This is a genomic window from Pseudoxanthomonas sp. CCNWLY206-1 (assembly GCF_039710385.1).
GTDB lineage: Bacteria > Pseudomonadota > Gammaproteobacteria > Xanthomonadales > Xanthomonadaceae > Pseudoxanthomonas_A.
The window spans coordinates 685,349-742,360 of the sequence record NZ_JBDKXI010000001.1 but is presented as its reverse complement, the minus strand read 5'-3'; the positions used below and the strand labels follow the sequence as shown (position 1 = coordinate 742,360).

Below are 57,012 nucleotides of genomic sequence, written 5' to 3'. Positions count from 1 at the left end.
AAATTCACAGAGTTCGTCTTCTGGACCAGGCGCTGGCTTTACGCGCTGGTCGTCTTCAACGTCGTTCTCGTGACGCTCTATCAGGTGGTTGGTTTCAGATGGCTGATCATCCCTTGGGGTGTGACTTTCATGTTGGGCACCACGGTCGCCCTCATGGCGGGCTTCAAGAGCACGCAGACCTATAACCGGACATGGGAAGCACAGCAGATATGGGCCTCCATTGCCGGTACGAGCCGACTTTGGGGCATGGTCAGCAGGGATTTTCTGACGGACGAAAAGGACTCCAGGCGCCTGGTCTACCGCCATCTGGCGTGGTTGGCGGCATTGCGCTACCAGATGCGGGAAAGCAAGGCTTGGGAGACGGTCAAGAGCGCATCCAACGCGGAGTACTTGAAGCCTTACGGCGTTCCTGAAAAAGAGAGCGCCTTGGAAGCGGAGATCGCGAAGTACGTTTCGCCGGGAGAGAAGAGCAGGATCCTCATCGCTACCAGCAAAGCGACGCAGGTCATCGGCCTGCAAAGCGAAGCGCTCCGATCGATGTTCAGTTCGGGCGCGATCCCGGCCAACGTATTTTTCGAGCTGCAGAAGGTGCTCAAGGAGTTCCAGGACCTGCAGGCAAAGAGCGAACGAATCAAGAATTACCCGTATCCGAGGCAGTACGCGATCATCAACGCGATATTCGTCAGGATCCTTTGCATTCTCCTGCCGCTGGGAATAATCGGTGAGCTTGAGCGGCTGAACCAGGCGGTCATCGGCGTGATGGCAGGCCAGATGGTCTGGTTGGCGATCCCCTTGAGCGTGCTGATCTCATGGATGTACGCCGCACTGGACCAGGTGGGGGAGAGTAGTGCCAATCCATTCGAGGGTGGGGCGAACGATGTTCCCATCTCGCAGATATGTACATCCATTGAAGTAGACCTGAGACAGTTGCTGGGTGAAAGCGATGTGCCAATCAGGTCCCAGCCGACCAGTCCTGTCGTGATGTGACGACGGTCAGGAGCCAGACAATGAAGATCGCGGTAGTCGGCGGAAATGGCCTCATCGGTACCAAGCTTGTAGCCAGGCTGAGGTCACACGGGCATGAGGTCAATGCCGCTTCGCGAAGATCCGGCGTGAATGCCATTACGGGCATTGGATTGGACGAGGCGTTAAGTGGGGCGCATACGGTGATCGACGTAACGAATTCGCCATCGTTCGACGAACCTGAAGTTACCGAGTTCTTCAAGAAATCGACCGAACAGTTGCTCGCGGCCAGCGAACGCGCAGGCGTCTCCCACTATTTGGCGCTGTCGGTGGTTGGCACGCAACGGCTGCAAACCAGCGGATATTTCCGGGCGAAGGAGGTGCAGGAAGACCTAGTGAAACGTTCGAGCCTCTCGCACACGCTGGTGCAATCGACGCAGTTCTTCGAGTTCATGGCCAACATCATCCCACCCGGCGTTGTCATGGAAAACGTCCATCTGTCGCCCGCCTTGGTGCAGCCCGTGGCAGCGGACGACGTGGCCGCTCTGTTGGCCAATGTTGCGACGGCATCGCCATCGCGCGGGGTCGTCGAGATTGCCGGCCCGGAATCCTACCGGCTGTGCGATCTCGTTCAATGGGTCATGTACAGCTACCAGGACGACAGGCCTGTAATGGCGGACCCCGGCGCCAGCTACTACGGTGCGATCCTGGATGACCATACGCTCACTCCAGGACCCCGCGCGTTGATTGCAAGCACCTATTTCAGGGATTGGCTCAATGAATATCTCTCCGGGCCACGGCAGATGCCGCATGTCCACCATCCGAATCCAATGGCACGCACCTCTTAAGCCGGACGAGTACCCCGGCGCCACCCGTGAACGACGTCAATCCAAAGAAGGAATATCGAAATGAATAAACTCATCGCATCTATTTTCTTGATTGCGGCGACGTTGGTCTGCCCGGCTGCCACGGCGCAGACGGACAAGCCCACGATCGTTCTGGTTCACGGTGCTTTCGCCGACGCCTCATCGTGGAACAGAGTGGCTTCGATTCTGCAGGAGCAGGGCTACCCTGTGGTTGCTGTCGCCAATCCGCTGCGAGGCGTCAAGAGCGATGCCGAGTACGTCGGCGATATCGTTGACTCGATCAAGACCCCCGTCGTACTGGTGGGGCATTCTTATGGCGGCTTGGTGATAGGCGAGGTTGCCGGCCCAAGCCGAAAGGTCAAGGCACTGGTATTCGTTGCCGCATTCGCGGCGGAAGCCGGGGAAACCGCGGCAGGGCTTTCGGGAAAATTTCCCGGCAGCACTCTTGGAGGGACCTTGGCGGCCCCCGTCACGCTGACTACGGGCGGGAAGGATCTTTATATCCGCCAGGATAAGTTTCACGATCAGTTCGCCGCGGACGTGAGCGAAGCCGAAGCCGCGCTGATGGCGATATCGCAACGCCCGGTGACCGAAGCGGCACTCAACGAGCCGGCTGGCGCATCAGGCTGGAAGCAAACTCCTTCGTGGTTTGTCTATGGCGACAAGGACAAGAATATTCCTGCGGCTGCCTTGGCATTCATGGCTGATCGAGCGAAATCACGGAAGACCGTGGTTGTGTCCGGCGCTTCGCATGTAGTGATGGTGTCCCATCCCGGTGCCATCGCGGCGCTGGTGCTGGCGGCGGCGCGGTCCGACTAGTCTCTCCGCAACCTCGGCTGGAACTGGCGCATGGCAGGCATGGGAAAAGGCCGGATGGAAGGGTTCAGTGATGGGGTGATGGCGATCATCATCACCATCATGGTCCTGGAGCTGAGGGTTCCACACGGATCCGATCTTGGCGCGCTGCGGCCGCTGATTCCCGCCTTTCTGAGCTATGTCCTGAGCTTCGTCTACATCGGCATCTATTGGAACAACCATCATCACTTGATGCATGCGGCAAAAAAAGTATCCGGCGGGATGCTATGGGCCAATCTGAACTTCCTCTTCTGGCTATCGCTGTTTCCATTCGCGACAGCGTGGATGGGGGAAAATCATTTCGAAACGATGCCATCGGCGGTATATGGGTTCGTTCTTCTCATGACGGCCATTGCTTACTACCTGCTGCAAAGAAGCATTATCTTCGCGAATGAGCCAGAGTCCGCGCTGAAGCACGCCATCGGAAAGGATTGGAAAGGAAAGCTACCGCCATTGCTCTACGTTATAGCTATCATCCTGTCTTTCCGGGTGAACTGGATCGCTCAGGTGCTTTATGTTTCGGTTGCCCTCATATGGCTGGTGCCGGATCGGAGAATCGAGCGGGCTATTGGCGTCGCCGGGTCCTGATCGTACGGAAGTCCCTCATGCCGTGAACAGGGCGTTTTGCCAACCATGGCGGCCTGCTCGACCTCCGTGATGCGACTTGGCAAGGGCGTTCATACCTGCACTAACGCCAAGTGTTAAGGTTGCGCGATGTGGGCTTTCTGGCCTCACGGAATTTAGATGACATCGCTTTGGCGTGTGGTACGTGGCTGGTTGCGTCCTTTTCGACGCAGCCTGGTCGCGGTACGTTCGGCGCTGCGCCGCTCAAGGCGACAGCGTCCGCACACGGAAGAGCCGTTGCGCGCGCAGCTTTTCAGCGCCGAGCAAATGGCATTGCATGGCGCAGCGCTGGCGCGCTCCCATCGAGTACGCAGCGGGCGCAGTCCCGAAGCGCTGCTCGCACGCCTCAAACAGAATGAAGAAGTATTGCGCGATGCTAGAGCGATGCTGGTCGCCATGCTGCGCGACGATGTGAGGATCACGCCGGCCGGCGAATGGTTGCTCGACAACTTCCATCTGGTCGAAGACCAGATACTCACCGCCAGGCGCCATCTACCGACGGGATATAGCCGGCAGCTGCCGGCATTGTCGGACGGTCCATCGGTCGGCCTCCCGCGCGTCTACGCCCTATCGATGGATGCCATCGCACATGGTGACGGCCGCATCGATGCCGATGCCATGGGCCGGTTCGTGGCTGCCTACCAGAGGGTGACCCCGTTGAAGCTCGGGGAGCTATGGGCGATCCCGATCATGCTGCGCCTGGGCCTGCTGGAAAACCTCCGGCGGGTAGCGGCACGGGTGGTACGCGACGGCATCGACCATCGCTTGGCCACCGATTGGGCCGATCGGCTCAACACGACCGCCGCCGAGGATCCCAAGAGCGTGGTACTTATCGTGGCGGACATGGCGCGCTCACAGCCGCCGTTGTCAGGCGCCTTCGTCGCGGAACTGGTGCGGGGGCTGCACGGTCGTGGTGGCGTACTGGCGATGCCGGTCACCTGGGTCGAGCAATGGCTGGCCGATGGCGGCCAGCGCGTCGAGGAGCTCGTGCATCTTGAAAGCCAGCAACAGGCGGCTGACCAGGTGTCGATCAGCAACAGCATCGCCAGCCTGCGCTTCTTGTCCACAATGGACTGGCGCGATTTCGTCGAAGATTTGAGCATCGTCGACAGCCACCTGCGTCAGGATCCCGATAGAACCTACGCCCAGATGGATTTCCACACGCGTGACAGCTACCGGCACAGCGTGGAGATGCTGGCGCGACGGAGCGGCGCCAGCGAAGGCGACGTGGCCGAATGCGTTGTGCGGCTGGCGATGGCTGGCGCAGGCGACGATCGTCGCCATGTCGGCTACTACTTGGTAGACGATGGCCTGCGCGAGATGGCGAATGAGGTCGGCGGCCTACCGAACGCAAACCGCGTGCCGTGGGTTCCTCCACGTACGCGGTCGCTTGTTACCTATATGACGCCGATCGCTGCCGTCGCATTGATCGGCGCCTGGGCTCTGATGCGGCAGCTGGAAATACAGCAGGCCAATACGCCGCCTTGGCTTTTGGCTGTCGTCGCGTTGGCGGGACTGGTGGTCTTCAGCGAATTGGGTATCGCGCTGGTCAACTGGATAGCAACGTTGTTGGTTCCGCCACGCACGTTGCCGCGGATGGATTTTTCCAAAGGCGTGCCGCCCGACTCGCGCACGCTGGTCGCGGTGCCGAGCATGCTCAGCAATGTGGCTACGGTGGACGAACTGGTCGAAGGCCTGGAGGTTCGATTCCTTGCCAATCGCGACGCGAACATGCACTTCGCATTGCTGACGGATTTTCTGGATGCCGACCAAGTCACTCTGCCCGCCGATGCCGCTCTGCTGGATCATGCGGCGGCGCAAATCGCGTCCTTGAATAATCGGTATGCGCCGGAAAACGGCGACCGTTTCTTTCTGTTCCACCGCCCGCGCATATGGAACGCTGGCGAACGTACCTGGATGGGGCACGAGCGTAAACGAGGCAAATTGGCGGCATTGAATCGGGTCCTGCGCGGCGGCGCGCCGTCCGCCGACTTCAGTCGGGTAATCGGTGCGGTCGCAGTGCTGAAGCAAGTGCGTTACGTGATCACTCTGGATACGGATACGCGGCTGCCGCGCGATGCCGCGCGCGAATTCGTCGCCACGCTGGCGCATCCGCTGAACCGGGCACGCATCGATCCCGCGAAAGGCCGCGTCACCCGTGGCTACGGAATCCTGCAACCCAGCGTGGGTAGCATGAGCGCGCATCGCATCAGCCGCTATGCGCGGCTGTTTGGGAGCGAACCGGGTATCGATCCCTACACGCGAACGGTGTCGGACGTGTACCAGGATTTGTTCGGGGAAGGCTCGTTCGTCGGCAAGGGCATCTACGAGGTAGATGCGTTCGAACAGGTGCTGGCGGGCAGGCTGCCGGACAACCGCATCCTCAGTCACGACTTGCTGGAAGGCTGCTATGCGCGGGCAGGTCTGGTCAGCGACGTGCGCCTGTTCGAGGATTATCCATCGCGCTACGCGGCTGACGTGAAGCGCCGCGGCCGCTGGATCCGTGGTGACTGGCAACTGCTGCCCTGGTTACTGCCTTGGGTGCCGCGTGCCCATCGCGGTTACCAGTCCAATCCCTTGTCGACGCTGTCGCGCGCCAAACTGCTGGACAATCTCCGCCGCAGTCTGGTGCCGCTTGCCACCACCACGCTGCTGTTGCTGGGCTGGTGGTCGCTACCGTCCGCGCTGGTGTGGACTTCATGCTTGCTCAGTCTGTTTTTCCTGCCGGCGCTGGCATCGGCGCTGCACAACGCGGTGAGCAAGCCCCCGGACCTAGCCTGGAGTACCCATCTCGGCTTGGCCGGCGAGGCGCTATCGTCGCAGTTGCTGCGCGCGTTGGTGACGCTGGCCTGTCTGCCTTACGAAGCGGGCTACAGCACAGTGGCAATCCTGCGAACGTTGTGGCGCATGGCGCTGAGCCGTCGCCGCTTGCTGCAGTGGGATGCGTCGAGCGAAGTCGAGCGCTCGCTTGCTCGCAACGGCGCGGTAGAACTGCGCAGCATGGCGCCGGCTTCGTTGTTCGCGGTCGCAGTGGCGATCGGGCTGGCATGGCGGCATCCGCATGCATTGTGGATCGCCGGTCCGCTGCTGGCGTTATGGTCGCTGTCGCCGTTGCTGATGACATGGATGAGCCGTGCGGGAACGCCGCAGCATTCGCAGCTGTCGGCACCGCAGCGGGCGTTTCTCGGCCGCCTGGCTCGACGCACCTGGGCATTCTTCGAAGTGCACATGCGGACCGAAGATCATTGGCTGCCGCCGGACAACGTGCAGGAGCATCCGCAACTGGTGGTCGCACGCCGCACTTCACCCACCAACATCGGGCTGGCGTTGTTGGGCAATCTGGCGGCTTACGACCTTGGCTACTTGCAAGCCGGCGGGGTGATCGAGCGCACACGGCTCACGCTCGCGGCCATGGAGACGCTGCCGCGCCATCGCGGTCATTTCTATAACTGGTACGACACGGCGACCTTGCAACCACTGCCGCCGAAGTATCTGTCCACCGTGGATAGCGGCAATCTCGCGGGACATCTGCTTACTCTGCGTCAGGGATTGCTGGCGTTGTGCGACGGACCCGTGCTGGCGACGGCGACCTACGATGGCTTGGCCGATACGCTTGGCGTGTTACGCCAGGAGCGGCTCCGCGCGACGGGTCTGACTGCACCGCTTGATGACGCAATGGATGCGTTCGCCCTGGTGATAGAGGCACTGCGCGAGCGGCCGCCGTCGAATCCGTCGGAGGCGTGGCGCGAGCTGAGCGAATTGGCGGTACAGGCGGCGGCAATCGCCTCGCTATGGCCACCACAGGAGCCAGCGACGCCCGAGCAACCGGCCGATATCCTATTGCCGCACTGGCCGCAGTCGTTGCTGCAGGCTTGCCAATCCGCGTTGGACGAGATGCGTGGCCTGGCGCCCTGGTTGATTGCCGAAGACCCGGCGGCGCACAGGGAAGACGACCCTGTGCCGCCGCCGACGTTGCGGGAGCTGGCCGCGCTTGTTGCGCAGCCCGAAGTAGCCGCGCGAGCACGCGCACGCATTCATGAGCTCGAGCACCTGGCGCATACCGCCGGACAGCTTTCGCTGATGGAATACGGCTTCCTGTACGACCCGGCGCGGCGCCTGCTCGCTATCGGCTACAACGTCGACGAACGGCGTCTTGATCAGGGCTACTACGATCTTCTGGCGTCCGAGGCGCGCCTTTGCAGCTTTGTGGCCATCGCGCAGGGACAATTGCCGCAGGAAAGTTGGTTCGCCTTGGGGCGCCTGCTCACCGAAGTCGATGGCCAATCCACGCTATTGTCGTGGAGCGGTTCGATGTTCGAGTACCTGATGCCGCAGTTGGTAATGCCCAGCTATGCCGATACGCTGCTCGAGCAGACGTCGCAACACGCCGTCAAAGCGCAGATTGCGCACGGCGCGCGGCACGGGGTGCCGTGGGGTGTCTCCGAATCCGGCTACAACGCCGTCGATGCACGGATGAACTATCAATATCGCGCCTTCGGCGTACCCGGCCTGGGACTCAAGCGCGGTCTCGATCAGGACCTGGTGATCGCGCCTTACGCGAGCATGATGGCGCTGATGGTCGCCCCGGAAGCCGCCTGCCAAAACCTCCAGCGGTTGACAGAGGAAGGCTTCGGCGGCCGCTTCGGGCTGCATGAGGCGATCGATTACACGGCGGGCAGGGTGCCGCCGGGGCAGGTATCCGCGGTGATTCGTTCCTTCATGGCCCACCACCAAGGCATGGGTCTGCTTGCTCTGGACCACTTGCTGCGCGAGCAGCCAATGCAAAAGCGCTTCGCTGCCGATGCCGAGTTTCAGGCGACGCTGCTATTACTGCAGGAACGCATCCCACGCGCTGGTATCTTCCATCCACACGAAGCCGGTGATGCCGGTGGGCGCCGCACCCATGCCGAGCGCGAAGGTGAAGCGCCACTTCGCCTGTTGCGGGATCCCGGTGTGTCGCGGGCGGCGGTACAGCTGTTGTCGAACGGACGCTACCACGGTCTGCTGAGCAGTGCGGGAGGCGGCTACAGTCGCTTGGGCGACATGTCGATCACACGCTGGCGCGAAGACGCGACGCGGGACCACTGGGGCAGCTTCTGCTATCTGCGCGATGTGAGCAGTGGTGAGTATTGGTCGGCCGCCTATCAGCCTACCGCGGTGGCGGTGGACAACTATGAGGTGATCTTCTCGGATGCCAAGGCCGAATTCCGGGGAAGCAAGCGCGGATACGAGACTCATCTGGAAGTAGCGATCTCCGCCGAGGACGATATCGAGTTACGGCGATTGCGTATTAGCAATCGGTCGCGGTACGCGCGAGTCATCGAGATCACCACCTATGCCGAAGTGGTGCTGGCGCCCGCCATCGCGGACGAGCTGCACCCGGCCTTCAGCAATCTGTTCGTACAGACCGAGATCGTGCGCGACAAGCAGGCACTGTTGTGCACACGCAGGCCGCGTGCGCACGACGAGGCCACGCCGTGGATGTTCCACCTGGTGGCGGTACATGACGCGGATATAAGCGCGATTTCCTATGAAACCGACCGCGCTCGCTTCATCGGCCGGTGCAACACCACGCGCTCGCCCCGCGCACTGACCGACGATGACGTGCTCTCCGATTCCGCCGGTTCGGTGCTGGACCCGGTGGTGGCGATCCGCACCCGCATCGTCCTGGCGCCGGAACAGACCGCAATGATCGACATGGTCTATGGCGTCGGTGGCGATAGGGCGACGTGCGCCGCATTGGTCGACAAGTATCGTGACAGGCACTTGGCCGACCGCGTGTTCGACCTGGCATGGACCCACAGTCAGGTGGTCCGTCGGCAGATCAACGCTTCCCAAAGCGACGCGCAGCTGTATGAGCGACTGGCCGGACTGATGGTGTATTCGCACCCCACGCTTCGCGCGGACAACGAGCTACTGATGCAGAACCGGCGCGGGCAGTCGGGTCTGTGGGGCCACGCCATCTCCGGCGACCTGCCGATCGCGCTGCTGCAGATCGGCGACGCCGACAATATCGAGCTGGTTCGACAGATGGTGCAGGCACATGCGTATTGGCGACTAAAAGGGTTGCATGCCGATCTGGTGATCTGGAACGAGAGCCAGAGTGGCTACCGGCAGCAATTGCAGGAGCAGATACTCGGCATGATTTCTGCCGATGCCGAGGCGAACTTACTGGAGCGGCCCGGCGGCATCTTCGTGCGTCCGGTGCAGAACATTTCGCAGGAGGATCGCATCTTGTTGCAAGCGGTGGCGCGCGTGATCGTCAGCGACCAGCGCGGAGCGTTGGCCGCGCAGGTCGGACGCCATCTGCCGGTGCCTCGCGGCATTCCTGAGCTGGTGCCACTGCCGGGACCCGATGTGGACGATCAAGATCGGCCCGCACATGCTGCCAACGAGGAGGAAATTGTGGTGTCGGACGAGGCCAGATGGCCGTTCGAGACTGTCGATAGCGCAGAACTCTTCGACAACGGTACCGGCGCTTTCGCTGCCGATGGCCGCGAGTACGTGATCACGATGCGCGAGGGAGCGCCGACGCCGGCGCCTTGGGCCAACGTCATGTCCAATGCCCAGCTTGGCACGGTGGTGAGCGAAAGCGCTGCCGGCTATACCTGGTTCGAGAACGCGCATGAGTTCCGTCTGTCGCCCTGGCACAACGATCCGGTCGCCGATGCGTGCGGCGAGGCGTTCTACCTGCGCGACGAAGACAGCGGCCGGGTATGGTCGCCACAACCATTGCCTTGCCGTGGAGAAGGGAGTTATCGCACCCGCCATGGCTTCGGCTACAGCGTCTACGAACATGAGCAGGACGGTATAGCCAGCGAACTCTGGGTCTATGTTGCCTTGCAGGACCCGGTGAAGTTTTCCGTCTTGAAGCTGCGTAATCTCTCCGGACGCAGTCGCCGGATTTCAGCGACTGGCTACGTCGAATGGATACTGGGTGACTTGCGCGCCAAGTCGCAGATGCACATCGTCAGCGAGCAGGATGGCCCAGGCGGCGCGCTGCTGGCACGTAATCCCTACAGTGCCGAATTTTCCGGATGCACCGCTTTCTTCGACGTGGACGCCTGCATTCCTGCTGACGGCGCCCGCAGCTGCACCGGCGATCGGGCGGAGTTCCTGGGCCGCAACGGCGACCTCACTACGCCCGACGCATTGCGTCGCGAGCGACTGTCCGGACGCCTGGGTGCAGGTCTCGATCCCTGCGCTGCAATCCAGGTTTCAATGGCGCTGCCTGCTGGCGCCAGCAGTCAAACCGTGTTTCGCCTCGGCGCCGGGAAGGACCGTGACGACGCGATGCAACTGGCACGCCGCCTGCGCGGCGGCGATGTCGCTCGCGACGCGTTGGCGCAAGTGCGTGATCATTGGCGACAGCTGCTCGACGGACTTCAGGTCACGACGCCTGATCCCGCCGTGGATCTGCTGGTCAATGGTTGGCTGCCTTACCAGACATTGGCGTGCCGCTACTTGGCGCGCAGCGGCTACTACCAGTCCGGCGGCGCTTTCGGCTTCCGCGATCAACTGCAGGACATGATGGCGTTGGTGCACGCGACGCCGGCTTTGACCCGCGAGCACCTGTTGCGCAGCGCTGCGCACCAGTTTCCGCAAGGTGACGTGTTGCACTGGTGGCATCCACCGCAGGACCATGGCGTGCGCACGCGCTGCTCCGACGATTACCTGTGGCTGCCGTTAGCCGCGTGCCGCTACCTCCAGGTCACCGGTGACCGCAGTCTGTTGGACGAGGACGTACGCTATATCGATGGCCGCAGCGTCAGCGCCGAGGAAGAGTCCTATTACGATGTGCCTGTCGCTTCGCACCTGCACGCGCCGTTCTACGACCACTGCGTGCGAGCGTTGCGCCGTGGCTTGACGCTGCTCGGAAAGCGAGGACTGCCATTGATCGGCACCGGCGACTGGAACGACGGCATGAATCGGGTGGGTGAGGGCGGCGAGGGCGAAAGCGTATGGCTGGGCTTCTTTCTGTTCCACGTACTGGCGCAGTTCGCACCTGTGGCGCGCGAGCGGGGCGACACTCTGTTCGCTGACGAATGCGATGCAGCGGCGGAGACCTTGCGCGGCAACCTCGATGCGCATGCCTGGGATGGTGATTGGTACAAGCGCGCCTGGTTCGACGACGGCACCGCGCTGGGCTCGGCGCAAAGCGACGAATGCCGGATCGATTCGATATCGCAAAGCTGGTCCGTGCTTTCCGGCGCTGGCGAGCCGTCGCGCGCGCAACAGGCCATGGCGTCGCTCGATCGCCATCTGGTCAAGCGGGATGCCGGGCTGATCCAACTGTTGGACCCGCCATTCGACCGCATCTCCAAGGACCCCGGCTACATTCGCGGCTACGTCCCCGGCGTGCGGGAAAACGGCGGGCAGTACACGCATGCAGCGATATGGGCGGCGATGGCCTTCGCCAAGCTCGGCGATGGCGAACGGGCCTGGGAACTGGCCCGCATGATCAATCCAATCCAGCACAGCCTGGATGCGCAAGCGATGGGTCGCTACAAAGTGGAGCCTTATGTCCTGGCGGCCGATGTCTACGCGGTAGCACCGCATACAGGCCGCGGGGGCTGGACCTGGTACACCGGATCAGCGGGCTGGATGTACCGGCTACTGGTCGAATCGCTACTGGGCTTGCGCCGGGAAGGCGATATCTTGCACCTGAAACCGTGCTTGCCGGCCGAATGGGGTACCTATCGGATCCGCTATCGTCATCATGAAAGCGTCTATCAGATCGAAGTGACGCAGGTGGATGCTCTGGAAGATGTCGTCGGCATGCCGTTGCCCGAACTTACCGTCGATGGACACAGACAGGAAAGCGCCCACTTCGCATTGATCAACGACGGGGGCACGCATCATGTGCACTTGCGTCAGTTGCGGCGACGCGATGCGCCGAGCTACTCGCAGCTTTGATAGTGGGAAAAGCATGCTGACGGTTCGCATGCTGCAACACGACGACATGATGGACGCCTAGTCGCATCGGATAGCGCGATCCGCACGGGGATACTAGAGCGACTGCATCTCTCGGTTGCCATCGTCCCGCTTATCCTCCGGCACGACTTCCGGCTGCGATTGCACTTTCGGTTCTGCAGCGGGGCCCGGCTGCAAGCCGGCGCCCGGTTGCTCAGGCACTTCGATGTACGGCAGCTGCAACGCCTGGCTTGTCGTCCGACGAATGCGGTTGGTCAGTGCCGCGCTTTTGTTGAGTTCCTGCCCGTAGCTGGGAACGATTGTGGTGATGCGCGCCCGCCAAGCCCCGGCCATTTGCGCGGGAAAGGCTTGCGCCAGTAATTTCAACATGATCGGCGGCGAGGTGGATGCGCCGGGGGAAGCACCCAGCAAGGCAGAGATCGTGTGGTCCTTGTCGGTCACGATTTCCGTGCCGAACTCCAGCGAGGCCTTGCCTGTCTCTGGGTTGCGCTTGATGATCTGGACGCGCTGGCCCGCGGTGATCAACTGCCAGTCCGCACGCTTGGCCTTGGGGAAATACTTGACCAGTTCGGCCTGGCGGTCATCGTCGTTCAACTCGGCCTGTTGCATCAGGTATTTGACCAGGTCCAGATTCTCCTCACCGACCCGCAGCATGCCGCCGACATTATTGTGATTGACCGAGGAGTACATATCGAACCAGGAACCCTCCTTCAGGAACTTGGTGCTGTACAGCGCGAACGGGCCGAACAGCACCACCGGCTTGCCGTCGAGCTTGCGCGCGTCGATATGCGGCACGGACATCGGCGGCGATCCGGTGTCGGCCATGCCGTATACCTTCACCTTGTGGCGGCTTGCGATGGCAGGATCGCGAAATGCGAGGAACTGCCCGCCTACGGGAAAACCAGCGTAGTTCTTCGATTCCGGAATGCCTGACATCTGCAGCAGCTTCAGCGCCGCGCCGCCAGCTCCGATGAACACGTAACGAGATTTGATCGTCTGCTCACGGTCGCCTTGCAGGTCATTGACGGTCACGTTCCATGTCTTGTCGCCGTTCTGGCTTAGACCGCGCACCTCGTGCCGCAGATGCAGCTGGAAATTGGGATTCCTGCGCAGAGCGTCCGTCAGCTGACGCGTGATCACGCCGAAGTTCACATCCGTGCCGAGCGGCATGTAGGTTGCCGCGACCGTTTGTTTGGAATCGCGGCCTTCCATCACCAGCGGAGCCCATTGCTGGATCTGCGCCGGGTCGGTGGAGAATTGCATGCCGTAGAACAGCGGGTTCTTGACCAGCGCCGCGTGGCGCTTGCGCAGATATTCGATGCGGTCCTGGCCCCACACAAAGCTCATATGCGGGGTAGGGTTGACGAAGTCCGTCGGCGTGCCCAGGCGCCCGTTGCGGACTTGGTGCGACCAGAACTGCCGCGAGACTTCAAACTGCTCGGCGATGCCCACCGCGCGTTTGGTCTCGATGGAACCATCCGGCAGCTCGGGCGTGTAGTTGAGCTCGGCAAACGCCGAATGGCCCGTGCCCGCGTTGTTCCAGCCGTTGGAGCTCTCCAGCGCCACGTCGTCGAGCCGCTCGTACAGATGGACTTTCCAGCCTGGCTCAAGTTCTTGCAGGAACGTCGCCAGCGTGACGCTCATGATGCCGCCGCCTACCAGCACCACATCCACCGGGCGGTCGTTCTCCGCCTTGGGCGGCGCAGGCGTGTAAAGCGGCCAGTAGAGGAACAGCACCGCAACCAGGACCAGCACGACCACGATGCTGGCAAGCCATTTGAGAAACCGTTTCACGATGCGTGTACTCCTCTATCGGCCAGGTTTGGGCTGCATCGACCGGCTGATGCGACACATGATCACGCCATGCCTCACAAACAGATTCGGCGATGCTGAACGTCCTGATGTATCGCGAGAGTGAACACCGTGGGCAACACGTTCCGTCCGCCGATTGGCATGGCCACAGGTGCCATGCAGGCGTTAGGGCAGGTTACTCGTGGCCTAGTGCATGGCGAATCGCTTGTTCCACCGGCGAATAGTTCTTGTCGGCCCTGGCAAGGCTTGGTGGTTCCCGGGGTAGCAACGGCGGCTGTGCCATGAAGCGGGGTTGGGAGCCGTGGTGTGCTTGCGCCGCGTGGACGATGAATGGATGGCAGAGATAGACCGTTCCGGCCTCACCAACGGCAAGCGCTTCCGGACATTCGCTGGTTTCTTCCAGGCGATCAATGAGTTCGCGTGCGGTCAGGCCGCTTTCGCCACCAGGTTCGAGTATCCGTGCAACGCGTAGGTGCGAGCCGATCCGAAGACGCGTGGGTGCATCCTGCTCCCCCACGTCGGAGAACAGAAACAGCATGAGCAGGGCTCGGTCGCGCGAACGCACGTTCGCCCGCCAATCCATGAAATCCGGCTTCTCCCAGTCGAAACTCATGTCGATATGCCAACCCGTATCCGCCGGTTCATGCGGAGAAGGAAAGCGCACCGGGAAGGTGCCCATCGCCATGCAGGGGAGCCATCTTTCCGGGCCGACCAGTTGATCGAAGGCCGCGTGGAGCACTGCCGTGTTCGCGGCATCGACGAATGGCTTCTGCGCATACATGCCCAGGCGAACAACCGGCTCGGCCCAGGTCGCCGGATCGTCCGCGTCGTATCCCGTATCGCGCCACAGCAGCCGCCGAGTTTCGTCCGCAATCGGCTTGGGAAATGCATGATCGATGCGAACAAAGCCGTCTTCGACAAACCGCCGGATTTGCTCATCGGTCAGTGGGTTGATCTTGTGTGTGTCGGCCATGTTGGGTTGGTAGCTCCGAGCGAGATTATCCTGGGCAAGCGAGATCCGTGAGGTCTCGCGATTGCAGATTCTCCCGCTTCCAGAATGGCCAGATCATCTTGCGGTCCAATTGCTTTGACCCCGTCGTGATCCTTCCGACTTCGAGGCATTCCTGTTCCAGCGGGTTGTCCATCCTGACCTGCTGACTTTGATCACAGGTTGGTTTAGTGTTCGGTCCCACGTTTCCTGTGACGCCAATGGAAGGGCGCGCCGACTTGATCGCTACACCGGCAGAACGTGCGATCCGCCTTCAGCCAAGCACGATGTCGAATCCAGGGGCAGTGAATCGTCGTCCCACTACACCCGGCGCGATTCCGCGCCCTTACACGCCTCTCGGAGCCTTGCCATGACAGTCCCAGCGAAGATCATCCCTTGCCTCTGGTTCAATTTCAACGCCGAGGAGGCGGTGGATCATTACCTCTCGATCTTCAAGGACGGCCGAATCCTCGAGGTCTCGCACTACGGAGATGCCGTACCCGCGCACAAGGGCAAGGTCATGACGATACGCTTCGAGATCGAGGGACAGTCCTTGCTGGGACTCAATGCCGGGCCCAACTTTCCGTTTACCGAGGCGATTTCGCTGATGGTGGGTTGCGATGACCAGGCGGAAATCGATGAGCTTTGGTCCAAGCTCAGCGCGGGCGGCAGCGAAGGGCCCTGCGGTTGGCTAAAGGACAAGTTCGGCCTGTCATGGCAGATCTACCCGCGGCAGATCATCGAGATGTACAACAGCCCCGACCGGGACGCGGCCGCGCGGACGATGCAGGCGATGATGCAGATGAAGAGGCTCGACATCGCCGCCCTTCGCGCCGCGTACGAAGGCAAATGACGTCGGAGAAGATCAAGAATCATGGCTGCGGAGTTCTACATAAGGTTCATGGATTCGTCTTGGATGGCGGAGCGGAAACAAGATTTGATAGGGAAAGTCGAAGTTCTCCCCACCTATGTGCGGAATGAAGGGAACGAGTATTGGCTGCTGGGATTGGAAGACCGGGATTCGGAAGGCCGTTGGAAGTTCGATGTGCGCATATCCATGGAAGAAGAATCACAGGCGCTGCTTGAAATTTCGGCGCATCCCCCCAGCATCGAACACGATCTGAAGCGCCTGTTTTCCTGGCTCAGGAGCAGAACCACGCTGACGATCGTTGATGAAGATGGGCAGCCGTCAGGCTGGTAGGTCAGCAAAGTGCCTCCGGTGCCACGGCTAGGCGCCGGAGGCGCCATCCATGCGGCAAACATTGCGTCCAAGAGATCGAGAGCGCTTCGCTGGCAGACCGGCCAAGCATTTCGCACGGTTGTCCCAGGTGATGCCGCGTTCAGGTGTCTTGCAGGCGCTGTGGCTAAACTCGGCGGATTCCGAAAAGTCACATATTTCCCATGTCGTCCGCCAATCCGTTCTGCCGACCCATCACGTTCGCTTTCGTCCTGGCGATATCGCTGGCCGCTTGCGGTTCGAACCGGAGCAAGGATCCGCCGCCGCCGCTGGGTGAGACCTTCGGTGCCGAGGACACGTATTCGCGCAGCTATGCGGTGCCACCGGCCACTGCCTGCGAAGCCACGCGGCGGGCGCTGCTGGGGCAGGGCTATGTGATCAGCAGGATGGCGGTCGAAACGCTGGAGGCGACCAAGAGCTTCCAGCCCGAATCCGAGGTGCATACGCAGCTCAAGGTACTCGCGACCTGCGTGCCGCGGTCCGACGGTGGTTCGATCGTCTTCATCAATGCGGTGCAGGACCGTTACGCGCTCACGTCTCAATCCAATTCGGCCAGCGTTGGCGTGAGCATGATCGGCTCGTTGTCGTTGCCGGTCCCTGGCGGCAGCAACGCCAACCTTGTGCGAGTGGGTAGCAACACTGTGCAGAACCAGGACTTCTACCGTCGCCTGTTCGACCGTGTGACGTTCTACCTGCCGGGTACCCCGGCCGATGCACCGCCCCCGCCAGAGCCGGCGGGTCCGCCCGATCCGGTCACGCCGAAACAGTAAGAAGATGAAGTTCCACATCTGAATTACAAATCGACTTCATCGGCGTAAACCAGTCTGCGTTCCCACTTCGGGATTTCGATGTCGATCAAGCCGATGTCGACGTGGACAGGATCGCTGTCGAGTACTTCCCATTCCTCCCCGCGACACGCCAATCGCTCGGGCCTTGGCCGGGGCGAGCCAACGGTATCGTCTCGCCGGCATCCAGTTCGGCAACCCAGGCCGCTTCATGGCCGTTGGCACCGCGGCCACGCAGCTGGCGATCATCATTTTCTTTGTTGAAGGCGAGTAGGCTCGGCGTCCAGGACCCAAGAGCGCGCAGCCCCATGCGCGGTCATCAAGTGGGAAGGCTGCGGCATCCCAGCATCGCGAGAACGCCGTGCAATGCCGGCACTTGCATCAATACAGGCGCCGCGACCGTGATTACACCGGCCATCATCACGCAAAGGCCCATTGCCGTGCGCCAGCCGCCGCGTTGCAGACGCTGCCCGACGCGAGCGCCTGCCCACGTCAGCGGCAGCATCACCGGCAATGTGCCGATACCGAAAGCCGCCATGGTCAATCCGCCGTGCAACGCGCTTGCCTGCAGCCAGGCGGCGGCTAGCAATGTCGTGCTCAACCCGCATGGCATCCATCCCCAAAGCATGCCGAGCATCATCCGTTTGCCTGTGCTGTTCGCCGGCAGCAGACGGCGTTGCAGCGGACGCAACCATTGCCACACTCGACCACTAGTTCCATGCAGGAATGACAGTCGTCCCTGCTTATCCAGCAATCGCAGCGCCGCGACGATCAGCACGAAGCCGACGGTAGCGCGCAACGCCAGCGTGAGTCCGGGCATGCGCGCGGCGTCCAGCAGACCGTGGCCGATGCCACCGACGATCACACCGGAAAGCGTGTAGCCGGCGATACGGCCGAGGTTCGGCTGCAGCGCTACCCACCAACCCCCTCGCTGCTGCACGGACAGGCTCGTTGCGATGCCGCCGCACATTGCCGCGCAATGCGCGCCACCCAACAGGCCACTCAACAGCGCACCGGCGACGACCAGCCAATCGATCGGAATCATTCCGCTCCGTCCCTGCGAAGTGCATCCGCGTCAGCATCATCCGCGAGGATGTCGATAGCAGGCGTGTCGAGGTCATCGAACTGCCCGCGCTTCACTGCCCACACGAAAGCACCGACAGCCAGCACCAGCAGCATCAGGCTCAAAGGAATAAGCAGCAGCAGGATGTTCATGCGCGAACCTCGTGTCGGCTGTGCGCCGAATCGCCGGCACCTACGGTGGGCGCACGGGCGAGCCGCAACGCGTTGAGCGTGACCACCAAGGAAGACAACGTCATGCCCAATGCCGCGAGCCACGGCGTCACCAGGCCGGCCGCGGCCAGTGGCAGGGCCACCAGGTTGTAGCCGATAGCCCAGGCGAAATTCTGGCGGATGATGGCGCGCGTTCGCCGGGCCAGCGCCATCGCGGCGGGGATTCTCGCGAGGGATGGCGAGGTGAGTACGAGATCGGCTGCGCGCTGCGCCAGTGCGGCACCTTCGCCGATGGCGATCGATACGTCCGCGCCGGCGAGTACGGGGGCGTCGTTGAGGCCGTCTCCGATCATCGCCACCGTGCGACCTTGCTGTTGCAACCTGCGCACGAGAGCCAGCTTGTCCTCGGGGGTTTGCCGCGCATGCACGTCGTCGATGCCGAGCCGCACCGCAAACCGGCCGACGGACTCGGCCGCATCACCGCTGGACAGGTGCAACGCGATGTCCTGGGCGCGAAGCAGATCGAGTGCCTCGCGAGCGTCATGGCGCTCGTGTTCGCCCACATCGAAGCGTGCGGCAGCGCGCCGGCCATCACCGAGCCATAGGGCGCCGTCGTCTTCACCACCGAAGGCGAACGCGGCATGGCCCAGTCGCCACCGCTTACCCGCGACATCGCCTTCGATGCCTTGTCCGGTGTGCGCCACGACGTCGGTCGCATCGCCATGCGGTTGCAGCGCACGTGAAGCATCCACGAACGCGCGTGCCAATGGATGGGTGCTGTCGCGCTCCAGCGCGGCCGCTATGCTGAGCGCCTGCTCGCGTTGCAACTCGTCGAAACCCTCGATACCGCGCAACCAGGGCGCGCCATCGCTCAGTGTGCCGGTCTTGTCGAAAACTACATCGCTCACACGTGCAAGCCGGTCGAGCGCGTCCGCACGCACTGGCAATACCCCCAGTCTTGCCAGAGTCCCATTGGCGGCGGCGAGTGCGGCCGGTACCGAAAGCGACAGCGCGCATGGACAGCTGATTACCAATAGCGCCAATGCAACCTCGAATGCGCGCGACGGCTCAAACACGCGCCATGCGACCCAGGTGATGGCGGCGCAGGCCAGCAGCGCGAATACGAACCACGCGGCAATCCGGTCCGCCGCTACGGCCAACGGCGGACGATGCGCCTGAGCCTGTTCGACCAGGCGCGCCAGTTGCGAAAGGCGGGTGGTGTCGCCGGTGGCGGTCACGCGAACACGTGCGGGCCGATCGCGGCAAATGGTCCCCGCAAACACCGGCATGCCCGCGTGCTTGCGCACGGCGTGCGCTTCGCCAGTGAGCAGGGCCTCCTCGAAGCTGGCTTCAGCATCCAGCAGTACGCCATCCGCCGGCACGGACTCGCCGGCGGCGATCCGTACGGTATCGCCGGAGGCGAGCAGCGCGAGGGGAACGAGCTCACGCGAGCCGTCTGCGCATTCGCGTGTGGCGAACGCAGGCCTGGCCCTTGCCAGCGCATCCACTTGTGCGCTCGCCACGCTGCGTACCCGTTGCTCGAGCATGCGCGCGGCCAACAGCAGGAACACGAACATCACGGCAGCGTCGTACCAGACCTGGGGTCCCCCGCGAACGGTCTCCGCCACGCTGGCGAAGTAGGCCAGCAGCATCGAAGTCGCGATCAGCGTATCCATGCCCAACCGGCGGTGGCGTAGCTCACGCGCGCAGCCGGCGAGAAAGGGCCATCCCGCGTAGAAGGCCACCGGCGTGGAAACAAGGAAGGTCACCCAGCGCAGGAAGTCGCGCATGGAGGTCGACATCGCGCCCGCCGTGTCGAGATACAACGCTTCGGCGACCATCATTGCCTGCATCGCGCCCAGCCCCGCCACGCCCAGTCGCAACAACCAGCGGTTGCGTTCGTTCCGGCGTGCTCGCTCGCTTGCTTCGCCGGTGGCCAAGTATGGCCGATAACCCAACGCAACCAGACGGCGCAGCGGGAGGGACAACGGAGTGAGCGCGGGGTCCCAGACGATCCGGATGCGGCCGGTCACCGCGTTGGCGCTGACCTCGAGGACGCCAGGCTCCCTGGCGAGTGCGCGATCGATCAGCCATGCACAGGCTGCACAGCGCATCCCGTCGGTGAGCAGGGTGAGTTCGCGGCCGCCCGCGACGGTACGCGCATGCTCCGCGATGACTTCATCGCGGTCCCAAAGCGCGAGGTCTGCGTCATCGGCCACCACGCGCGTGGCCGGTTCGCTGCGCAGCCGATAGTAATCGTCGAGGCGGGCGTCGCGAATCCACTGCATGGCGGCCGCACAGCCATCGCAACAGAACGCACGGTCGACGCCGTCAACCAGTGACAGTGCCGGCGAAAGCGGCAATGCTTCGCCGCAGTGGAAGCAGGTCGCCACCGCATGGCCCGTACCTTGGGTCGGGGATGCCGCAAGCGGGGCAGGTATCGCGGTCATCGCTCTAGTCGCCCGCGACGGCCGGGCGCAGGTAGGTCGCTTGCCGGGTGGCGTCCCAGCGTCCCAGCAGGCGCCATGTGCCGTCGGGCGCGCCCAGTTGGACGTTCCAGTCGTGCGATAGGTCGATTGCTTCATCCGCACGCCAGCCGGTGCTGGCAGGGAGGAGCTCGAGCGTGCGATCAAGGGCGGCGCGGCTCGGATGATGCAGCGCCAAGGTCAGCGGCATGTCGCGGTCGAACGCGCCGTCCACGGGCAGCACTTCGACCATGGTCTTGTCGGCACGGACGATCGCACTCAGGCGCAGCTGCTTTGCCTTCGCGTCCGGCCCGAGATCGCTTACCTGGATCTGCGCGGTGCGCCGTACCTGGTCGGGCACCGCATCGTTGTTGCCGGAGTAACGCGACGCGGTTAGCAAAAGCAGCGTCGTGGCAATTACCGCGGACGCTGGTATGACCGCGATTACCCACACCATCGGTTCGCGCCAGGCACTACGCTTTTCGGTCGCTCGCGCGTGGTTATCGGGGGTCGTCATGGTGTTGGTCCGAAGAAGCTGCTTTCCACTGTGGTGTCGACGCTGCCGTCGACGGAACGCACGTCAAAATGCACGGTCTTGCGGCCGTGAGTGCCCGTGGGCGCCTCCACGATGATCGGCACCGAAGCGACCTCGCTGGCAGCCACCCCGATCACCGAGGTGGAGCGCAGTTCAAGGCCGGAATCGCCACGTAGAGCGATGATGTAGCGCTGCGGATGATCCGTCTTGTTGACGAGCTTCAGCATGTAGCTGTTCTCGATACCGTCCTTGGTTTCCCGGTACAAGGCATTGCGATCGCGCAGCACTTCGGCGATCAGCGGAGAACGGGTGCTCACGCCGTAGGCGAACGCAGCCAGCAGGACGAGGAGCAGGGTGCCATAGACTAAGATGCGTGGCCGCAGTACCCGCGTGCGCTGGCCATCCAGCGCGTTCTGCGTGGTGTAGCGGATCAGGCCCTTCGGGTAGCCGATCTTGGTCATCACTTCGTCGCACGCATCGACGCAGGCACCGCAGGCGATGCATTCGTACTGCAATCCGTTGCGGATATCGATGCCTACCGGACAGACCTGCACGCATATCGTGCAATCGATGCAGTCGCCCAGCTCTTCGGGAACGAACTTCGGCAGCGGCTCGGCGACATCGCGATCAAAGGTGATCGTGCCCTTGGCCTGCACCCGATTGTCGGCGGCGGATGGATGCCGGCTGGCGCGGAAGACGTAGTCGTAGGCGACGAACAACGCGAGCAAGCCGCGACTGCGCTCCATCACGCTGCCCAGGCCGCGCTTGCGCGGGCCACGCGGTTCGCCGCGCATGGGGTCGTAGGCGATCAACAGCGTATTGCGGTCGAACATCGCGCTCTGGAAGCGCGCGTAAGGGCACATGTACTTGCAGACCTGCTCGCGCAGAAAACCGGCGTTGCCCCAGGTAGCGAACGAATAGAACAGGATCCAGAAGGTTTCCCAGCCGCCCAGCGCCAGCGGCAGTCGCGCGCCCAAGCTGATGATGGGCGTAAAGAATCCCACGAAGGTGAAGCCGGTCCACAGTGCGAACACCGCCCACAGCGCGTGCTTGGCGCTCTTGCGCGCGAACTTCTTGGCGGTCCAAGGCGCACCGTCCAGTTTGATGCGTGCGTTGCGGTCGCCTTCGGTCCAGCGCTCCATCCACAGGAACACTTCCGTCCATACCGTCTGCGGGCAGGCGTATCCGCACCATAGGCGTCCGGCTAAAGCGGTGAAGAAGAACAGTGCGACGCCCGCGATGATCAGCAATAGCGCCAGCAGCGGGAAATCCTGTGGCCAGAACGTCAGGCCGAAGACATGGAACTTGCGCGCCGGCAGGTCGAACAGCACCGCTTGCCGTCCATCCCAGCGCAACCAGGGAAACACGTAGAACATGCCCAGCAGCCAGGCCACTGCCAGCTTGCGCAGATGGTCGTAGCGGCCGCTCACATCGCGCGGATAGACCTTGCGTTCACTGATATAGAACGAGTCTTCCCCGGCTAGCGCGATGTCGATCGACTTATTCAACTGAATCGGCCTGGCACTGCGTTTTCAGCGCAGCGCACGGTTGAAGCGGCTGGCAGGACGCAGCAGCCACCAGGTGAAGAGGCTGGAGGACGCGGTCGCCAGCCAGAACATGAAGAAGCCGACGGTGTAGCCGAGTTCGCGCGACAGCGGCAGCGACGGGAAGGTGATGTCCCGCAGCGCAAGCGGATCGATGAAAGCGAAGAACACCATGGTGGCCACGCCGGCAGCGAAGAAGCTCGGCCAAGCGATCGCCCCGACGCGTTGAGCGAGCGGGCGGGGCGGGTGGTCGAAGCCGGGCGTGGATGCGCTCACGCCGCTGCCTACTTGGCGGCCTTGCCGACATCGGCATCGGCGTTGGCGGCACTGCGCGACTCGTTCGACAGCGACCAGACGTACGCAGCGACCAAGCGAGCGCGCGTATCGCCAAGCAGCTCGCCGTGCGCCGGCATGCTGCCGTGGCGGCCCTTGGCGATGGTCTGGCGCAGCGATTCCTTGTTGCTTCCGTACATCCAATATTCGTCGGTGAGGTCCGGTGCGCCCATCGCCTGATTGCCTTTGCCGTCGATGCCATGGCAGGCCACGCATACACCGTCATAGAGCTTCTTGCCCTGTGCGGCCATGTAGTCGTTGTGGAGCGACCTGTCGGCTTGAGACATCGTGCGCACGTACGCGATCACCTGGTCGACCGCATTGTCGCCACCCATGCCATTCAGCACCGTGCCCCACTCGGGCATCACACCTTCGCGGCCCTGGATCACTGTTTCCAGCACGCGGTCGGGCTCGCCGCCCCAATGCCAGATGTCGTCGGCCAGGTTCGGATAACCGACCGCGCCTTGCGCGGACGAGCCGTGGCAGGTGGCGCAGGTGTTGTTGAAGATCGAACGTCCCAGTTGGCGCGCGGCCGGATCCATAGCCAATGTATCGATCGGCTGGCCCTTGTAGCGCGCGAAAGTGGCTTCCAGCTTGGCGTCGTCGGTTGCCTTGTCCCGCGCATGCTCATTCTGCGAACTCCAGTTCGCGTAGCCGGTGAAATTGCCAAAACCCGGATACCAGATGAGATAACCGATGCCGAAGACGATGGTCAGCCAGAACAGGTTGATCCACCACTTCGGCAACGGCTTGTTGTACTCGGTGATATCGCCGTCCCAGACGTGGCTGGTGTCTTCCGGCTTCGGATCGCCCGGCCGGCGCTTGGCTGTCCACCACAGCAGCCAAGCGCAGCCGGCGATGTTCAGCACGATCAGCGCAATCACATACCACGACCAACCGCCACTCATCGTTCATCCTCCCCGTTGCCATCATCCAGCGGCAGGCGCGCCGCTTCTTCGAACTCGCCACGGCGACGCGGACTCCACGCCCACAGCCAGCCGCCGACAAACACCGCGAGCAACGTTGCGGTCACGATTCCAGAAACCATGGTTCAGCCTCCCCGCGGTGCATGTTTGCCGAGCGCCTGCAGATAGGCGACCACGGCGTCGAGTTCGGTTTTGCCGGAGACATCCTCCGGCGCTTGTTCGATCTGCGCGTCCGAATAGGGATCGCCCAGTCGTTGCAGTGCGCGCATGCGGTCCGTCACCTGTTGGCCATCGACTTGGTTTTCCGCCAGCCAGGAGAAGCTCGGCATATTGGATTCGGGCACTACGTCGCGCGGGTTGATGAGGTGAACGCGATGCCAGTCGTCGGAATAACGGCCACCGACGCGCGCCAGGTCCGGCCCGGTGCGCTTGGAGCCCCACTGGAACGGGCGGTCGTACACCGATTCGCCCGCTAGCGAGTAGTGGCCGTAGCGCTCGGTCTCGAAGCGCAGCGTGCGCACCATCTGCGAGTGGCAGTTGTAGCAACCTTCGCGCACGTAGACGTCGCGGCCGGCGAGTTCGAGCGCGGGGTAGGGCTTCACACCGGGCAGCGGCTCAATCGCCTCGGCCTGGTACATCAGCGGCACGATTTCCGCCAGGCCGCCGAAGGACACCGCCACTGCGATCAGCACCGCCATCAGGCCGACGTTGCGTTCGACTTTCTGGTGTGCGTTGCCTTTATGTTCTTTGTTTTCGGTCATGTCGGATCCTCAGGCGCGCGCGTCGTTCAAGTCGGGTGCCAGCACCGGATTCGGCGCACGGCCACGCGCCATGGCGAAGGTCTTCCAGGTGTTCCAGGCCATCAGGCCCATGCCGGCCAGCACCAGCAGGCCGCCGCCCAGGCGCACGAGGTAGTAGGGATAGGTGGCACTAAGCGACTCGACGAAGCTATAGGTCAGCGTTCCATCGGCGTTGGTCGCGCGCCACATCAGGCCCTGCATGACGCCGGCGATCCACATCGAGGCGATGTAGAGCAGCACGCCCAGGGTGTGCATCCAGAAGTGCGTGTCGATCCACTTGGTCGAGTACATCTGCGCCTGGCCCAGCAATCGCGGCAGCAACGCGTAGATCGAGCCCACCGAGATCATCGCCACCCAGCCCAGCGCGCCGGCGTGCACGTGGCCCACGGTCCAGTCGGTGTAGTGCGACAACGAGTTGACCGTCTTGATCGACATCATCGGCCCCTCGAAGGTAGCAATCATGTAGAACGAGATGGCGACGATCAGGAACTTCAGGATCGGGTCGGTACGCAGCTTGTGCCACACGCCCGAGAGCGTCAGCACGCCATTCATCGCGCCACCCCATGAAGGTGCGAGCAAGATCAGCGAGAACACCATGCCCACCGACTGCGCCCAGTCTGGCAACGCCGTGTATTGCAGATGGTGCGGGCCGGCCCACATGTACACCGCGATCAGCGCCCAGAAGTGCACTATCGACAGACGGTACGAATAGACCGGGCGTCCGGCCTGCTTCGGCACGAAGTAGTACATCATTCCCAGGAAGCCAGCGGTCAGCAGGAAACCCACCGCGTTGTGGCCGTACCACCATTGCACCATCGCATCGACCGCGCCGCTGTAGACCGGATACGACTTGCCCCAGCCCGCGGGAATCGCGATGTTGTTGACGATGTGCAGCAGTGCGATAGCGATGATGTAGGCGCCGTAGAACCAGTTGGCGACATAGATGTGCTTGACCCGGCGCTTGGCGATGGTGCCGAAGAACAGGACGGCGTACGCCACCCACACGACCGTGATCAGTATGTCGATCGGCCATTCGAGCTCGGCATACTCCTTGCCCTGCGTCAGCCCCAACGGGAGCGTGATGGCGGCGGCCACGATCACCGCCTGCCAGCCCCAGAACACGAACGCCGCCAGCCGGTCGGAAAGCAACCGCACATGGCAGGTGCGCTGCACCACGTGCAACGAGGTGGCGAACAGCGCGCTGCCGCCGAACGCGAAAATCACCGCGTTGGTATGCAGTGGGCGCAAGCGGCCGTAGCTGAGCCACGGAATGCCTTCGAACAACGTCGGCCAGTACAGCTGCGCCGCGATCAGCGCACCCACGGCCATGCCGACGATGCCCCAGACCACCGTGGCGATGGAGAACTGGAGCACCACCTTGTCGTTATAGAAGCCGTAGCGAGCCACCCCGGTGGGATCCGGCGCGGGGTCTGGACGCGTGGCCGGGCGTTCAGCAGGAGCGATCAGGTCGTAGTTCATGGGAAGAGGGCTGGAAGGAGTGGGGATATTCTTCCGCTCCATGCCGGGTGCCCTGTTGATCCAGATCAACTACTCCCGCGTGAGTGCGATACGGCGGTTCCTGGCCCACCCAGGGCCGCGCCCACAGCCGGTCTTCCCCGTGCGCTTTGCGCTTCGCGCGGCGGCGGGGAAGAGGCGGAGGACGGGTTTGCTACCGGATTGCGCTACTTCGTCACCACCAGCTTGCCCTTCATCAAGCCCGCGTGGCCCGGGAACGAGCAGAAGAAGGTGTAGTCGCCACCCGCCTTGAGCTTGCTGCCCGCGAATGTCGTGCTGGTGCTGGCGCCGCCACCGATCACCGGCGTGGCCGCGATCACCTTCGCGTCGCCCTTGGCCACGTAGCCGGCGGCAAGCCCAGCCTTCATGCCCGCGGTGTTGATCGCGTTCATATCCGCTGTCTGGCTGACGACGACGTTGTGACCCATCACCTGTGCGGCCAGTTTGCCGGTGTGGGCCAGCTCGATAGTGATCTTGGGGCAGGATGCGGACACCGTTGCGGTCTTCAGGTCGAACTGCATCGCATCGTTGCCCTTCAGCTTGACCACGCAATTGGGTGCGGCCTGGGCGGCGAACGCAGATCCGAAAAGAGCGAGGGCAAGCGCGATGTTGGAAGTGGATTTCATGGTGTTTCTCTCTGTGTGGGTAGAACGGAAACTCAGGGACCCAGAGCGGCACGCACAGCGGCCAGGAACTCTGGATCCGGACGGCTGCCGACCTGCTCGGTGCGGGCGAGGATCCGGCCATCGCGATCGAGCAGCACCAGCGCGCTGGTGTGGTTGAACTCACCATCGGCCAGCAACCGGTAGCGTATACCGAGTACGCCGGCCACCTTGCGGACGTCGTCGGCAGGTGGCGAAGCGAGTGTCCAACGGGCGGTGTCGAGGCGGCGTTGGCCGGCGATCTTCTGCAATGCAGCAGGCGTGTCGTGTGCCGGATCCATGCTGATGAGCAGAATGCCCAGCCGCTGTTGCTGAGCCGGCGTGAGGTTCTTCTCCACCGCCTTGCCCGAGTCGATGATCAGCGGGCAGATGTACTGGCAGGAGGTGTAGAACATCGACACCAACTGCGGCTTGCCGCGGCGCGTTTGCCAATCGCTCGTGCGGCCGGACTGGTCGGTGAGCTTCAACGGTAGCTGATAGACCGAATCACCGGGCAGCGAGGGGGCGGCCTTGGGTGCCGCGGAAACCGACGACGTGCAGAAGACGAAGGCGATGCCGGCAAGGATCGTAAAAAGAAAAGGGGGAAGCCGTTTCATTCAGCGCTCCTGGCGCAGCGAAAGCCGAGGTTGGCGGTGGCATTGCTGCCTTCCAGCGAGGACAGCATCGCCACGCGCATCAGCACGGCGTAGTTCTCGCGGTCGTTCATCGACAGCGCGCCGGCGCCGCAGAATTTCTTGTTATCGGGATCGCCCTGGTCGCGGTTGTCGCCCGACACAAGCAGCGACGAATAGTCGTCGGTCCACTCCCACACCAGCCCATGCAGGTCGTGCACGCCGTAGGCGTTCGCGGCTTGCAGCCCTGCGCGGGGCAGGCTCTGGTTGGACGGGCGCGAGTACCAGGACAGAATGCGTTCGCGCCAGGCTGGATCCTTGCGCGCATCCCTGCGGGTTTCGTCGGCGGCAGCGGCGTATTCCCACTCCGACCAGGTAGGCAGCCGTGCATTGATCGATTCGCAATAGGCGCTGGCGGCGAACCAGCTCACCCAGACCACCGGTTGTTGCGGCAATGCTTGCGTGCCGAGTTCGGTGGCCGATTTCCAATGCGACAGGTAGCGGATTTCGGCCAGTACGGGTGGAACGCGGTCGCGCCGCCATTGTGGATGCTGCTGCACGAAGGCGAGAAATTCCGCGTTCGTCACTGGTTTGCGCCGCAGCGCGAACGGCGCGATACGCACGCCGTTCTTCGCGTCCTCGTACTGCAGCGCCGATGTGAAAATACCGCCCGGCAGACCCACGTAACGCGACGATCCCGCATCGCCGGCAAGGCCGGCGAGCGGGAGCGCGAGCGCGAGCAGCAGGGCGGCAAAAGCGTTGCGCATGACTCAGTGGCCACCCGACGCGTTGTCAGGTTTCTGTTGGCGGATCGCCGCGGCTTCTTCCTTGGTCACGCGGCCGCCTGGATTGCCCCAACTGTTGAGCACGTAGGTGGATATGTTGGCCACTTCGTCGTCGGTCAGCTGGTTCATCGGCGGCATGTTGGAGTCGTAGTCCTTGCCGTTGACCTTCACCGGACCGACCAGGCCGTGCAGGATCGCGGCAGGCACACGCTTGGCGTCGCCGGCGATGTAGTCGGACTTCGCCAGCGGCGGGAACACGCCTTCCATGCCCTCGCCGTTGGCTTGGTGACAAGTGGAGCAGGTGCCCACGAACAGCGCCTTGCCTGCTTCGACCTGCTCGGCTTGCGTCAGCTCGCCGGCCTTGGCCGAAGCCGCGGCGGTCGCGACGGCCTGCAGGTTGGCGCCGGCACGGTCGCCCAGGTAGACCTCATCGACTTCCTTGCCGGAGTAAATCGCCTTGTTCTCCGGGCCATCGGCCTTGAGGATGCCCAGTGCACCCTTGTTGAAGGCGCGGAACAGGCTGTGGTCGACCAGCACATAGCTGCCCGGCACTTCCATGTGGAAGTCCATGATCGCGGCGCCGCCGGCGGGGATGAGCGTGGTTTGCACGTTTTCCTGGAAGCGCGTGCCGCCTTCGAACCAGACTTTGTCGAAGATCTCGCCGATGACGTGGAAGCTGGACACCAGGTTGGGGCCACCGTTGCCGACATACAGGCGCACGGATTCGCCGACCTTGGCGGTGAGCGCCTTGTCGCCGGTCAGGGCGCCTTCGCTGCCGTTGAACAGCACATAGGTCGGGTTTTCGTCGATCGCCTTCTGCATGTCGAACGGCGCGTGGCCTTTCTCGCGGTACTTGGTGGCCGTGTAGAAATCGCCCTGCATCACGTAGTACTCCTTGTCGACCTTGGGCATGCCTTCCGGCGGCTCCACCAGGATCAAGCCGTACATGCCGTTGGCCACGTGCATGCCGACAGGCGCGGTGGCGCAGTGATAGACGTAGAGACCGGCATTGAGCGCCTTGAAGGTGAAGCGCGACTTGTGGCCGGGGGCGGTGAAGCTGGACGCCGCGCCGCCACCCGGGCCGGTGACGCCGTGCAGATCGATGTTGTGCGGCATCTTGCTGTCCGGCATGTTGCGCAGGTGGAATTCCACCGTGTCGCCCTGGCGCACCCGGATGAAACTGCCGGGCACCGTGCCGCCGAAGGTCCAGAAGGTGTAGGTGACGCCTTCGGAAATCGGCAGGTCTTTTTCAACGACGTCGAGTTCGACGATCACCTTGGCTGGCGCGGTGCGGCCGGTTGCGGGCGGCACCAGCGGCGGCGCAGTGAGCACCGCCTTGATCGGTTCGCCCTGCGGCGGGCCGAAGTCGCCGTTGCGGGATCCGCCGCTGTCGGCGGCCGCGGTTTCTTTCGTCTCCTGCTTGGCGTCGCCGCCGGGCGATTGGCCGCAACCGGCGAGCACAATCGCCGACAAGGCGACCGCGAGGATCATGGCAGAGGTCCGTGTCTTCATGTTCTGGCTCCTGTCGGTCAGAACGGCATGTTCATGGTGGCCGCGGCCTGCGTGGCTTCCGCCTGCGCAACCACGGATGGCGGATCGGAAGCGTCGGCCGATGCCGGACCGGCGGTGCTGGCAAGCAGGCCCATGACGGCGATCGCTGCGATCAGGACCGCGGCATAGCCGAGGGCGTATGTGGTCAGGTCTTTCACTGTCTTGCTCCTGGTTCTGGAGGCGGGAGGGCATTGAGTTCGTTGATGGCGGCAGTCTGTGCCGCTGTTTCTTCCATGCCTCTGATCTGGATCAACTGACGGTGCTACGCGGGTATGCCCGCATGATTCGCTTGATCTGGGTCAAGACCGCCCGGGGCGGCGGGCTCCGCCCGCATCGGCTTGACCTGGGTCAGTGCGCATGACCGTCACGGCCGTTGCAATGTCCGCGAGCAACACGGAGCAGAGCGATGCGCGAGAGTTTTTCCGAATGGGAATGCACACCCGGCAGTGCGCCGGGCCTGATCGAATCGATGGACGCGGCGGGATTCACGGCAAGCGTGCCCGCGCAAGACGAAGAAGGCGCCGTCGGGGTTGGCGACATCGGATAGCGTGTGTGTGCGGCGTCATCGCCCTCGCGTCATGGCTCGCGAATGGCGATGCCGTGCTGCGATGAACCAAGACGAGTGGCCGTGCTGCGCGAGCGATACCATGAACAGCTGGCGCAGCGGGGTTCTTCGTGTGGTTGCTGTCAGCCCTGACCGGCTGTGAACGCATCCACCGCCGCGCGCAGCTGGTTGGCGAAGTCGTGGTTGACGTCGCGGTGGCCGGCTTCAGTTGAACCAGTACGCCAGCATGCCGAGAGGGTGATGAGCGCGCGCGATCGAGTAGATGGCGAAGAACGCCGCCAGGGCGGCGACATAAAAAACCAGCCTTGCGCGTGTGGTTTTCGCCCGCTTCAACGCGAACGCGCCCAGCACGATATAGGCGACGATCAGCGACACTTTCACCGTCAGCCAGCCGTTGGCGAACATGCCGCCCGGCAGGATGGTGAGCAGCATCAGCGCAGCAGTCAGCAGCGCTGTGTCGATGGTGTAACTGACCCATCTGATCGCCAACGCTTGCGGCCAGCGCGCACCACCGATCAGGAAAGCACCGCGCAGCGCGAACAGCGATCCGCTCAACAACGCAACGAGAATGTGGAACTGCCTGATCTGCGGATAGAACTCGATCATCCGGGCTTTCCGTCCTTGCGCGGCGATAGATAGATCAGGCCGATGCGCGCCACCCACGGTGCCAGCGCAAGCAGCCAGCCCAAGGCAGCCATGGCCTGCCAGCGCAGGTTGTCGCCCGCCAGTTCGGCCCCTATGCGCATCAAGGCGACAGCCTGGATCGCCACAAACGCGTACAGCGCCACTTTCGGCATCACCAGCGCACGTCCCGAATGGCCCTGCGTCACGCGGGTGACCATGGCCACCAGCACGCTGCCGAAAAAGCCCACGAACAGCGCATGCGCGGGTGCGCGGCCCAGTCCGAACGCGCCGGTGAGCAGATAGCTGATGCTCTGCGCCGAATACAGCATGAAAGTGATCGGCAGCCACGCCAGGCCGATGAAGAGCACGGTCAGCATTCCGGGCTTGGGGCCAAGGGGCCACCAACGCACGCACAGCACGATGGAAAGCACGAGCAGCGGAATATCGGCCGTCCAGAGCCAGCCATAGGCATGCACGAGTTCGAGCAAGAGGTGCAGCAGGCACAGTCCCCAGAACAGCGCCAGCAACCAGAGTGGACGCCATGGCGAGTAGCCAGGCACAACGCTGTTGGCGAAGAACGGAAACATGCGGTGCGCCACCGTCATGTAGATCGGCAGTACCAGGCCGAAGCTGCCGAGCTTGATGCTGGCGAACGCCCACATCGGCGAGGCCCCCAGCACGAAGGCGGTCCATCCGATCAATCCGGCAAAGCCCAGCAGCAAAGCCGCGAAGCAGGAGCGCGCGTGCCAGGTGGTGCCCGATTCGCGCCACAGCATCGGCGCCAAGGTCGCCAGTGCGGCGATCCAGCCGCCCAGCGTCATCGCCAATCCCACCACGATGCCCGCGCCCCAGCCTAGCGCGCCGAGCAATGTCGCGACCTGTCCGCCGAACAGTCCCAACCCCACCGGCACGTAGTTCCAGCGTCCGAGTTCGGGTAGACCCATCCAGCGCGGGAACACCGTCAGCAGGAAGCCGAAGATAAAGCTCGCCAGCATCTGGTACTGCATCACGAACGCATGCAGCCACCCGGCATACGGCGTGGGCTGCGGCATCGCCAGCAGGTGCGGCCAGCGCGCCGCGACCAGCCAGGCGGCCCACCACGACATCGCCAGCAGCACGTTGCTGGCGCCCACGAAGAACAGCAATCGATGCGGCGCCTGCGCCAGAAGTTTCGGGGAAGCGGAAGACACCATGGCTCAGCCGCCGCAGCCACCGCAGCATTCCGACGGCAAGCGATCGAGCTGCCGCGGCTCCGCGTCGACGCCCGCTCTGCGCAGGCATGCCAGCAGTTCGTATTCGGTCACGGCGGCCGAGATGCGGACGCCGTGCCCGGTCGCATCGATGTCCAGCACCACGGCAGGATCGAGCTGGGCGATCGCATCCTCGATCGCGGTGAGGTTCGGGGTATCGCCGGTCGTATGGAAAATGAATTGCATGATCTCAGTATCCGTAGGTTGTCTCGGAGAAATGCGTGCGCGCCTGGCGCGCACGCATGACAGCCACTGTCAAAGCTCGGCGCGCTCCAGCCCGGCGTGCTCCAGCTCGCCACCGGTAGCCACTAGGCGCTTGGGCGCCACCCAGAGCCGCAACACGAACCAGGCCAGCGCCACTGCGCCCACGCTGAACACCGTGTCGCCCGGAACGCGCATCCACACCAGCAGGTCGACGATGGGTTGCTGCATGAACTCGGCCGACCGCGCGTAGGCGTAGCCGTGTTCGATCGCCGCGATCAGCTGCATGATGCCCAGCGGCAGCAGCGTAAACACCGCCATCATCGACAGGCCGATGTTGAAGGACCAGAACGCGATCTGCAGCATCTTGGTATTCCACACCATCTGCCCGCGCAGGCCACGCAGGCAGAACAACATCAGCGCGAAACCCAACATCCCGTACACACCGAACAGCGCGGTATGGCCATGCAGCGGCGTGAGGTTCAGGCCCTGCATGTAGTACAGCGACAGCGGCGGGTTGATGAGGAAGCCGAACAATCCCGCACCGACCAGGTTCCAGAACGACACCGCGACGAAGAACAGGATCGGCCACTTGTAGCGGACCATCCACGGCGTCGCCTTGCCTAGCTTGTAGGTGTGGTAGGCCTCGAAGCCGATATAGGCCAGCGGCACTACTTCCAGCGCACTGAAGCTGGCGCCCAGGGCCACTACGGCTGTCGGCGTGCCGACGAAGTACAGGTGGTGCAGGGTGCCCAGCACGCCGCCGGACATGAAGACGATGGTCGCGAACAGCACCGCGGTCGTGGCCGACTTCGCATTCACCAGGCCCAGGCGCGTGAAGATCAATGCCATCACCGCGGTGGCGAACACTTCGAAGAAGCCTTCCACCCACAAGTGCACCAGCCACCAGCGCCAGTACTCGACTTCGGAGATATGCGTGTGTTCGCCCCACATCAATGCCGCACCGAAAAACAACCCGATGCAGACGGTCGACAGGAACAGCAGGCCGACGATCGACTTGGTATCGGTGTGCGGTCCTCGCAGCACCGGCCACAGCGCACGGCCGACCAGGGTGAGCCACAGCAGCAGGCCAACGAACAGGAACCATTGCCAGAACCGGCCCATGTCGGCGTATTCCCAGCCTTGGTGGCCCCACCAGAAGTTGTTGGCCAGTCCCAGCTTCTGCATCACGGCGAGCCACTGCCCGGCAAACGCACCGATGACGATCACCAGCAGGCACACCCACAGGAAGTTGACGCCAAGTCGCTGGAACTTTGGCTCATGCCCCGATAGCGCGGGCGCGATGTACAAGCCGGTCCCGAGCCACGCCACCGCGATCCACAACACCGCCAACTGCGTGTGCCAGGTTCGTGTGATCGAATAGGGCAACACATCGGACAGCATGAAGCCGTAGGCTTCCTGACCTTCTACCTGGTAGTGCGCCGTCATCGCGCCCAGCAGGATCTGTACCAGGAACAGCGCCAGCACCACCCAGAAATACTTTGCCGTGGCGCGCATCGAGGGCGTCACCCGCAGCGATGCAAGTGGATCGCTGGTCGGTAGCTTGACCGCGCCTTCGTTGTCGTGCGTACGCGCGTAGTGCCATCCCAGCAGTCCGATGCCCGCCAGCAGGAACAGCACGCTGAAGACCGACCAGAGCCACAACGGCGCCGGCGGCGTATTGCCGATCAACGGTTCGCTGGGCCAGTTGTTGGTATAGGTGACCTGCCGCTCCAACACACCATTTCCTGCGGATTTCGCTACATCGGCGGCATCGGTGGGGCGTTCGGTCCCGGCGGCCCATGCGGTCCACCAGAAGAAAGCGGTGAGCGCTCGCCGGTGTTCGGCGTCGGGCACCGTGTTGTTCTTCATTGCGTACGCTTCGCGCAGCGATTGGGTGGTCGGATCGTTGCCGAACAGACTCTCGTAATGCGCGGCCACGTTCGACATTGCCGCGATGCGATCATCCTGCAGCGTGATCGTGGCGGTCTCGGCGTCGAAGGTGTTGGTCCGCATCAGCCCCTGCAGGCGGCTGCGCAACGCGGCCTGCCGTTCCGCCGGCAGCTCCGCATAGCTGGCTGCGCCCTCGGGGCGCGCCCACAGATCGAGAACGCCGACCGCTTCGCGATGCAGCCAGTCCGCGCTCCAGTCGGGCGCGACATAGCCGCCGTGGCCCCAGATGGAGCCCAACTGCATGCCACCCATCGACTGCCAGACCTGACGGCCGCGTTCGATGTCCTGGCGGGTGTAGACGACGTGCCCACTTTCGCTGACCACGCGTTCGGGCATTGGCGGTGCCGAACGGAATATCTCGCCGCCGGCCCATAGCAGCACGGCGAAGGATACGGCGAGCAATGTCGCCAATCCCAGCCACAGTTTCTTCGTATTGCTCATGACGGTAGATCCCTTTTTCATCCCGGTCATGGTCGGCGCGTGCATCTCGGTGTGCATTGATGCAAGTCAAGCGAGTGCAGGGGAGAGGCCGGCGATCCGTTTGCGTACGAAGATCAATCGCGCAGGATCGGGGCGGCCAGTGCTTCCAGCGTGTCGCGGCCGGATAGTTCGACTTCGCGGCGGTCGACCGCCAGCACACCGTCCTGCTGGAACCGGCGCAAGACCCGGCTCACGGTTTCCGGTGCCAGCCGCAGATAGTTGGCGATATCGGTGCGCGCCATCGTCAGTTGGAAGCGGTTGGGAGAAAAGCCGCGTGCAGCCAATCTCCGCGACAAGCCAATCAGGAACGCCGCCATGCGCTGATCGGCGGACCAGTCGCCCGCCAGCAATGCCGCGCGTCCGATATCGCGACTGAGCAAACGGAATAGCTGCCGCTGCAATCCCGGCAGTTTTGTGGCTAGTACCGCAATCTTGGGAAACGAAAACCGGCACAGCATCACCGTGTCCAGCGCGATCGCGTTGCACGGATAATGATCGCCATCGATCGCGTTCAAACCGATGACTTCGCCGGGAAGATGAAATCCCAGCACATGCTCGCGCCCGTCATGGTCGATCACGTACGTCTTGACGGTTCCCGCGCGCACTGCCGCGATAGCCTCGAACGGGTCGCCTTCGCGAAAGATGTGGTCGCCGGCGTGGAAGGGGCCAACATGCTCGACCAAGACATGCAGGTCCATCAGCGACCGCTTGTCCATGCCTTCCGACATGCACGCTTGCGAGAACGCACACGTCGAGCAGAAGTGCAGCGTGTCGCCATCGTCCGACAGCGTCCTCGCGTCGGTACGCGGAAAGGCGGCCTGACTCATGCATGGCTCCATGGCCTCAGATCGCCCGGGAGAAACGCGGCGTGGCCACGGCGGCGGAGTGTTCGAGATAGCGGTCGAAGCACATCGCGATGTTGCGCAACAGCAGCCGCCCGCGGGGAGTAACCGAAATGCGGTCTGATCCGACGCGCATCAATCCATCCTCGGCCAGCGGTTGCAGCTTGATCAACGCGTCGGAGAAATAGGCGTCGAAGTCGATCCCGTAGCGTCGTTCCAGTGCGCGGATCGGTACCTCGCCCTGACACATCAACGTCTGGATGAGATCCGCGCGCAACTGGTCGTCCTCGTCAAGCCGCATGCCGCGGAACACCGGCAGCCGTCCTTCATCGAGGGATTGCTGCCAACTGGGCAGGTCGCGCGGGTTCTGGCTGAAGCTGTCACCGATGTGGCTGATCGCGCTCACGCCAAGACCTACCAGGTCGCTGTCGGCGTGGGTGGTATAGCCCATGAAATTGCGGTGCAAGCCGCCACGTGCCTGCGCGGTGGCAAGGTCGTCGTCGGGCAGCGCGAAGTGGTCCATGCCGATGTAGAGATAGCCGGCGGCGGTCAGCCGGGTGATCGCCAGTTGCAGTAGCGCCAGTTTGGTTTCAGCGTCGGGAAGATCGTCCGCATTGAGCTGCCGTTGCGGCTTGAACAGCTGCGGCAGGTGCGCATAACTGTAGACCGCGACGCGGTCCGGACGCATCGCGGTGACTACCTCGAGCGTGCGGGTGAATCCCTCGACATTCTGCTTGGGCAGGCCGTAGATCAGGTCCACGTTGACGGAACGAAAGCCGTTGCTGCGGCACGCATCGATGACGGCGCGCGTTTCGTCGGTGCTCTGTATGCGGTTGACCGCTTGCTGCACGGCGGGATCGAAATCCTGCACGCCAAAGCTGGCGCGATTGAAACCGATGTCGGCGAGTTCCGCGATGTCGTCAGGCGAGACGAAGCGTGGATCCAACTCAATCGAAATGTCGCGTTCGCTCGAGTTCGAGAAGCGGAAATGGCTGCGCAGCGTGTCCACGACGTCGCGCAACTGTGCCGGCGACAGGAAATTGGGCGTGCCGCCGCCAAAGTGGAGCTGGATCACCTCGCGGTCGCGATCGAACAACTGCGCCGTCAGCGCGATCTCGCGGTACAGCCGTGCCAGGTAGGCATCGCCGCGCGACTTGTCGCGGGTGATGATGCGGTTGCACCCGCAGTAGAAGCAGGGGCTGGTGCAGAAGGGTACGTGCACGTACAGCGACAGTCGGCGGGGTATTGGATCGCCGTTGCTCGCAATGGCGGCTGCCCGCAGTTCCGCCTCGCCGAAGCCCGAATGGAACTGGGGAGCGGTCGGGTACGAGGTGTAGCGCGGCCCGGGCCGGTCGTAGCGGCGCAGGAGCGTGGGATCGATGACCATCGTGTCGGTTGCCATGGGGTGCAAGGTAGGTGTGGGCGGCGGGCGCAGCCTTGATCTGGGTCAAATCGAGCCGTGGCGGCGGCTGGATATCGAGCTTCAAAGGCGATGCGCGCGCCGCCGCCAAATTCGCCGTGAAGGGATGGTCGCAGTCTGCGGGCATGGGCGATGCCTGCGATTGATCTGGATCAAGCGGCCATAGCGACGTTCGTCGCCAAATGGTCCCAGTCACTGCCAGAGGTCTACGACCATGTACAAGGATCTTGTCATCCCCATCACCGCCACGCCCGGGGACAGCGACGCGATCAATGTCGGGATAACGCTCGCCGGCGCATTCGAAGCCCACCTCACCGTGCTCGAGATGGTGAATATTCCTGCGCCGGCCGGCAATCCTTGGGCAATGCCGGATATCGCCATGACCGATCTCTACAGCCGCTTGCGCGCTCAGGGCGAAGTCAATGCGGCACGATTGAGGTCGCGACTCGAGAAAGAGGCCATCTCAAGCGACGTGAGGATGGTGGAATGCCTCTTTTCCGAACCCGAACGCATGGCAAGCCACCAGGCGCACTACGCCGATCTGTCGATTGTCGCCGGCTCCATCGGGGACACGGTCGAAGGGGCGATCACGCAGGCCTATTTCGGTGGATTGCTGCTGGAGTCCGGCAGGCCCGTGCTGGTGGTTCCGCCCCGCTGCAAGACCCAGCTTCCCCCCAAGAGAATCGTGGTGGCGTGGCGGCCGACCCGCGAAGCGGCCCGCACCGTGCATGACGCGCTGCCCTTCCTGCGCAACGCAGACCAGGTCGACGTACTGGTCGTGAACGCGGCGATGGGAGATATGCGCCACGGCCAACCGCCGGGCGCCGATGTGGCGACGCATCTCGCACGCCATGGGGTCAAGGCCAACCTGGTCCTACGCGACACGAAGACCAGGCCGACGAGCTCGATTCTGCTGGAACATGCACGTGAGACCCACGCACAGATGATTGTGGCGGGCGGCTACGGACATTCCCGGCTTCGGGAGTGGGCCATGGGCGGAGTAACGCGAGAGCTGTTGATCGCCTCACCCATTCCGGTCTTCTATTCGCATTGACTCCCGGGCAGTGATGCGTCGGCGCGATGGAAAAGACGAGCCCAGCCAGATGGAGGATCGGGCACCCTAGAGTTCCAGTTCGTGGATGACCTGTCGGTCGTCGTAGGGATCCATTCGAGTCCGGAATCCGAGCGACCCCGCCAGATCCGACATGGCGGTGTTCCCAGCCGCGTCGATCGAATACATCGAGCGAAAGCCTTCCGACCTGGCGATCTCGATCAAGTGACGCATTAGCGAGGTGCCGAGCGCTTTTTCCCGCCAAGCATCGCTTACCGTGACCACGCATTCGCATTTCAGGCCTCGGGTAGCCGTGCGATAGCGACTGACGCCGACGATGCGCTCCTGACCGTCTGCCGGGTAGGCGACAGCGACGAACGCCATCTCCGCGCCGTAGTCAACGAGGGGTGAGCGCTCGATCGCACTGCTGCTGGGTCTTGCGATCTGGCCCATGACCCGGAAACGCTCCGCGTCGGATGGCAGCGCTTCGGTGAATTTCCGTTCCGCCGCGGCATCGCCCTTTTCCATCGGCCGGATCAGGACATGGCTGCGGTCACGCAGGGTTTCCGACCAGGCAGGATATGCGTGCAAACCGATGTGGGATAGGTGCTGCATGTGGCGCGTCCGTCGAGTGCAGATTGCATGGTATGGCCGGCGGAAGCGGGCACTTTGACGCAGGTCAACCTCAGGACCCGTGCAGTCCTTGATCGATATCAAATCGCATCTGGCGCCAGGACGGCATGCTTGTTTCCCCGTTCGATGCTTGCAGCTTGGCCCGCAGGCGCCTGTTACAAACTGTTACGGTCGGTTACGCGGCACACATGCTGCCGATACGCACTGCGTTCACGCTGTTACCACACCACAGCGCCCGAGAACGCCATGTTTGATACCGCCATCCAGAGCACCGAGATTTTGTCCGCGCCGGCTCCGCAGTCCTACGTGCCCACCGAGTCGGCCACCATTTCCCGCGATCTGGAGGCAATGCTGAAGCATTGGCCGTTTCAGCGTCGCAAGGTACAAGCCAAGCAGTATGTGTTCAGGGCGGGGCAGCCCCGGCAGTCCTTGTTCCTGGTCCACGCAGGCTTCTTCAAGACCTGCCTGATCAGCGAGGACGGCCGCGAAAAGATCACCGGCTTCCGGTTGCGGGGCGATCTCCTGGGTCTGGATGCGCTGGATATGCCGGTTTACACCTGCGATGCGATTGCCTTGGATGTTGGCGAAGCGTGGGAACTGCCTTACGCCAGCCTCACTGAGAGCCTGCCCGAGTTCCACCAGCGCATCACATCGATCCTGGCTGGCGAGATCCGCCGGGACTGGAGCTGGATGCTGGCGCTGGCGACCCTCAGCGCGGAACAGCGCGTCGCGACGTTCCTGCTGGATCTCGCTGGTCGGATGGAGGCGTTGGGCTTCAGCGCCCGCAGGCTGACGCTACGCATGACGCGTGCGGAAATCGGCAACTTCCTTTCGCTCAAACTGGAAACCGTTACACGCGCGCTATCGCGACTGCAGGCGCAGGGACTGATCGGCGTGGAAGGCCGCGACATCCGGATCGAAGACCCCGTCGGCATGCGCACGGCACTGGCCGGCTGCCGCATTCACTGAGGCGCTTGCGCACGATGATTGGCGTCGAGTGCCTTGCGAACTTCAGCAAGAAGCTGCTCTCGCCGATAGGGCTTGCGCAGCAGATCGAAATGGCTGGCCGCCGTCTGCGCATGTTCTTCGTAACCGGAGGTCAGTAGCACTGGCAAGCCAGGACGTTCGCGGCGCGCCTCTTGCGCGAGCGCATGACCGTTCATGCCTTCACCGAGCATCACGTCACTGAACAACAGGTCGATGTCGCGGTCCTGTCCGAGCACGGCCAACGCATCCGCTGCGTTGGCCACGGCTTCGACCCGATAGCCGGAGGAGCGCAGAAACGCCACGGCAATGTTTCGTACCGCGGTATCGTCCTCGACCACCAGCACCGCTTCGCCCTTGCCGCCAACGCTTGGCGATGCAATGGATTGTTCTTGTGGCGCAGCGTGGCGTGCGGCCGGCAAGAACAGTTCGACCCGTGTTCCTACGCCAAGATTACTGGCGATCTGCAGATGTCCGCCGCTCTGCTTCGCAAAGCCGTACACCATGCTCAATCCCAGGCCACTGCCTCGTCCGGCCTCTTTCGTCGTGAAGAAGGGTTCCATCGCCCGCGCCAGCGTCGCCGGCGCCATGCCGCGCCCAGTGTCGGCAACGGTGATGACCACGTAATAACCCACCGGCAACTCGGCGGTCGACTGCTCGGAGTCGACAAGCACGTGCCTCGCCTCGATGATGATGTCGCCCCCGAGCGGCATCGCGTCGCGGGCGTTCAGTGCCAGGTTGACCAAGGCGGCATCCAGCTGCGTCGGATCGACGAATGCCGCTGGCAGGTCGTCCGCGCAGCGGACTTCGAGCTTGATGGTGTTCCCCAGCGTTCGCTTCAACATCGACTCGATGTCCTGCAGCAGCACACGTGGGTCGGTCGCCTGCGGCATCAGGCGCTGACGGCGCGCGAAGGCCAGCAGCTTGCCAGTGAGTTCGGCGCCTCGCGACACGGAGCGCAACGCGATGGTAATCAGCTCCTGGGCCTCGGCTTTTTCACTGCATTCCATCTCAAGCAATTGCAGGCTGCCTGACATTACCGTCAACAGATTGTTGAAGTCGTGGGCGATGCCGCCGGTGAGCTGGCCTATGGCGTCCAGCCGCTGCGAATGCGCCAGCTGTTCTTCGGTGTGGCGTCGCTGCACCAGCGCGGCAATCAGATTGGCGATGGATTGCAGCAGGTGAAGCGCATCGTGATCGAAGCGGTTCGGTTGCCGGGAGCGTGCGATCAACGCGCCTAGCGCACGGCTCCGGTCAATAAGCGGTATCAGCACGCCGCTGCCCGGTGCACCGGCTCCCAGGGGAAACGTGGCGGCCGATGCCTGCGGAAGGGAAAGATCGTTCACGATGATGGGATCGGACGTGGTGAGCGCATGCGCTAGCGCCCGGGCGTCGATCTCGGCGACAGGGTCTTCCGGGTCGATGACGGTGGAAGCGCGTACGTCAAGGGATTCCCGGTCCTGCTTAAGAAAGGCAATGCTGACGACCTCGATGCCCAGTGCCTGGGCGAGCAGGGGAGGAACCTGCTCCAGCACGCTCCTCTCGTCATTGGATTCCAGCGCAAGCTGGCCTATGCGTGCCACCAAGGCGTCATAACCGGCGCGCACCAGCGCCTGCCGTGCGCGCTGGGTTTCGGAGATGTTGCGGACGGATGCAAGAAAGAGCGGCCCCGCCTCGTTTTTCAGCGGACTCAAGGCGATTTCCACCGGAAACTGCGTGCCATCCCTTCGCTGGCCGACCAACTGCTGCCCAGTCGCACCCATGGGACGGGTGTGCGGCCTGGACATATAACCATCCCGATGCGCCTGGTGCCGGTGGCGCGCCTCCGAAGGCATCAGGGCTTCGATTTCCATTCCCGCCAGCTCTGCCGGCGAGTAGCCAAACAGTTGTTCGGCCTGGCGATTGGCCATGACGATAAGGCCACGCTGGTCCACGACCACCAGCGCATCCGGGACGGCATCGAACAGATCGGAAAAAACGTGGTCCATGTCAGAGCCTGCGAACGTCCGCCGCGAACAGGTAGCCCGCGCCGCGTACGGATTTGATCAATCGGGGTTCATCGGCGTCCGGCTCAAGCTTGCGCCGCAGCCGCGCGATCTGGACATCTATGGCGCGATCGAAAGGTCCTGCATCGCGGCCGTGTATATGGTTCATCAACTGGTCGCGGCTGAGGATTTGCCGTGGATGCTTCAGAAGCACCTGCAAGAGTTCGAACTCGCCCGTCGTCAGCGAAACATCACGCCCGTCGCGGTCGCTCAGATGCCGGGACGATAGATCCAGCTGGAAGCCATCGAACGACACCACCTGCGATTTCGAGGAGGGGGCAGGGGTTTCCGGCGCGCTCCGTGCACGTCGCAGTACAGTCCGTATGCGCGCTACCAGCTCACGGAAGTCGAATGGCTTGGTGACGTAGTCATCCGCGCCCAGCTCAAGCCCCACGATGCGTTCGACAGCGTCGCCGCGGCCCGTCACGACGATGACCGAAACGCCCCACGTCGACTGCAGGTCCTTGAGTAGCGACAGCCCATCCTCGTCTGGAAGGCCAAGATCGAGGAGCACGAGATCGACCGATTGCGCCCCCATGACAGCGCGTGATTGCGCGGCACTGCCGGCGGTGACTACATGAAAGCCATGCCCGCCCAAATACCGGGTGAGCAGTTGCACGATCTCCCCGTCGTCATCCACCACTAACAAAGTGGGGCGATCGGAGGACACAGGATTGAGGTTTTCAGAAGGCGGCATCGTGACTGGCGGGCTGGAGGATTCTTGGGCTCTCATGGAGGAGCCGGAAACCAGAATGGGGGCATTCCTGCGTCGGATGCAAGTCGATCTCCGCGGGTCGGGCCTTTTACTGGCAATCGATAGGTTTCGCCCGGCATTGGTTACCAGAAGGTGCGTACTTGACCAACGGTGGTGTTGGAACAAACTTTCCAAACGCCCACCAACGGGATATCCGGGTCAATAAAGGTAATGCATGCTTAAGTTGATGATGGCGATGGTGTATGCGGTGGTTCCCATGCTGGCGATGGCTGCCAAGGCCGAGGACGGCATTCAGGCGCAGCGCAACGAAGCCGCGGTGCGGGAGTATTTCGATCGAGTCTGGAGCAGAGGAGAGATCGGCCGGCTCGATCATCTGCTGGCGCCGGGCTACATCAACCACACGCCCAGCTTCGGTCAGCCCGCGCCGGGACCCGAGGGACTCAAACCCATTGTCAACGCGTTGCGCCAAGCCTTCCCGGACCTGCACTACGAGATCGAAGACATCATCGCGACACCGGATCACGTCGTCGCAAGAGTACGGATGAAGGGCACGCACCTGGGTGCCTTGGGGGATATTCCGCCAACCGGTCGCCGCGTGAATGTGCTGCAGATCAATATCGAGCGGTTCGAGAACGGACGCGTGGTAGAGCATTGGCGAGTCACGGATGAGCTCGAACTGCAGAAGCAACTGGGCGTGGTTCCCAGATAACCAGCAACGGAAGATTTGCTTTCGCAAACTGAGAGGGTGAGCCACCGATGACAACAACCCGTTTCCGCGACGAGTTCGCCTCCGCGCTGGTCAGCGATCGCTCCCATGCATCGATACCCGAGAGCGATCGCATCTTCGAGCCGTTTATCGGTAGCTGGGATCTGGAGGTGCGCTGGTACGGTACGGATGGCGTACTGGAGCGAAGCGAGCGCGGTGAGTGGCACTTCGCGCGGGTGCTGGAAGGCCGGGCGATCCAGGATATCTGGATCGTTCCACCCATCGACGAGCGCTCCCGGCGACCAGAGGCCGGCGAGTATGGCACCAGCCTGCGGTTCTACGATCCGGATATCGGCGCTTGGAGATCAACCTGGATTGGCCCCTTCCATCGGTACATTCGCAGATTCATTGCCAGGCGAGTCAATGACGAGGTCGTGCTGGATTTGCTGCCGGAAGAGCCACCGCCTTTGATGCGCTGGATATTCCATGACATCCAGTCCGATTCCTTTGCGTGGCGCAATGAAGTCCAGGAGCAGGGCGGGTGGCGCATCCAGCAGAGCTTTTCCTCCCGGAGACTTGCGCCGGAAAGATAACGGCGAACTCGCGCTGCGACGCCACTGAACCGTACAGCGCTGATGCTTTCTACGACAGCAGGAATCGCAAGCCGACACCCGGTTCCGTGGCAATCCAGCGCGGTGCGGCTGCCTCGTCGCCCAACTTCTGCCGCAACTTGGCGACAAGGATGCGCAGGTAATGCGTGTCTTCCTGATGTGTCGGGCCCCAGATCTCGCGCAGCAGTTGCGGTTGAGTGACCACGCGTCCCGCATGTTGGACCAGGAACGCCAGCAACGCGTACTCCTTGCGCGACAGCGTCACTGGCTCTCCTGAGAGGCTGACCTCGCGCCGTGACAGATCGACCCGAAGGTGCCCATCGTCAAAGACCGGCGGCGCCTCGCCAGACACCGCATGCGATCGGAGCACGGCGCGGATGCGTGCCATCAACTCCTGCACCCCGAACGGCTTGGTCACATAGTCATTCGCGCCCGCATCAAGGGCGGCCACCTTGTCCGCTTCGCCCGAGCGCACGGTCAGCATGATGACGGGCACCTGCGACCATTGCCGGAGCTCGGTCAATACCGCCAGCCCATCGCGGTCCGGCAAGCCCATGTCGAGGACGACGATATCCGCGCCGCGCACGGCCAGCGCATCCAGGCCGGCTTGGCCGGTGTCCGCGAGATCAACCACGTAGCTCTGCGCACGCAGGCTGATCTCCAGGAACTTCCGGATCTGCGGTTCGTCGTCGATCACCAGCACGCGTGCGGGTGGCGTTGTGGTCGTTTGCTCGGTCATGGTGCTGGCGCCGTCGGCGGTTCGTTGAGCGGCAGTGTGATGCGAAGCACCGTGCCGCGACGGTCTGGGCCGGGCAGCGCCTCGACAGCGCCGCCGTGCGCACCGATCATGCCGCGGCTGATCGCCAACCCCAATCCGGTGCCGTGGCGACCGCGATCGCCGCGCTCGACGCTGTAGAACATGTCGAAGATACGTTTGCGCTCCTCCTCCGGAATGCCGGGACCGCGATCACGCACTTCGATGATCAGCTTGTCGCCGGCAAGCCGCGTCTCGATGGCCACGGCTTCACCCGGCGGCGAGAACTTCGCCGCGTTTTCGATTACGTTGAACAGCGCCTGTTCCAGCAGCGCTGGATGTACCCAGATCGGGCCGACATCCGGATCGATGGAAACCGAGAACCGCACGCCCGGCTGGTAGCGGCGCAGGCGGCCCACTGCCGAGCCGATGAGCTCATCGACGCCGATCCAGTCCCGATTGAGCACGAGGGTGCCATGCCCGAGCCGGGTCATGTCGAGCAGGTTCTGGATATAGCGGTCGAGTCGTTCGCCTTCGCTGCGGACGGTGTCCAGCAGAGCATGGCGATCGTCATCGCTCATCGTGTGGCCGTAGCTGTCCAGGCTGCCGGCAGCGCCGATGATCGCGGCTAGCGGCGTGCGCAGATCATGGGAAACAGACGAGAGCAGGGCGCTACGCAATCGCTCGGTTTCGTTCGCCACTCGCTCCGACTGCAGGTCGGCCACCAGGCGGGTGCGCAACAATGCTTGTGCGATGTCATTGACGATCATGCGCGCGAACTGGCGTTGACTGTCGTCAAGCTTGTGGACATAGGCCGGCAGCTTCAAGCCGATCACGCCGAGGGCGCCCCGTGGCGCATGCAGCGGCAGGAACCACCAGCCGTGCTCCTCGATCGTTTCGACATGCTGCGATCCATTTCCAAGGGTCTCGATCTGACGCAATACCGGAAGCGTGGGTGGTTCGACATCCGATGTATGCAGACCGCGCTCTCCAAACCGGATCCAGACATGGGCATCCAGATGCTTGTGGAAAGTTTCGTTTGCCGCGCTGACGATTTCCTCTTCATTCGCGGCAATGGCCAGACGCTGACCTAGTTCCTGACGGGCCACGGCATCCCGGTTAGCGGCTTGCAGTTCCTGTACTTGCATCGCCAGCCGGGACGCCAAGCGCCCAGCCAGCAATGCCGCTGCCAGGAAGATCACGATCGCGGCCACGCCTTGTCGGGCACTGATGTAAAAGGTGTAGCGGGGTTCGATAAAGAAGAAGTTGTAGGCGAGGGAACACAACAACGCGGTCAATACGGCCGGGCCGGTGCTTGTGCGTGCGGCCACGACGAGCACCGCCAGCATGAACACCAGCGACAGGTCGTCCAACCGGGCCCCGCGCTCCAAGGCCACCGCCGCCAACACCGCCAACAACGAACCGACCACCGCCAGCAGATAGCCGGCGATCGGATTGCGGGTGCCTGGTGAGTCGCGACGCTGGAAATTGTCTGCCTGCATCAGGCCCTGTCGTCCATTGGATAGTTGCCCGCGCCGCTGCCGCGCAGGAAAGAGTGGGGGGAGTGTATGCCGATATTTCCCATGCATACCGGTTTCGGGAGACGCCGACTCGAAAGAATTTACGAAGAATTTACGCGCGAACGGCTGGTGATGACTTCTGCGTTTATGCCGTACTGCCGAACACTGCGCACCTCGCAATGGGCCGGCCATTCCAGCCGGCGCACGCCACGGTATTGCCGCCAGGAATCAGATGAACACCACGATCGAGACCACCGCCACTCCCGCCCCTCACTCCGATCATTCCGGCAAGGCAAGCTTCGGCGCGCTGATGCTGGGCGCGATCGGCGTGGTATTCGGCGATATCGGCACCAGCCCGCTGTACACCATCAAGGAAGCATTCTCGCCGCATTACGGCCTCACGCCCGACCGCGCCACGGTATTGGGGATCTTGTCGCTGGTGTTCTGGTCGTTGGTCATCGTGATCACGGTGAAGTACGTACTGGTGATCATGCGCGCCGACAACGAGGGCGAAGGCGGCATCATGGCGTTGACCGCACTGGCGCAACGCACGCTCCCGCCAGCGTCGAAGGCGGTCTATGTGGTCGGCATCCTGGGAGTGTTCGGCGCCGCGCTGTTCTTCGGCGATGGCGTGTTGACGCCGGCGATCTCGGTACTGTCGGCCGTCGAAGGTCTGGAAGTCGCCACACCCGCGCTGCACAGCTGGGTGTTGCCCGTCACCATCGTGGTGCTGTTTTTCCTGTTTGCGACGCAACGCTTCGGGACGGACCTGATCGGTCGTGCTTTCGGCCCGGTGATCGTGCTGTGGTTCCTGGCGCTGGCCGCCGTCGGCATCCTCAACATCAGCGGCAATCCAGAAGTGCTGCACGCACTCAACCCTTGGTGGGGCGCGCGATTCTTCATCGATCATGGCTGGCATGGGATATTCATCCTGGGCGCGGTGGTGCTTGCCGTTACCGGCGGCGAGACCCTGTACGCCGACATGGGGCATTTCGGGCGCCGGCCGATCCAGTACGCCTGGAACTTCCTGGTGCTGCCGGCGCTGACCATCAATTACCTGGGCCAGGGTGCATTGCTGCTCAGCAATCCCGAGGCCGTCACGAATCCGTTCTACCTTGGCGTGCCCGAATGGGCGCTCTATCCGATGGTGGGCCTGGCGACGGCCGCCACGGTCATTGCGTCCCAGGCGGTGATCAGCGGTGTCTACTCGGCCGTGCGACAGGCGATCCAGCTTGGTTATCTGCCGCGCATGCACATCAAGCACACGTCCCGCGAAACGATGGGGCAAATCTACATTCCATCGGTCAACTGGCTGCTGATGCTGGCCGTGATCGCCACGGTGATCGGGTTCGGCAGCTCCACCGCATTGGCGACCGCCTACGGCGTCTCCGTCACCGGCACCATGCTGATCACCAGCATCATGCTGATCGTGGCGATGCGCTCGCGCGCCGCAATGCCCAGCTTTGTGTTCTGGCCGTTGGCCGCGGTGTTCGTGCTGGTGGACGTGGCGTTCCTGTTTGCCAATCTGGTCAAGTTCATGGATGGCGCCTGGTTCCCGATCGCGCTGGGCATCCTGGTGTTCACGCTGTTGCGGACATGGGGACGTGGCCGCCAATTGCTGCAAGCCGAGATCATTGGGGATGGCATCAGGCTGGATACGTTCCTGCCGGGCCTGATGCTTTCACCGCCGGCACGCGTGTCCGGCACCGCCGTTTTCCTGACCGCGCAAGCGGGCATCGTGCCCAAGGTGCTGTTGCACAACCTCAAGCACAACAAGGTGCTGCACGAACGCAACGTCCTGCTGACGGTGGAAACCAAGGCCGTGCCGTTCGTGCCGGCAAGTTCGCGACTCACCATTGACACCATTGCAGAAGACTTCTATCGCGCGACCATCCGCTATGGCTTCATGGAGACGCCCGATATTCCGCTGGCGCTGATGCGTTCCGTCGATTGCGCCGGCATCTGCTTCGATCCCATGGACACCACGTACTTCGCCAGCCGGGAAACCATCGTGGCGAGTCGCCATCGCGGGATGCCCATCTGGCGCGACAAGTTGTTTGGTTTCATGCACAGGAACGCGGCACCGGCGACGGATTTCTTCCGCATTCCGACGACCCGCCTGGTCGAACTGGGTGCGCCTGTCGAGATATGAGGTGGGATGGCTGGCCCATCACTGCACGGTGAAAGGCAGGCGTTCAGACGTCACCGTCCGCGACCGAAGCCTTTCCATCAGCGAAGGAATTCATCGCGCAAGCATGGCGTGCGGCTCGTGCACAAGCGGCAGGCTACGAGGCGTTCACGTAGAGCGGAGCTTGCTCCTCTGCTCTGTGGGCAGGCTGGCGCAGCCAGGGCAAGCACTCAATCTTCGGTGGCTGAGGTCGCAGGCAGTTGTATACCGGGCGTCCAGCCACTCGCGGCCAGAACGGCCTTCGGGTCGTCGAGTTCGATGAGTTCCTTGAGCGCAACCTTGCGATCCTTTGACTTCAGGTAGTACGCCTTCGCGATGCGGTAACCGACCCAGTAGCCCAGATCGTAGGGTTCATCCGAACCGCTGCGGTAGTTGAAAAACCAGTTGGACAGGTCAGTGCTGTCCATGTCGCGGGCAAATGCGGACTCGATCTCCGCTTCCTTGCCGCGGGTCCACTCGGCATGCCGTGCGTTCGCGACATTGCCGGATATCACCTCGGCGATGAGCTCGGCGACACCCTCGGCCAAAGAGACTCGCAGGACGGTGGCGGTCGGATCGCCTTTCTCGAATTCGGTGGGCGATGTCTGCTGGATGTGGCCGTATTCATGGGCAATGATATGGACGAAGCGGTCTTCCACATCCGGGTTCATGAAGTCCGCGAAGCACAGCGCCTCCAGACCGATCGTGACGCCGGCCGGGTTGGTGATTCCTACGGGTCGCCCACGGCCAACCACGATCGCCACCGGGGGAAAGCGAGCGTCGGGATACAAGACGGCAAGCTGGGTGAATGCCACAGCGAGCCGATTCTTCACCGCGGGAAGCGCGACGAGACATTCCTTCGCCTTGGCGTAGATGGCTGGATCGCTCTCCAACTTGTCCGCGATCCTCTGTGCGGTGACGCGCCTGAGCTTGGCAAACTCGCTCAAGCTCTGCGTGCCCTTTGCAAGATAGTCCTTCTCGATCTGCTCTACCGTCGGCTTGCCACCGGTTGCGTCGTAAAGGGCATAGAAGCGCGTGACATCATCGATTCGTATTTCAGGGCCGCGCGGAACGTCGGCTTGGGCAAAAGCGGATGCCGGGAGCAGGGCGAGAAGCACGACAAAGCACGGCAGTCTTGGCATGGACATCAATCCTGAAAGGGTGAATTGCGGAGCGAGTTTCGGATGAGCACCTCCGCCAAAGATTCATGGCCGTACCCAATCCGGCGATTGTGCCAAAGTTTGGCCTCAACGGTGGGTTCAGCTGGTCGATTCCGGGGAAGTCCACTCCGGGATCTCACGTAGAGCGGAGCTTGCTCCGCTGCTCTCGTTGGACGCTGCACGTTGACTAGATGCGGATCGAAGAGCAGCCGAGCGAGCTCGGCTCTACGAGAAGCGCCTTCCCGGGAATTCCATTTCGGGCTTTCACGTAGAGCGGAGCTTGCTCCGCTGCTCTCGTTGGACGCTGCACGTTGACCGGATGTGGATCGAAAGCAGCCGAGCAAGCTCGGCTCTACGAGAAGCGCCGTTCCCGGGGAATCCAATCCGGGTGTTCACGTAGAGCGGAGCTTGCTCCGCTGCTCTCGTTGGACGCTGCACGTTGACTAGATGCGGATCGAAGAGCAGCCGAGCAAGCTCGGCTCTACGAGATGCGCTGTATAATCCGTCGGCATCGCGTTCGGTGACATCCCGTACCTTGCCTGGGATGCTTGCTGGCATTATGACAACGGCGTTAGACACGGAGGCCAAACTCCATCATGGCTGGAAAATTCCTTAAACCCGAAGCGCTTGCCGACTTCAAAGCGAGCGAAGCGCGCACCAATGCCAGGCAGAAGCGGGAAGGACTTACGCAGCATCCGGTCCGCTTCCATGTATGTGGCTGCTCCGATGTCGGCTGCGCCGGCTGGCATGGCATCCTCACCGACAAAACGGTACCCACTGCTGAGGAGTGCGCGAAAATCATCCGCAACGACAACAAAGCTCGTAAGCGCTCCAAGGGGCCTTCTGTTTAATCATTCGCTCTCGTCATGAACCAATAGCTGCTTCGCAAATCCTGGCAATCACCAGACTGCCTTTACGTGCTTCGTCGTCACCGGATGGCGCAAATTCGGTCACGGTAAGGCCGACTACGTCGGCTTCTCGCGCGATACGGCCGACCAGCGCGATCGCTTCTTCGATTCCCACGCCGCCTTCGGGATATGCCACATAAGGGAATTCGCGTGGATCGAGCACGTCCAGATCGAAATGGATATGCACCGGTCCATCGATAACCGTTTGCGAATCCAGCAGTTTCAAATCCATCTCGCGCTGCAGCGCCCAGTCGCCATCATCGCCGACACGGATGCCGAAATAGTGGAAGCGCGTGGGATCAATCGGCTTACCCAGGAAAGGCCGCATCGGCTCCGGTGCACGTCCCAGGATCGCGCTTACCGGCATGCCATGGAAGTTGCCGCTCGGCGAAGTCTCCGGCGTGTTGGCATCCAGATGAGCATCGATCCAGATCACGTGGAGGCCTGGGTGCACGCTGTGCAGATAGTCGATCACCGCGACGTCCACCGCGCAATCGCCACCGGCCGTCAGCACGCGTTTGGCGCCGGAGCGCGCAAGAATGTCCTGGGCGCTGCGGAATTGCGCAAAGATGGCCTCCCAGCGTTGGACGCCGTGAGCATCAGCCGTATTGTTGTCGGCCAATGGCACCTGAGCCAGCGGCGCATACTTCCCGCAGGCGGCAGCTGCCGCTACCGCACCGCGCAATAGATGCTCGCTTCGGCCCGATCCTTGCCACTGCGGATAAGAAAGACTGAGGTCGAACGCCATCGTTTTCATACTCCTTTTGGATCGCTGTTAGGGATGATGCCACGACATGTCCGGTCTGCGATTTGGGTGCGAATCAACATGGGCGATGACAATGCCGATGCCGTGTGTCCGAATTATGTTCCCGCGTCAGATTGATTCTGTCCGAAGTACCTGCGCTACGCCGCAGCCGCCGATCCGAACCAAGTGCTTAGTGCATCGGAAAGTCCCAGCTCCGTACCTTCTCCCACCCATGCCACATATCCATCCGGCCGAACCAACACCGCGGTGGGCGGAGCGACTACGCCGATGGCCGGAAGCTCCCAGGCACCACCGTATTTCGCGTTGACCCGCTGGACCCGATCCGCCCAAGGAGCGATGTCGAGGCTGCTGGGATCGCCGAGGTTGAGCAATACCGGTCGCGCATCATGTAGCAAGGTGAAAACGGGCAATGGACCGTTGACGGTGGCCAACTCAAGGTCGGGTACCCTGCGTCCGAGCAGCGGGTGTCCTTCGCCCAGGTCGTAGCGGATGTCGAGACCCGACATCATCGCCGCGAATCGCCGGCGCGGTTCGTCCATGCCGAGGAGCTCGGCCATGGTGTCGCGCACGGCCTTGATGCGGTCATCCGGGCGCAGTAGCGCGACTGCCGCCATGGTGTTGCGCAGCACGCGGGCAGCCACCGGATGCCGCTCGGCGTGATAGGTATCCAGCAGGCTGTCGGGGGATATCCGCTTGACCACCTGTGCCAGCTTCCACCCCAGGTTCACCGCATCCTGCACACCGGTGTTGAGACCTTGTCCACCTACGGGGCTATGCACGTGTGCGGCATCGCCGGCCAGCAGGACGCGTTTGTCGCGGTACGCCGCTGCCTGGCGCGTCATGTCGGTGAAGCGCGATATCCAGGTCGGATTGTGGGCCCCGTAATCGGTCCCATAGACGGCGATGAGCGCTTCGCTGAGATCGCGCAGGGTGGGTTCGCTGGTGGTTGCGGGGTGCCGTTCGGTCACCATCACCCGGATCGGTCCGCCTTCCATGAAGACCACCTTGCCGTCGCGGATTTCGTAGTTCAACCGGCCGAACGAGTGAACGCCGGTGGCGTCATGGCGGATGCCCAGTTCCGGCTCCTCGGTCATCTCGACCTCGGCGATCAGTGCGCTGGTCGTCGGGTCCCATCCTGGGAAATCGATGCCCGCCGTCTTGCGGACCAGGCTGCGTCCGCCATCGCATCCGACGAGATACTCCGCTCGCAGCGACTGACCACCGGAGAGTGCGACCGTGACGCCGGCATCATCCTGCGCGAAACCTGTTACCTCACGTCCGCGATAGATCGGCACAGCCAACTCGTCGACCCAGCCGGCCAGTATGCGTTCGATGTGGTTCTGCCACAGCCCGAGCCCGTATCCGTGCCGAGTAGGGAAGTCGCTGATGTCGAAGGTCACGCCGGCGAAACCGGCGACCTGGGCGATCTGTCCCTCCGCGAGGAACCGATCGGCGATGCCTCGTTGGTCGAGAATCTCGATGGTGCGCGAGTGCAGGCCGCCAGCACGTGATCCCGCAAGTTCTTGGGTGATTCTCCTTTCGAAAATGGCGACGTTGATGCCGGCCAACGCCAATTCGCCCGCCAGCATCAGTCCCGTGGGGCCTCCCCCCACAATCAATACCGCGTGATCCGCCAACGCGTGCTTTGCGGCCGCGTGTTCCGCCAATGACAGTGCGCTCATTTCATTACCTCCGCATTCCATGGAACTGGTTTTCGGCTGGCGATTAAGCGACACGGCAGGGGGCTTGCTGCAAGCCCCCGGTGGAGTAAGATATTGGAACGGGAAGAGGGGATTTTCTCGATTAAGTTTGGTCCATGATCGATGAAAGTCGTCGACGAAGCCGCGGCGCGACGCCCGCAGTGCTATGCCCCTCGGGCCAGATACTTCTCGCAGATCACCGCGTACGGCGAGGTCTGGAGTTCTTCACCCGCTCGTCCACGCGCTGAAGTGCAAACTACGGACTTTCTTCCAGCGGCGGCCAGTAGGAGGCACACGGATGTACGTCATCATGGGTGGAACGGGGCATGTTGGTTCTGCGGTGGCAGAGACGCTGCTCGCCCGTGGCGAGCGGGTCACCATCGTCACGCGCGATGCGGGCCGCGCGGATGCATGGCACGCAAAGGGCGCGGAGATCGCTGAGGCGGACGTCAACGATGTGCCGTCGCTGCGCGCTGCCTTCAGACTCGCGAGCCGCGCTTTTTTGCTCAATCCACCCGCGGACACTACGACAGATACCGATACCGTCGAGAGGCGAACGGTCGCCAACATTCTTGCCGCGCTGGAAGGCTCCGGGTTGGAGAAAGTTGTCGCGGAATCGACCGGCGGCGCGCAACCCGGCGATCGCATCGGCGACCTGAATGTCCTGTGGGAGCTTGAAGAAGGCCTGCGCCGGCAAGCGATCCCTGCCGCCATCAACCGCGCGGGCTACTACATGAGTAACTGGGACGGGCAGCTGGATTCCGTCCGCAGGACGGGCAAGCTACAGACGATGTTTCCCGCCGACCTGCCCATTCCAATGGCTGCGCCAAGCGACCTGGGCGAGATTGCGGCCCAGAGGCTGATGTCGTCCCTTGGCGATGCTGGTATTCGTTACGTGGAGGGTCCTGCACGCTACTCCTCGGCGGACGTCGCTGAAGCGTTCTCGGAAGCGCTTGGCCGGCCAGTGGAAGCGGTCGTTACGCCGCGCGACAAGTGGAAAGACGCGTTCCGCGATCTCGGTTTCTCCGAGGCGGCCGCGGAGTCCTATGCACGAATGACGGCAGCGAGTATCGACGACGGTTTCGATATGCCTGGCGACGCGTTGCGGGGCAAGACAACGCTCGGGGCATATATCCGCGACCTGGTTGCGGGATCCTGATCCAGGCATCTAAATATTTCGATAGTGTCCGGCCGCGAGTCCGGTTCTAATAACCCGTTCGGGGCGCCGGGCTCTGCGTCAGGTTGTCATGTCGGAGTTTGTAATCAATCCATTGCTGGACACCGGCACCATTTCGGTGGCGGATGTCCTGTGTCAAGGCAACTGCCGTCATCGCAGTGCCGAAGAGTGCGCGCGTGCCACGCATCTCGTGTTTCCCTATCGGGGGCTGTATCTACGCCACGTGGGTAGCGACCAATCTGTCGCCGACGCCAATCACGTGTTGTTCTTCAATGCGGGCGAGGGTTACCAGGTCAGCCATCCGGTGGACGGCGGGGATTCGTGTCTCTCGCTTGCCATCGCGCCCGAGCTGTTGCGCGAACTGGTGCCCGTCGAGCTATTGAACAAGCCAGAAGAACCGACGTTGCGTGTGCAATCGATGCGCATCGATCCACGCGCACAAGCGTTGGTGGCATTGCTGCGCCATAGTTTGAGCCACGGAACCATCGAGTCCATGGAAGCCGAGGGCCTCGCGTTGACATTGATCTGCCGCAGCCTGGGCCCGCGGACGGCTCACGCCACTGGCGCCACGCAGAGCCGGCGAAGACTCGTGGATCGCGTGAAGGTGTTGCTTGCGAACGATCTTGGCCGTCAATGGAAGCTCGCTGATATCGCGGCTGAGATCGGTGGTTCGGCCGTCTACCTGACCCAGGCCTTCCAGCAGGTCGAAGGCATTCCGTTGCACCGTTACCACTTGCTTTTGCGATTGGCGCGTGCGCTCGATCGACTGGCGCATTGTGAAGACATGTCGGCGCTTGCGATGGACCTGGGGTTCTCGAGCCATAGTCATTTCGCGGCAGCTTTCAAGCAAGCCTATGGACGCACGCCTTCGCAGTTCCGGGCAGAGGCGCTGTCCAAGAGAGCCTGAATATTCCGCTTAACATTTCGCTAAATATTTCGACAGCCATGCCGTCGGCCCAGTGGTCTCCTATCCATGCCCCGAATGGAGGGCGTGAAAGGGAGAAATGAAATGAGCGAGAAAACCTGTGCCGCATGCGATTACCCGTTGGACGACAACGCCATCAAGGTAACCATCGGTGGACGTACCGTTGAAGTGTGCTGCGAGGAATGCGCGAAGAAGCTTGGCGAAGCCGAGGCAAGCAAGTGATGGATGCGCGCGAATTCTTCAGCACGCGCAAGACCGTGACCACGCCTTCGGGGGTGGTCAGTTATGTCGAACGTGGCAGCGGCCCGACCGCTCTGTTCGTTCATGGCGTGCTGCTAAACGGTTATCTATGGCGCCATCAATTAACGGACCTGAGCGATACGCACCGCTGCATAGCGGTGGATATTCTGGCGCACGGCCATACCGAGGCCAATGACGGGCAGGACGTATCCGTCACCGCCAACGCGACGATGCTGGCGCAGTTCCTGGATGCGCTGGCGATCGATCGGGTGGATCTGATCGGTAACGACAGTGGCGGCGGCATCTGCCAGATTTTTGCGGCGACCCATCCGCACAGGTTGCGCAGTCTGACGCTCACCAATTGCGACGCACATGACAACTGGCCGCCCGAAGCGTTCCAGCCGTTCGTTGCGATGGTAGCGGCGGGCGGTCTGGAAGACACGCTGCGTGCGATGCGCGCCGACAAGGCGGTGTACCGAGACGCGTTGGCGCCCGCATATGAGCGGCCGCAAGACGTGAGCGACGAGGTTATCGAGACCTATATCGGGCCATTCCTCGATTCGCCCAAGCGCCTCAAGGAGCTCGAGCGCTTCGTCAACGCTTTCGATTGCCATCACACGCTCGCGATTGAGGATGGCCTGCGGCAATTGCAGGCGCCGACGCTGATCGCCTGGGGAACCGACGACGTGTATTTCCCGCTCGAGTGGTCACGCTGGCTGCAGCAGACGATCCCGGGGACGCGGCGACGGGTCGACTTCGAAGGTGCGCGGATATTCTTCCCGGAAGAACGCTGGAAGGACTTCAATCGCGAATTGCGTGAGCATTTCACGGTGATTGGCACAACGGCGAAGCAGCACGCGGCCGCTTAGGACAGCGAATGAACAAGAAGGACAAGCACTCCCCGGCGCAAGCCGGGGCGGTAGCGGTATACGGCGCCCAGCCCGGAGAGCAAAAAGCTTGCTAGTCCTGGTCTGGAATGGGACGGCGAATCCGTAGCGAAAATGCTCTAGAATGCGGCGGCGCCGGGTCCTATCTGGGTGGCCCGCTTTTCTGCAAACGGGGATAACCATGTACACGTATGCGATTGCATTGGCACTGTTCGTGTTCCCATGTCTGGTGGAGCCCGGCGTGGTAGGCGTTCAGACCGTTGGCGAATACGACTCCACGACTGGCATGCCTGCCTCCATGCTCAACGCGGATCAGCCGCAACAAAGCGGCCCGGCAGCTGAAGATCGACCACTAAGCTCAAGCGCGGCGTTCGGTTAGTTGTGGGTTCTGGCGGATTCCGAGAGAAGAGCGTCTGCCAGTACATCCACAAGCCTGCGGCCCGCTTCGCCATCCTTGTCCAGATTGGGGTTGTAGACGGTCACCTCGATGCCCATCGCCTTGCCGCTGGCCAGTGCGATTTCCAGTGTTCGCCGTAGTTCCTGAATCGTAAGGCCGTCGGGCAGGCGGTACTCGACAGCCGGCATGACATCGTCATTCAGGCAGTCTGCGTCGACATGGATGAAGAATCCCTGCAATTCCGGCCGCGTCAGATGCTTCACGGCTGCGGCAGCAGCGGCTTCCACGCCGAGTTCGCGGACCTTGG

At 62.7% G+C, this 57,012-nt stretch carries 53 protein-coding genes (2 of these 53 only partly in view); 20 read left to right on the top strand and 33 right to left on the bottom strand.

Annotated features, from left to right (window positions below):
• From AADW18_RS03090 to AADW18_RS03070, 5 genes are all read left to right on the top strand, one after another.
• Positions 1-987, top strand: the 3' portion of a protein-coding gene (locus AADW18_RS03090) for a bestrophin family ion channel (protein WP_337341875.1). It extends 21 nt beyond the left edge of the window; 987 of the gene's 1,008 nt are visible here — the last part of the coding sequence; the start codon falls outside the window, past its left edge; its stop codon occupies positions 985-987.
• A 20-nt stretch (positions 988-1,007) separates the two neighbouring features.
• Positions 1,008-1,811 (top strand): SDR family oxidoreductase, encoded by an 804-nt coding sequence (locus AADW18_RS03085; protein WP_337341874.1) that lies wholly within the window; start codon positions 1,008-1,010, stop codon positions 1,809-1,811.
• 60 nt (positions 1,812-1,871) lie between these two features.
• Positions 1,872-2,648, top strand: coding sequence for an alpha/beta hydrolase (locus AADW18_RS03080; RefSeq protein ID WP_337341873.1), 777 nt, complete (start codon positions 1,872-1,874; stop codon positions 2,646-2,648).
• A 30-nt stretch (positions 2,649-2,678) separates the two neighbouring features.
• Positions 2,679-3,272 (top strand): TMEM175 family protein, encoded by a 594-nt coding sequence (locus AADW18_RS03075; protein WP_337341872.1) that lies wholly within the window; start codon positions 2,679-2,681, stop codon positions 3,270-3,272.
• A 303-nt stretch (positions 3,273-3,575) separates the two neighbouring features.
• Positions 3,576-12,224, top strand: coding sequence for a glucoamylase family protein (locus AADW18_RS03070; protein ID WP_337342110.1), 8,649 nt, complete (start codon positions 3,576-3,578; stop codon positions 12,222-12,224).
• A 93-nt stretch (positions 12,225-12,317) separates the two neighbouring features.
• Here AADW18_RS03070 and mqo read toward each other — a convergent pair whose 3' ends face one another.
• Together mqo and AADW18_RS03060 are read right to left on the bottom strand one after the other, a co-directional pair.
• On the bottom strand, positions 12,318-14,036 hold the full coding sequence (gene mqo / locus AADW18_RS03065) for a malate dehydrogenase (quinone) (protein WP_337341871.1): 1,719 nt from the start codon (positions 14,034-14,036) through the stop codon (positions 12,318-12,320).
• A 193-nt stretch (positions 14,037-14,229) separates the two neighbouring features.
• On the bottom strand, positions 14,230-15,027 hold the full coding sequence (locus tag AADW18_RS03060) for a phytanoyl-CoA dioxygenase family protein (protein WP_337341870.1): 798 nt from the start codon (positions 15,025-15,027) through the stop codon (positions 14,230-14,232).
• A 385-nt stretch (positions 15,028-15,412) separates the two neighbouring features.
• Between AADW18_RS03060 and AADW18_RS03055 the strand changes: the two genes are divergently transcribed.
• From AADW18_RS03055 to AADW18_RS03045, 3 genes are all read left to right on the top strand, one after another.
• Positions 15,413-15,895 carry a VOC family protein gene (locus AADW18_RS03055; RefSeq protein ID WP_337341869.1) on the top strand — a complete coding sequence of 161 codons (483 nt, stop codon included), beginning with the start codon at positions 15,413-15,415 and terminating at the stop codon, positions 15,893-15,895.
• Positions 15,896-15,916: 21 nt separating this feature from the next.
• Positions 15,917-16,243: a hypothetical protein gene (locus tag AADW18_RS03050; protein ID WP_337341868.1), complete on the top strand. Its 327-nt coding sequence runs from the start codon at positions 15,917-15,919 to the stop codon at positions 16,241-16,243.
• Between the two features lie 200 nt (positions 16,244-16,443).
• Positions 16,444-17,049 (top strand): DUF2242 domain-containing protein, encoded by a 606-nt coding sequence (locus AADW18_RS03045; RefSeq protein ID WP_337341867.1) that lies wholly within the window; start codon positions 16,444-16,446, stop codon positions 17,047-17,049.
• 23 nt (positions 17,050-17,072) lie between these two features.
• Here AADW18_RS03045 and AADW18_RS03040 read toward each other — a convergent pair whose 3' ends face one another.
• From AADW18_RS03040 to AADW18_RS02965, 16 genes are all read right to left on the bottom strand, one after another.
• Positions 17,073-17,201 (bottom strand): hypothetical protein, encoded by a 129-nt coding sequence (locus tag AADW18_RS03040; RefSeq protein ID WP_337341866.1) that lies wholly within the window; start codon positions 17,199-17,201, stop codon positions 17,073-17,075.
• A 182-nt stretch (positions 17,202-17,383) separates the two neighbouring features.
• Positions 17,384-18,109 (bottom strand): sulfite exporter TauE/SafE family protein, encoded by a 726-nt coding sequence (locus AADW18_RS03035; protein ID WP_337341865.1) that lies wholly within the window; start codon positions 18,107-18,109, stop codon positions 17,384-17,386.
• Positions 18,106-18,279, bottom strand: coding sequence for a cbb3-type cytochrome oxidase assembly protein CcoS (gene ccoS, locus AADW18_RS03030; RefSeq protein ID WP_337341864.1), 174 nt, complete (start codon positions 18,277-18,279; stop codon positions 18,106-18,108). Before ccoS ends, AADW18_RS03035 begins: the two co-directional genes overlap by 4 nt.
• A complete protein-coding gene (locus AADW18_RS03025; RefSeq protein WP_337341863.1) occupies positions 18,276-20,747 on the bottom strand; it encodes a heavy metal translocating P-type ATPase in 2,472 nt (823 codons plus the stop codon). Before AADW18_RS03025 ends, ccoS begins: the two co-directional genes overlap by 4 nt.
• A gap of 4 nt (positions 20,748-20,751) precedes the next feature.
• A complete protein-coding gene (locus tag AADW18_RS03020; RefSeq protein WP_337341862.1) occupies positions 20,752-21,279 on the bottom strand; it encodes a FixH family protein in 528 nt (175 codons plus the stop codon).
• Positions 21,276-22,805, bottom strand: a complete 1,530-nt coding sequence (locus AADW18_RS03015; protein WP_337341861.1) for a 4Fe-4S dicluster domain-containing protein — start codon at positions 22,803-22,805, stop codon at positions 21,276-21,278. The genes AADW18_RS03020 and AADW18_RS03015 overlap by 4 nt, the downstream gene beginning before the upstream one ends.
• A 24-nt stretch (positions 22,806-22,829) precedes the next feature.
• Positions 22,830-23,117 (bottom strand): hypothetical protein, encoded by a 288-nt coding sequence (locus tag AADW18_RS03010; RefSeq protein WP_337341860.1) that lies wholly within the window; start codon positions 23,115-23,117, stop codon positions 22,830-22,832.
• 8 nt (positions 23,118-23,125) lie between these two features.
• On the bottom strand, positions 23,126-24,082 hold the full coding sequence (gene ccoP, locus AADW18_RS03005; RefSeq protein WP_337341859.1) for a cytochrome-c oxidase, cbb3-type subunit III: 957 nt from the start codon (positions 24,080-24,082) through the stop codon (positions 23,126-23,128).
• Positions 24,079-24,222 carry a cbb3-type cytochrome c oxidase subunit 3 gene (locus tag AADW18_RS03000; RefSeq protein ID WP_337341858.1) on the bottom strand — a complete coding sequence of 48 codons (144 nt, stop codon included), beginning with the start codon at positions 24,220-24,222 and terminating at the stop codon, positions 24,079-24,081. Before AADW18_RS03000 ends, ccoP begins: the two co-directional genes overlap by 4 nt.
• 3 nt (positions 24,223-24,225) lie before the next feature.
• Complete coding sequence (gene ccoO, locus AADW18_RS02995; protein ID WP_337341857.1) at positions 24,226-24,861, bottom strand: cytochrome-c oxidase, cbb3-type subunit II; 636 nt, start codon at positions 24,859-24,861, stop codon at positions 24,226-24,228.
• Between the two features lie 9 nt (positions 24,862-24,870).
• On the bottom strand, positions 24,871-26,379 hold the full coding sequence (gene ccoN, locus AADW18_RS02990; RefSeq protein ID WP_337341856.1) for a cytochrome-c oxidase, cbb3-type subunit I: 1,509 nt from the start codon (positions 26,377-26,379) through the stop codon (positions 24,871-24,873).
• A gap of 203 nt (positions 26,380-26,582) precedes the next feature.
• Positions 26,583-27,041, bottom strand: coding sequence for an azurin (azu, locus tag AADW18_RS02985; RefSeq protein WP_337341855.1), 459 nt, complete (start codon positions 27,039-27,041; stop codon positions 26,583-26,585).
• A gap of 32 nt (positions 27,042-27,073) precedes the next feature.
• A complete protein-coding gene (locus AADW18_RS02980; RefSeq protein ID WP_337341854.1) occupies positions 27,074-27,673 on the bottom strand; it encodes an SCO family protein in 600 nt (199 codons plus the stop codon).
• A complete protein-coding gene (locus AADW18_RS02975) occupies positions 27,670-28,455 on the bottom strand; it encodes a formylglycine-generating enzyme family protein (RefSeq protein ID WP_337341853.1) in 786 nt (261 codons plus the stop codon). The genes AADW18_RS02980 and AADW18_RS02975 overlap by 4 nt, the downstream gene beginning before the upstream one ends.
• Before the next feature lie 3 nt (positions 28,456-28,458).
• Positions 28,459-29,985, bottom strand: coding sequence for a copper-containing nitrite reductase (gene nirK, locus AADW18_RS02970; RefSeq protein WP_337341852.1), 1,527 nt, complete (start codon positions 29,983-29,985; stop codon positions 28,459-28,461).
• Positions 29,986-30,002: 17 nt separating this feature from the next.
• Complete coding sequence (locus tag AADW18_RS02965; RefSeq protein ID WP_337341851.1) at positions 30,003-30,182, bottom strand: hypothetical protein; 180 nt, start codon at positions 30,180-30,182, stop codon at positions 30,003-30,005.
• Between the two features lie 248 nt (positions 30,183-30,430).
• On the opposite strand from AADW18_RS02965, the gene AADW18_RS02960 reads away from it, so the two are divergent.
• Complete coding sequence (locus AADW18_RS02960) at positions 30,431-30,571, top strand: hypothetical protein (RefSeq protein ID WP_337341850.1); 141 nt, start codon at positions 30,431-30,433, stop codon at positions 30,569-30,571.
• A 222-nt stretch (positions 30,572-30,793) separates the two neighbouring features.
• On the opposite strand, the gene AADW18_RS02955 is transcribed toward AADW18_RS02960, so the two are convergent.
• The 6 genes from AADW18_RS02955 to hemN all read right to left on the bottom strand — a co-directional run bounded on the left by AADW18_RS02955 (position 30,794) and on the right by hemN (position 37,341).
• Complete coding sequence (locus AADW18_RS02955) at positions 30,794-31,195, bottom strand: SirB2 family protein (RefSeq protein ID WP_337341849.1); 402 nt, start codon at positions 31,193-31,195, stop codon at positions 30,794-30,796.
• Positions 31,192-32,403, bottom strand: coding sequence for an NnrS family protein (locus AADW18_RS02950; protein WP_337341848.1), 1,212 nt, complete (start codon positions 32,401-32,403; stop codon positions 31,192-31,194). The genes AADW18_RS02955 and AADW18_RS02950 overlap by 4 nt, the downstream gene beginning before the upstream one ends.
• A gap of 6 nt (positions 32,404-32,409) precedes the next feature.
• Entirely contained in the window at positions 32,410-32,649 is a 240-nt protein-coding gene (locus tag AADW18_RS02945; RefSeq protein WP_337341847.1) for a hypothetical protein, read from the bottom strand.
• A 69-nt stretch (positions 32,650-32,718) separates the two neighbouring features.
• Entirely contained in the window at positions 32,719-35,058 is a 2,340-nt protein-coding gene (locus AADW18_RS02940; RefSeq protein WP_337341846.1) for a nitric-oxide reductase large subunit, read from the bottom strand.
• Positions 35,059-35,171: 113 nt separating this feature from the next.
• The gene (locus tag AADW18_RS02935) at positions 35,172-35,924 is read right to left on the bottom strand and encodes a cyclic nucleotide-binding domain-containing protein (protein ID WP_337341845.1); all 753 of its coding nucleotides are present in this window, start codon (positions 35,922-35,924) and stop codon (positions 35,172-35,174) included.
• 16 nt (positions 35,925-35,940) lie between these two features.
• Positions 35,941-37,341, bottom strand: a complete 1,401-nt coding sequence (gene hemN / locus AADW18_RS02930) for an oxygen-independent coproporphyrinogen III oxidase (protein WP_337341844.1) — start codon at positions 37,339-37,341, stop codon at positions 35,941-35,943.
• A 35-nt stretch (positions 37,342-37,376) separates the two neighbouring features.
• Here hemN and AADW18_RS02925 point away from each other — a divergent pair, with 35 nt between their 5' ends.
• Positions 37,377-37,505, top strand: a complete 129-nt coding sequence (locus tag AADW18_RS02925; protein ID WP_337341843.1) for a hypothetical protein — start codon at positions 37,377-37,379, stop codon at positions 37,503-37,505.
• A gap of 68 nt (positions 37,506-37,573) precedes the next feature.
• Complete coding sequence (locus AADW18_RS02920; protein WP_337341842.1) at positions 37,574-38,413, top strand: universal stress protein; 840 nt, start codon at positions 37,574-37,576, stop codon at positions 38,411-38,413.
• Between the two features lie 66 nt (positions 38,414-38,479).
• Here the strand turns inward: AADW18_RS02920 and AADW18_RS02915 are convergent, their stop codons facing one another.
• Entirely contained in the window at positions 38,480-39,025 is a 546-nt protein-coding gene (locus AADW18_RS02915) for a GNAT family N-acetyltransferase (protein ID WP_337341841.1), read from the bottom strand.
• Between the two features lie 264 nt (positions 39,026-39,289).
• Between AADW18_RS02915 and AADW18_RS02910 the strand changes: the two genes are divergently transcribed.
• Positions 39,290-40,012, top strand: a complete 723-nt coding sequence (locus AADW18_RS02910) for a helix-turn-helix domain-containing protein (protein ID WP_337341840.1) — start codon at positions 39,290-39,292, stop codon at positions 40,010-40,012.
• On the opposite strand, the gene AADW18_RS02905 is transcribed toward AADW18_RS02910, so the two are convergent.
• Both AADW18_RS02905 and AADW18_RS02900 read right to left on the bottom strand, forming a co-directional pair.
• Complete coding sequence (locus tag AADW18_RS02905; RefSeq protein WP_337341838.1) at positions 40,006-42,015, bottom strand: PAS domain S-box protein; 2,010 nt, start codon at positions 42,013-42,015, stop codon at positions 40,006-40,008. The two genes, AADW18_RS02910 and AADW18_RS02905, sit on opposite strands and share 7 nt — an antisense overlap.
• 1 nt (position 42,016) lies before the next feature.
• A complete protein-coding gene (locus AADW18_RS02900; RefSeq protein ID WP_337341837.1) occupies positions 42,017-42,805 on the bottom strand; it encodes a response regulator in 789 nt (262 codons plus the stop codon).
• Positions 42,806-43,001: 196 nt separating this feature from the next.
• On the opposite strand from AADW18_RS02900, the gene AADW18_RS02895 reads away from it, so the two are divergent.
• Positions 43,002-43,496: an ester cyclase gene (locus AADW18_RS02895; protein ID WP_337341836.1), complete on the top strand. Its 495-nt coding sequence runs from the start codon at positions 43,002-43,004 to the stop codon at positions 43,494-43,496.
• 47 nt (positions 43,497-43,543) lie between these two features.
• Positions 43,544-44,086, top strand: a complete 543-nt coding sequence (locus AADW18_RS02890; protein WP_337341835.1) for a hypothetical protein — start codon at positions 43,544-43,546, stop codon at positions 44,084-44,086.
• A 49-nt stretch (positions 44,087-44,135) separates the two neighbouring features.
• Here AADW18_RS02890 and AADW18_RS02885 read toward each other — a convergent pair whose 3' ends face one another.
• Both AADW18_RS02885 and AADW18_RS02880 read right to left on the bottom strand, forming a co-directional pair.
• On the bottom strand, positions 44,136-44,843 hold the full coding sequence (locus AADW18_RS02885; RefSeq protein ID WP_337341834.1) for a response regulator transcription factor: 708 nt from the start codon (positions 44,841-44,843) through the stop codon (positions 44,136-44,138).
• Positions 44,840-46,360, bottom strand: coding sequence for an ATP-binding protein (locus AADW18_RS02880; RefSeq protein WP_337341833.1), 1,521 nt, complete (start codon positions 46,358-46,360; stop codon positions 44,840-44,842). Before AADW18_RS02880 ends, AADW18_RS02885 begins: the two co-directional genes overlap by 4 nt.
• A gap of 328 nt (positions 46,361-46,688) precedes the next feature.
• Here AADW18_RS02880 and AADW18_RS02875 point away from each other — a divergent pair, with 328 nt between their 5' ends.
• The gene (locus AADW18_RS02875; protein WP_337342109.1) at positions 46,689-48,530 is read left to right on the top strand and encodes a potassium transporter Kup; all 1,842 of its coding nucleotides are present in this window, start codon (positions 46,689-46,691) and stop codon (positions 48,528-48,530) included.
• A 206-nt stretch (positions 48,531-48,736) separates the two neighbouring features.
• Here the strand turns inward: AADW18_RS02875 and AADW18_RS02870 are convergent, their stop codons facing one another.
• Positions 48,737-49,687, bottom strand: a complete 951-nt coding sequence (locus tag AADW18_RS02870) for a DUF2268 domain-containing putative Zn-dependent protease (protein ID WP_337341832.1) — start codon at positions 49,685-49,687, stop codon at positions 48,737-48,739.
• 614 nt (positions 49,688-50,301) lie between these two features.
• On the opposite strand from AADW18_RS02870, the gene AADW18_RS02865 reads away from it, so the two are divergent.
• Positions 50,302-50,556 (top strand): hypothetical protein, encoded by a 255-nt coding sequence (locus AADW18_RS02865; protein ID WP_337341831.1) that lies wholly within the window; start codon positions 50,302-50,304, stop codon positions 50,554-50,556.
• Between the two features lie 13 nt (positions 50,557-50,569).
• Here AADW18_RS02865 and AADW18_RS02860 read toward each other — a convergent pair whose 3' ends face one another.
• A complete protein-coding gene (locus tag AADW18_RS02860; RefSeq protein ID WP_337341830.1) occupies positions 50,570-51,361 on the bottom strand; it encodes an arginase family protein in 792 nt (263 codons plus the stop codon).
• Positions 51,362-51,516: 155 nt separating this feature from the next.
• Complete coding sequence (locus AADW18_RS02855; RefSeq protein ID WP_337341829.1) at positions 51,517-53,061, bottom strand: FAD-dependent monooxygenase; 1,545 nt, start codon at positions 53,059-53,061, stop codon at positions 51,517-51,519.
• Between the two features lie 316 nt (positions 53,062-53,377).
• Here AADW18_RS02855 and AADW18_RS02850 point away from each other — a divergent pair, with 316 nt between their 5' ends.
• From AADW18_RS02850 to AADW18_RS02835, 4 genes are all read left to right on the top strand, one after another.
• Entirely contained in the window at positions 53,378-54,238 is an 861-nt protein-coding gene (locus tag AADW18_RS02850; protein WP_337341828.1) for an NmrA family NAD(P)-binding protein, read from the top strand.
• 88 nt (positions 54,239-54,326) lie between these two features.
• Positions 54,327-55,163: an AraC family transcriptional regulator gene (locus tag AADW18_RS02845; RefSeq protein WP_337341827.1), complete on the top strand. Its 837-nt coding sequence runs from the start codon at positions 54,327-54,329 to the stop codon at positions 55,161-55,163.
• Positions 55,164-55,265: 102 nt separating this feature from the next.
• Positions 55,266-55,403 carry a hypothetical protein gene (locus AADW18_RS02840; protein WP_337341826.1) on the top strand — a complete coding sequence of 46 codons (138 nt, stop codon included), beginning with the start codon at positions 55,266-55,268 and terminating at the stop codon, positions 55,401-55,403.
• The gene (locus AADW18_RS02835) at positions 55,403-56,290 is read left to right on the top strand and encodes an alpha/beta hydrolase (protein ID WP_337341825.1); all 888 of its coding nucleotides are present in this window, start codon (positions 55,403-55,405) and stop codon (positions 56,288-56,290) included. The genes AADW18_RS02840 and AADW18_RS02835 overlap by 1 nt, the downstream gene beginning before the upstream one ends.
• A 393-nt stretch (positions 56,291-56,683) precedes the next feature.
• On the opposite strand, the gene AADW18_RS02830 is transcribed toward AADW18_RS02835, so the two are convergent.
• A protein-coding gene (locus AADW18_RS02830; protein ID WP_337341824.1) for an arginase family protein crosses the window boundary here: on the bottom strand, positions 56,684-57,012 show its 3' portion. The gene runs 577 nt beyond the window's last position; only the last 329 of its 906 coding nucleotides appear in the window; its start codon lies off the right edge, out of view; its stop codon occupies positions 56,684-56,686.

Excerpts from the sequence above, each read along its gene's own strand:
- AADW18_RS03085 (WP_337341874.1), top strand. The coding sequence starts at position 1,008 with ATGAAGATCGCGGTAGTCGGCGGAAATGGCCTCATCGGTACCAAGCTT.
- AADW18_RS03080 (WP_337341873.1), top strand. The coding sequence starts at position 1,872 with ATGAATAAACTCATCGCATCTATTTTCTTGATTGCGGCGACGTTGGTC.
- AADW18_RS03075 (WP_337341872.1), top strand. The coding sequence starts at position 2,679 with ATGGCAGGCATGGGAAAAGGCCGGATGGAAGGGTTCAGTGATGGGGTG.
- AADW18_RS03070 (WP_337342110.1), top strand. The coding sequence starts at position 3,576 with ATGGCATTGCATGGCGCAGCGCTGGCGCGCTCCCATCGAGTACGCAGC.
- AADW18_RS03060 (WP_337341870.1), bottom strand. The coding sequence starts at position 15,027 with ATGGCCGACACACACAAGATCAACCCACTGACCGATGAGCAAATCCGG.
- AADW18_RS03055 (WP_337341869.1), top strand. The coding sequence starts at position 15,413 with ATGACAGTCCCAGCGAAGATCATCCCTTGCCTCTGGTTCAATTTCAAC.
- AADW18_RS03050 (WP_337341868.1), top strand. The coding sequence starts at position 15,917 with ATGGCTGCGGAGTTCTACATAAGGTTCATGGATTCGTCTTGGATGGCG.
- AADW18_RS03045 (WP_337341867.1), top strand. The coding sequence starts at position 16,444 with ATGTCGTCCGCCAATCCGTTCTGCCGACCCATCACGTTCGCTTTCGTC.
- AADW18_RS03035 (WP_337341865.1), bottom strand. The coding sequence starts at position 18,109 with ATGATTCCGATCGATTGGCTGGTCGTCGCCGGTGCGCTGTTGAGTGGC.
- ccoS (WP_337341864.1), bottom strand. The coding sequence starts at position 18,279 with ATGAACATCCTGCTGCTGCTTATTCCTTTGAGCCTGATGCTGCTGGTG.
- AADW18_RS03025 (WP_337341863.1), bottom strand. The coding sequence starts at position 20,747 with ATGACCGCGATACCTGCCCCGCTTGCGGCATCCCCGACCCAAGGTACG.
- AADW18_RS03020 (WP_337341862.1), bottom strand. The coding sequence starts at position 21,279 with ATGACGACCCCCGATAACCACGCGCGAGCGACCGAAAAGCGTAGTGCC.
- ccoP (WP_337341859.1), bottom strand. The coding sequence starts at position 24,082 with ATGAGTGGCGGTTGGTCGTGGTATGTGATTGCGCTGATCGTGCTGAAC.
- AADW18_RS03000 (WP_337341858.1), bottom strand. The coding sequence starts at position 24,222 with ATGGTTTCTGGAATCGTGACCGCAACGTTGCTCGCGGTGTTTGTCGGC.
- ccoO (WP_337341857.1), bottom strand. The coding sequence starts at position 24,861 with ATGACCGAAAACAAAGAACATAAAGGCAACGCACACCAGAAAGTCGAA.
- ccoN (WP_337341856.1), bottom strand. The coding sequence starts at position 26,379 with ATGAACTACGACCTGATCGCTCCTGCTGAACGCCCGGCCACGCGTCCA.
- azu (WP_337341855.1), bottom strand. The coding sequence starts at position 27,041 with ATGAAATCCACTTCCAACATCGCGCTTGCCCTCGCTCTTTTCGGATCT.
- AADW18_RS02980 (WP_337341854.1), bottom strand. The coding sequence starts at position 27,673 with ATGAAACGGCTTCCCCCTTTTCTTTTTACGATCCTTGCCGGCATCGCC.
- AADW18_RS02975 (WP_337341853.1), bottom strand. The coding sequence starts at position 28,455 with ATGCGCAACGCTTTTGCCGCCCTGCTGCTCGCGCTCGCGCTCCCGCTC.
- nirK (WP_337341852.1), bottom strand. The coding sequence starts at position 29,985 with ATGAAGACACGGACCTCTGCCATGATCCTCGCGGTCGCCTTGTCGGCG.
- AADW18_RS02960 (WP_337341850.1), top strand. The coding sequence starts at position 30,431 with ATGCGCGAGAGTTTTTCCGAATGGGAATGCACACCCGGCAGTGCGCCG.
- AADW18_RS02955 (WP_337341849.1), bottom strand. The coding sequence starts at position 31,195 with ATGATCGAGTTCTATCCGCAGATCAGGCAGTTCCACATTCTCGTTGCG.
- AADW18_RS02945 (WP_337341847.1), bottom strand. The coding sequence starts at position 32,649 with ATGCAATTCATTTTCCATACGACCGGCGATACCCCGAACCTCACCGCG.
- AADW18_RS02940 (WP_337341846.1), bottom strand. The coding sequence starts at position 35,058 with ATGAGCAATACGAAGAAACTGTGGCTGGGATTGGCGACATTGCTCGCC.
- AADW18_RS02935 (WP_337341845.1), bottom strand. The coding sequence starts at position 35,924 with ATGAGTCAGGCCGCCTTTCCGCGTACCGACGCGAGGACGCTGTCGGAC.
- hemN (WP_337341844.1), bottom strand. The coding sequence starts at position 37,341 with ATGGCAACCGACACGATGGTCATCGATCCCACGCTCCTGCGCCGCTAC.
- AADW18_RS02920 (WP_337341842.1), top strand. The coding sequence starts at position 37,574 with ATGTACAAGGATCTTGTCATCCCCATCACCGCCACGCCCGGGGACAGC.
- AADW18_RS02915 (WP_337341841.1), bottom strand. The coding sequence starts at position 39,025 with ATGCAGCACCTATCCCACATCGGTTTGCACGCATATCCTGCCTGGTCG.
- AADW18_RS02910 (WP_337341840.1), top strand. The coding sequence starts at position 39,290 with ATGTTTGATACCGCCATCCAGAGCACCGAGATTTTGTCCGCGCCGGCT.
- AADW18_RS02905 (WP_337341838.1), bottom strand. The coding sequence starts at position 42,015 with ATGGACCACGTTTTTTCCGATCTGTTCGATGCCGTCCCGGATGCGCTG.
- AADW18_RS02900 (WP_337341837.1), bottom strand. The coding sequence starts at position 42,805 with ATGAGAGCCCAAGAATCCTCCAGCCCGCCAGTCACGATGCCGCCTTCT.
- AADW18_RS02895 (WP_337341836.1), top strand. The coding sequence starts at position 43,002 with ATGCTTAAGTTGATGATGGCGATGGTGTATGCGGTGGTTCCCATGCTG.
- AADW18_RS02890 (WP_337341835.1), top strand. The coding sequence starts at position 43,544 with ATGACAACAACCCGTTTCCGCGACGAGTTCGCCTCCGCGCTGGTCAGC.
- AADW18_RS02885 (WP_337341834.1), bottom strand. The coding sequence starts at position 44,843 with ATGACCGAGCAAACGACCACAACGCCACCCGCACGCGTGCTGGTGATC.
- AADW18_RS02880 (WP_337341833.1), bottom strand. The coding sequence starts at position 46,360 with ATGCAGGCAGACAATTTCCAGCGTCGCGACTCACCAGGCACCCGCAAT.
- AADW18_RS02875 (WP_337342109.1), top strand. The coding sequence starts at position 46,689 with ATGCTGGGCGCGATCGGCGTGGTATTCGGCGATATCGGCACCAGCCCG.
- AADW18_RS02870 (WP_337341832.1), bottom strand. The coding sequence starts at position 49,687 with ATGCCAAGACTGCCGTGCTTTGTCGTGCTTCTCGCCCTGCTCCCGGCA.
- AADW18_RS02865 (WP_337341831.1), top strand. The coding sequence starts at position 50,302 with ATGGCTGGAAAATTCCTTAAACCCGAAGCGCTTGCCGACTTCAAAGCG.
- AADW18_RS02860 (WP_337341830.1), bottom strand. The coding sequence starts at position 51,361 with ATGGCGTTCGACCTCAGTCTTTCTTATCCGCAGTGGCAAGGATCGGGC.
- AADW18_RS02855 (WP_337341829.1), bottom strand. The coding sequence starts at position 53,061 with ATGAGCGCACTGTCATTGGCGGAACACGCGGCCGCAAAGCACGCGTTG.
- AADW18_RS02850 (WP_337341828.1), top strand. The coding sequence starts at position 53,378 with ATGTACGTCATCATGGGTGGAACGGGGCATGTTGGTTCTGCGGTGGCA.
- AADW18_RS02845 (WP_337341827.1), top strand. The coding sequence starts at position 54,327 with ATGTCGGAGTTTGTAATCAATCCATTGCTGGACACCGGCACCATTTCG.
- AADW18_RS02840 (WP_337341826.1), top strand. The coding sequence starts at position 55,266 with ATGAGCGAGAAAACCTGTGCCGCATGCGATTACCCGTTGGACGACAAC.
- AADW18_RS02835 (WP_337341825.1), top strand. The coding sequence starts at position 55,403 with ATGGATGCGCGCGAATTCTTCAGCACGCGCAAGACCGTGACCACGCCT.